Origin of the sequence: Plantibacter sp. T3 (genome assembly GCF_902506515.1) — a bacterium.
Taxonomy (GTDB): domain Bacteria; phylum Actinomycetota; class Actinomycetes; order Actinomycetales; family Microbacteriaceae; genus Plantibacter; species Plantibacter auratus.
In genome coordinates this window covers 1-54967 of record NZ_LR733286.1, presented here as the reverse complement: position 1 = coordinate 54967, position 54967 = coordinate 1, and the positions used below count along the sequence as shown (strand labels likewise).

Annotated in this window: 59 protein-coding genes and 1 tRNA gene (1 of these 60 cut by a window edge); 38 read left to right on the top strand and 22 right to left on the bottom strand. The window is 69.7% G+C overall.

Annotation, left to right across the window (positions count from 1 at the left end):
• The 7 genes from GV015_RS00300 to GV015_RS00270 all read right to left on the bottom strand — a co-directional run.
• Window positions 1-38: the start of a deoxyribodipyrimidine photo-lyase gene (locus GV015_RS00300; protein ID WP_159875767.1), read on the bottom strand. 1330 nt of this gene lie to the left of the window's left edge; the window shows 38 of its 1368 coding nt (coding positions 1-38); the start codon lies at window positions 36-38; the stop codon falls past the left edge of the window.
• A 440-nt stretch (window positions 39-478) separates the two neighbouring features.
• Window positions 479-1039, bottom strand: a complete 561-nt coding sequence (locus tag GV015_RS00295; protein WP_159875765.1) for a methylated-DNA--[protein]-cysteine S-methyltransferase — start codon at window positions 1037-1039, stop codon at window positions 479-481.
• Window positions 1036-2538 carry a DNA-3-methyladenine glycosylase 2 gene (locus GV015_RS00290; protein ID WP_236555261.1) on the bottom strand — a complete coding sequence of 501 codons (1503 nt, stop codon included), beginning with the start codon at window positions 2536-2538 and terminating at the stop codon, window positions 1036-1038. Before GV015_RS00290 ends, GV015_RS00295 begins: the two co-directional genes overlap by 4 nt.
• A gap of 89 nt (window positions 2539-2627) precedes the next feature.
• Complete coding sequence (locus tag GV015_RS00285) at window positions 2628-3059, bottom strand: MarR family winged helix-turn-helix transcriptional regulator (protein ID WP_085513978.1); 432 nt, start codon at window positions 3057-3059, stop codon at window positions 2628-2630.
• Between the two features lie 380 nt (window positions 3060-3439).
• Entirely contained in the window at window positions 3440-3808 is a 369-nt protein-coding gene (locus GV015_RS00280) for a hypothetical protein (protein ID WP_159875763.1), read from the bottom strand.
• The gene (locus tag GV015_RS00275; RefSeq protein WP_159875761.1) at window positions 3801-4418 is read right to left on the bottom strand and encodes an Asp23/Gls24 family envelope stress response protein; all 618 of its coding nucleotides are present in this window, start codon (window positions 4416-4418) and stop codon (window positions 3801-3803) included. The genes GV015_RS00280 and GV015_RS00275 overlap by 8 nt, the downstream gene beginning before the upstream one ends.
• Window positions 4415-4990 carry an RNA polymerase sigma factor gene (locus GV015_RS00270; protein ID WP_236555260.1) on the bottom strand — a complete coding sequence of 192 codons (576 nt, stop codon included), beginning with the start codon at window positions 4988-4990 and terminating at the stop codon, window positions 4415-4417. Before GV015_RS00270 ends, GV015_RS00275 begins: the two co-directional genes overlap by 4 nt.
• A gap of 175 nt (window positions 4991-5165) precedes the next feature.
• Between GV015_RS00270 and GV015_RS00265 the strand changes: the two genes are divergently transcribed.
• Together GV015_RS00265 and GV015_RS00260 are read left to right on the top strand one after the other, a co-directional pair.
• Window positions 5166-6440, top strand: coding sequence for an AI-2E family transporter (locus tag GV015_RS00265; RefSeq protein ID WP_079706627.1), 1275 nt, complete (start codon window positions 5166-5168; stop codon window positions 6438-6440).
• Entirely contained in the window at window positions 6440-7447 is a 1008-nt protein-coding gene (locus GV015_RS00260) for a DMT family transporter (protein ID WP_159875759.1), read from the top strand. The genes GV015_RS00265 and GV015_RS00260 overlap by 1 nt, the downstream gene beginning before the upstream one ends.
• Before the next feature lie 81 nt (window positions 7448-7528).
• Here the strand turns inward: GV015_RS00260 and GV015_RS00255 are convergent, their stop codons facing one another.
• On the bottom strand, window positions 7529-8236 hold the full coding sequence (locus GV015_RS00255) for a winged helix-turn-helix domain-containing protein (RefSeq protein ID WP_079706629.1): 708 nt from the start codon (window positions 8234-8236) through the stop codon (window positions 7529-7531).
• Window positions 8237-8738: 502 nt separating this feature from the next.
• The gene (gene upp / locus GV015_RS00250; protein WP_079706630.1) at window positions 8739-9371 is read right to left on the bottom strand and encodes a uracil phosphoribosyltransferase; all 633 of its coding nucleotides are present in this window, start codon (window positions 9369-9371) and stop codon (window positions 8739-8741) included.
• A 51-nt stretch (window positions 9372-9422) separates the two neighbouring features.
• On the opposite strand from upp, the gene tadA reads away from it, so the two are divergent.
• From tadA to proC, 3 genes are all read left to right on the top strand, one after another.
• On the top strand, window positions 9423-9899 hold the full coding sequence (gene tadA, locus GV015_RS00245; RefSeq protein ID WP_236555258.1) for a tRNA adenosine(34) deaminase TadA: 477 nt from the start codon (window positions 9423-9425) through the stop codon (window positions 9897-9899).
• A gap of 111 nt (window positions 9900-10010) precedes the next feature.
• Complete coding sequence (locus tag GV015_RS00240) at window positions 10011-11198, top strand: MarP family serine protease (protein ID WP_159875757.1); 1188 nt, start codon at window positions 10011-10013, stop codon at window positions 11196-11198.
• Window positions 11199-11246: 48 nt separating this feature from the next.
• Window positions 11247-12089: a pyrroline-5-carboxylate reductase gene (proC, locus tag GV015_RS00235; RefSeq protein ID WP_159875755.1), complete on the top strand. Its 843-nt coding sequence runs from the start codon at window positions 11247-11249 to the stop codon at window positions 12087-12089.
• Between the two features lie 16 nt (window positions 12090-12105).
• Here the strand turns inward: proC and GV015_RS00230 are convergent, their stop codons facing one another.
• Both GV015_RS00230 and GV015_RS00225 read right to left on the bottom strand, forming a co-directional pair.
• A complete protein-coding gene (locus GV015_RS00230) occupies window positions 12106-12609 on the bottom strand; it encodes an N-acetyltransferase (protein WP_159875753.1) in 504 nt (167 codons plus the stop codon).
• Window positions 12606-13205 (bottom strand): TetR/AcrR family transcriptional regulator, encoded by a 600-nt coding sequence (locus tag GV015_RS00225; RefSeq protein WP_159875751.1) that lies wholly within the window; start codon window positions 13203-13205, stop codon window positions 12606-12608. Before GV015_RS00225 ends, GV015_RS00230 begins: the two co-directional genes overlap by 4 nt.
• A gap of 63 nt (window positions 13206-13268) precedes the next feature.
• Here GV015_RS00225 and GV015_RS00220 point away from each other — a divergent pair, with 63 nt between their 5' ends.
• The gene (locus GV015_RS00220; protein ID WP_159875749.1) at window positions 13269-13727 is read left to right on the top strand and encodes a GNAT family N-acetyltransferase; all 459 of its coding nucleotides are present in this window, start codon (window positions 13269-13271) and stop codon (window positions 13725-13727) included.
• 7 nt (window positions 13728-13734) lie between these two features.
• Here GV015_RS00220 and GV015_RS00215 read toward each other — a convergent pair whose 3' ends face one another.
• Together GV015_RS00215 and GV015_RS00210 are read right to left on the bottom strand one after the other, a co-directional pair.
• Window positions 13735-14406: a TrkA family potassium uptake protein gene (locus tag GV015_RS00215; protein ID WP_056013885.1), complete on the bottom strand. Its 672-nt coding sequence runs from the start codon at window positions 14404-14406 to the stop codon at window positions 13735-13737.
• A complete protein-coding gene (locus tag GV015_RS00210) occupies window positions 14399-15841 on the bottom strand; it encodes a TrkH family potassium uptake protein (protein WP_079706637.1) in 1443 nt (480 codons plus the stop codon). Before GV015_RS00210 ends, GV015_RS00215 begins: the two co-directional genes overlap by 8 nt.
• Before the next feature lie 72 nt (window positions 15842-15913).
• On the opposite strand from GV015_RS00210, the gene GV015_RS00205 reads away from it, so the two are divergent.
• From GV015_RS00205 to GV015_RS00190, 4 genes are all read left to right on the top strand, one after another.
• On the top strand, window positions 15914-16318 hold the full coding sequence (locus GV015_RS00205) for a helix-turn-helix transcriptional regulator (protein WP_064294613.1): 405 nt from the start codon (window positions 15914-15916) through the stop codon (window positions 16316-16318).
• 126 nt (window positions 16319-16444) lie between these two features.
• The gene (locus tag GV015_RS00200) at window positions 16445-16639 is read left to right on the top strand and encodes a helix-turn-helix domain-containing protein (protein ID WP_079706638.1); all 195 of its coding nucleotides are present in this window, start codon (window positions 16445-16447) and stop codon (window positions 16637-16639) included.
• A gap of 139 nt (window positions 16640-16778) precedes the next feature.
• Entirely contained in the window at window positions 16779-16877 is a 99-nt protein-coding gene (locus GV015_RS00195; protein ID WP_003792170.1) for a 30S ribosomal protein bS22, read from the top strand.
• Between the two features lie 246 nt (window positions 16878-17123).
• Complete coding sequence (locus GV015_RS00190; protein WP_079706639.1) at window positions 17124-17432, top strand: hypothetical protein; 309 nt, start codon at window positions 17124-17126, stop codon at window positions 17430-17432.
• Between the two features lie 42 nt (window positions 17433-17474).
• Here GV015_RS00190 and GV015_RS00185 read toward each other — a convergent pair whose 3' ends face one another.
• Window positions 17475-17774, bottom strand: a complete 300-nt coding sequence (locus GV015_RS00185) for a helix-turn-helix domain-containing protein (protein ID WP_064294610.1) — start codon at window positions 17772-17774, stop codon at window positions 17475-17477.
• A 192-nt stretch (window positions 17775-17966) separates the two neighbouring features.
• Here GV015_RS00185 and GV015_RS00180 point away from each other — a divergent pair, with 192 nt between their 5' ends.
• Together GV015_RS00180 and GV015_RS00175 are read left to right on the top strand one after the other, a co-directional pair.
• Window positions 17967-18227: a glutaredoxin family protein gene (locus GV015_RS00180; RefSeq protein ID WP_159875747.1), complete on the top strand. Its 261-nt coding sequence runs from the start codon at window positions 17967-17969 to the stop codon at window positions 18225-18227.
• 40 nt (window positions 18228-18267) lie between these two features.
• On the top strand, window positions 18268-18576 hold the full coding sequence (locus tag GV015_RS00175) for a Dabb family protein (protein WP_079706641.1): 309 nt from the start codon (window positions 18268-18270) through the stop codon (window positions 18574-18576).
• 18 nt (window positions 18577-18594) lie between these two features.
• Here GV015_RS00175 and GV015_RS00170 read toward each other — a convergent pair whose 3' ends face one another.
• From GV015_RS00170 to aspS, 3 genes are all read right to left on the bottom strand, one after another.
• Window positions 18595-19371, bottom strand: coding sequence for a putative protein N(5)-glutamine methyltransferase (locus GV015_RS00170; RefSeq protein WP_159875745.1), 777 nt, complete (start codon window positions 19369-19371; stop codon window positions 18595-18597).
• An 89-nt stretch (window positions 19372-19460) separates the two neighbouring features.
• Window positions 19461-19913, bottom strand: a complete 453-nt coding sequence (locus GV015_RS00165) for a flavodoxin domain-containing protein (protein ID WP_159875743.1) — start codon at window positions 19911-19913, stop codon at window positions 19461-19463.
• Between the two features lie 18 nt (window positions 19914-19931).
• The gene (gene aspS, locus GV015_RS00160; protein ID WP_085514014.1) at window positions 19932-21272 is read right to left on the bottom strand and encodes an aspartate--tRNA(Asn) ligase; all 1341 of its coding nucleotides are present in this window, start codon (window positions 21270-21272) and stop codon (window positions 19932-19934) included.
• An 85-nt stretch (window positions 21273-21357) separates the two neighbouring features.
• On the opposite strand from aspS, the gene GV015_RS00155 reads away from it, so the two are divergent.
• From GV015_RS00155 to ccsB, 5 genes are read left to right on the top strand one after another with little or no spacing between them, the layout of a single operon-like run.
• Window positions 21358-21993 carry a histidine phosphatase family protein gene (locus GV015_RS00155; protein ID WP_159875741.1) on the top strand — a complete coding sequence of 212 codons (636 nt, stop codon included), beginning with the start codon at window positions 21358-21360 and terminating at the stop codon, window positions 21991-21993.
• Window positions 21993-22601 (top strand): TlpA disulfide reductase family protein, encoded by a 609-nt coding sequence (locus tag GV015_RS00150; protein WP_159875739.1) that lies wholly within the window; start codon window positions 21993-21995, stop codon window positions 22599-22601. Before GV015_RS00155 ends, GV015_RS00150 begins: the two co-directional genes overlap by 1 nt.
• Window positions 22598-23344, top strand: coding sequence for a cytochrome c biogenesis CcdA family protein (locus tag GV015_RS00145; protein WP_064294602.1), 747 nt, complete (start codon window positions 22598-22600; stop codon window positions 23342-23344). The genes GV015_RS00150 and GV015_RS00145 overlap by 4 nt, the downstream gene beginning before the upstream one ends.
• A complete protein-coding gene (locus GV015_RS00140) occupies window positions 23328-24992 on the top strand; it encodes a cytochrome c biogenesis protein ResB (RefSeq protein ID WP_159875737.1) in 1665 nt (554 codons plus the stop codon). Before GV015_RS00145 ends, GV015_RS00140 begins: the two co-directional genes overlap by 17 nt.
• Window positions 24989-26044, top strand: coding sequence for a c-type cytochrome biogenesis protein CcsB (gene ccsB, locus GV015_RS00135; protein WP_079706648.1), 1056 nt, complete (start codon window positions 24989-24991; stop codon window positions 26042-26044). Before GV015_RS00140 ends, ccsB begins: the two co-directional genes overlap by 4 nt.
• Before the next feature lie 16 nt (window positions 26045-26060).
• Here ccsB and GV015_RS00130 read toward each other — a convergent pair whose 3' ends face one another.
• Window positions 26061-27038: an o-succinylbenzoate synthase gene (locus GV015_RS00130; protein WP_159875735.1), complete on the bottom strand. Its 978-nt coding sequence runs from the start codon at window positions 27036-27038 to the stop codon at window positions 26061-26063.
• A gap of 62 nt (window positions 27039-27100) precedes the next feature.
• On the opposite strand from GV015_RS00130, the gene GV015_RS00125 reads away from it, so the two are divergent.
• The 5 genes from GV015_RS00125 (at window position 27101) to GV015_RS00105 (ending at window position 34071) form a co-directional block, all read left to right on the top strand.
• Complete coding sequence (locus GV015_RS00125; RefSeq protein ID WP_159875733.1) at window positions 27101-28588, top strand: hypothetical protein; 1488 nt, start codon at window positions 27101-27103, stop codon at window positions 28586-28588.
• A 16-nt stretch (window positions 28589-28604) separates the two neighbouring features.
• The gene (locus GV015_RS00120; RefSeq protein WP_064294597.1) at window positions 28605-29531 is read left to right on the top strand and encodes a 1,4-dihydroxy-2-naphthoyl-CoA synthase; all 927 of its coding nucleotides are present in this window, start codon (window positions 28605-28607) and stop codon (window positions 29529-29531) included.
• A 57-nt stretch (window positions 29532-29588) separates the two neighbouring features.
• Complete coding sequence (locus tag GV015_RS00115; RefSeq protein ID WP_159875731.1) at window positions 29589-30749, top strand: AMP-binding protein; 1161 nt, start codon at window positions 29589-29591, stop codon at window positions 30747-30749.
• Window positions 30750-30855: 106 nt separating this feature from the next.
• Entirely contained in the window at window positions 30856-32997 is a 2142-nt protein-coding gene (locus tag GV015_RS00110) for an acyltransferase family protein (protein ID WP_236555256.1), read from the top strand.
• Between the two features lie 39 nt (window positions 32998-33036).
• Window positions 33037-34071 carry a 1,4-dihydroxy-2-naphthoate polyprenyltransferase gene (locus GV015_RS00105; protein WP_079706653.1) on the top strand — a complete coding sequence of 345 codons (1035 nt, stop codon included), beginning with the start codon at window positions 33037-33039 and terminating at the stop codon, window positions 34069-34071.
• Here GV015_RS00105 and GV015_RS00100 read toward each other — a convergent pair.
• Entirely contained in the window at window positions 34012-34356 is a 345-nt protein-coding gene (locus tag GV015_RS00100; protein WP_079706654.1) for a DUF4229 domain-containing protein, read from the bottom strand. The two genes, GV015_RS00105 and GV015_RS00100, sit on opposite strands and share 60 nt — an antisense overlap.
• A gap of 71 nt (window positions 34357-34427) precedes the next feature.
• Between GV015_RS00100 and GV015_RS00095 the strand changes: the two genes are divergently transcribed.
• From GV015_RS00095 to GV015_RS00085, 3 genes are read left to right on the top strand one after another with little or no spacing between them, the layout of a single operon-like run.
• Entirely contained in the window at window positions 34428-34850 is a 423-nt protein-coding gene (locus GV015_RS00095) for a PLD nuclease N-terminal domain-containing protein (RefSeq protein WP_124767392.1), read from the top strand.
• The gene (menD, locus tag GV015_RS00090; protein ID WP_159875727.1) at window positions 34847-36583 is read left to right on the top strand and encodes a 2-succinyl-5-enolpyruvyl-6-hydroxy-3-cyclohexene-1-carboxylic-acid synthase; all 1737 of its coding nucleotides are present in this window, start codon (window positions 34847-34849) and stop codon (window positions 36581-36583) included. Before GV015_RS00095 ends, menD begins: the two co-directional genes overlap by 4 nt.
• Before the next feature lie 56 nt (window positions 36584-36639).
• A complete protein-coding gene (locus tag GV015_RS00085; RefSeq protein WP_159875725.1) occupies window positions 36640-37503 on the top strand; it encodes a polyphosphate kinase 2 family protein in 864 nt (287 codons plus the stop codon).
• A 16-nt stretch (window positions 37504-37519) separates the two neighbouring features.
• Here GV015_RS00085 and GV015_RS00080 read toward each other — a convergent pair whose 3' ends face one another.
• Entirely contained in the window at window positions 37520-38758 is a 1239-nt protein-coding gene (locus GV015_RS00080; RefSeq protein WP_236555255.1) for an isochorismate synthase MenF, read from the bottom strand.
• 88 nt (window positions 38759-38846) lie between these two features.
• Complete coding sequence (locus GV015_RS00075; RefSeq protein WP_159875723.1) at window positions 38847-39689, bottom strand: helix-turn-helix domain-containing protein; 843 nt, start codon at window positions 39687-39689, stop codon at window positions 38847-38849.
• 101 nt (window positions 39690-39790) lie between these two features.
• Here GV015_RS00075 and GV015_RS00070 point away from each other — a divergent pair, with 101 nt between their 5' ends.
• The 8 genes from GV015_RS00070 to GV015_RS00035 all read left to right on the top strand — a co-directional run bounded on the left by GV015_RS00070 (window position 39791) and on the right by GV015_RS00035 (window position 48548).
• Window positions 39791-40471 carry an SDR family NAD(P)-dependent oxidoreductase gene (locus tag GV015_RS00070; RefSeq protein WP_159875721.1) on the top strand — a complete coding sequence of 227 codons (681 nt, stop codon included), beginning with the start codon at window positions 39791-39793 and terminating at the stop codon, window positions 40469-40471.
• 63 nt (window positions 40472-40534) lie between these two features.
• Window positions 40535-41239 carry a demethylmenaquinone methyltransferase gene (locus tag GV015_RS00065; RefSeq protein ID WP_079706660.1) on the top strand — a complete coding sequence of 235 codons (705 nt, stop codon included), beginning with the start codon at window positions 40535-40537 and terminating at the stop codon, window positions 41237-41239.
• 150 nt (window positions 41240-41389) lie between these two features.
• Complete coding sequence (locus GV015_RS00060) at window positions 41390-42949, top strand: APC family permease (protein ID WP_159875719.1); 1560 nt, start codon at window positions 41390-41392, stop codon at window positions 42947-42949.
• A gap of 194 nt (window positions 42950-43143) precedes the next feature.
• The gene (locus tag GV015_RS00055) at window positions 43144-43581 is read left to right on the top strand and encodes a hypothetical protein (RefSeq protein WP_079706662.1); all 438 of its coding nucleotides are present in this window, start codon (window positions 43144-43146) and stop codon (window positions 43579-43581) included.
• A 102-nt stretch (window positions 43582-43683) separates the two neighbouring features.
• A complete protein-coding gene (locus GV015_RS00050; protein ID WP_079706663.1) occupies window positions 43684-44745 on the top strand; it encodes a polyprenyl synthetase family protein in 1062 nt (353 codons plus the stop codon).
• A gap of 113 nt (window positions 44746-44858) precedes the next feature.
• Window positions 44859-46244, top strand: a complete 1386-nt coding sequence (locus GV015_RS00045) for an FAD-dependent oxidoreductase (protein ID WP_079707009.1) — start codon at window positions 44859-44861, stop codon at window positions 46242-46244.
• A gap of 96 nt (window positions 46245-46340) precedes the next feature.
• A complete protein-coding gene (locus tag GV015_RS00040) occupies window positions 46341-47438 on the top strand; it encodes a hypothetical protein (RefSeq protein WP_159875717.1) in 1098 nt (365 codons plus the stop codon).
• Between the two features lie 72 nt (window positions 47439-47510).
• A complete protein-coding gene (locus tag GV015_RS00035) occupies window positions 47511-48548 on the top strand; it encodes an alpha/beta hydrolase (protein ID WP_159875715.1) in 1038 nt (345 codons plus the stop codon).
• A 296-nt stretch (window positions 48549-48844) separates the two neighbouring features.
• Here the strand turns inward: GV015_RS00035 and GV015_RS00030 are convergent, their stop codons facing one another.
• Complete coding sequence (locus GV015_RS00030) at window positions 48845-49333, bottom strand: YajQ family cyclic di-GMP-binding protein (protein WP_056014685.1); 489 nt, start codon at window positions 49331-49333, stop codon at window positions 48845-48847.
• 53 nt (window positions 49334-49386) lie between these two features.
• Between GV015_RS00030 and GV015_RS00025 the strand changes: the two genes are divergently transcribed.
• From GV015_RS00025 to GV015_RS00005, 5 genes are all read left to right on the top strand, one after another.
• Window positions 49387-50151: a lytic transglycosylase domain-containing protein gene (locus GV015_RS00025; protein ID WP_124767385.1), complete on the top strand. Its 765-nt coding sequence runs from the start codon at window positions 49387-49389 to the stop codon at window positions 50149-50151.
• A 105-nt stretch (window positions 50152-50256) separates the two neighbouring features.
• Window positions 50257-50338 (top strand) — tRNA-Tyr (locus GV015_RS00020).
• Between the two features lie 307 nt (window positions 50339-50645).
• Window positions 50646-51917 carry an HNH endonuclease signature motif containing protein gene (locus tag GV015_RS00015; RefSeq protein WP_159875713.1) on the top strand — a complete coding sequence of 424 codons (1272 nt, stop codon included), beginning with the start codon at window positions 50646-50648 and terminating at the stop codon, window positions 51915-51917.
• A 603-nt stretch (window positions 51918-52520) separates the two neighbouring features.
• A complete protein-coding gene (locus GV015_RS00010) occupies window positions 52521-53348 on the top strand; it encodes an inositol monophosphatase family protein (RefSeq protein WP_159875711.1) in 828 nt (275 codons plus the stop codon).
• 259 nt (window positions 53349-53607) lie between these two features.
• Window positions 53608-54810, top strand: a complete 1203-nt coding sequence (locus tag GV015_RS00005; protein WP_159875709.1) for a M23 family metallopeptidase — start codon at window positions 53608-53610, stop codon at window positions 54808-54810.
• Window positions 54811-54967: the final 157 nt, after the last annotated feature.

Genomic DNA, 54967 nt, shown 5'->3' with positions numbered 1-54967 from the left:
AGGTCGTCGCGGAACCATACGATCGTCGGGGCAGCCATCCCGTCAGCCTACGCGGACGATCCGTCTGCTCCGCAGGGTTGACCGGACCCGCCCGTTCCGGTCATTGAACTCTTCCGGTCACTGAGCCCTCTTCCGGTCACTGAGCTTGTCGAAGTGCCCGCGGGGAGGCGCCGCCCTTCGACAGGCTCAGGGACCGTGGATGGGTGCCCGCGTGCTCCGGTGTCTCCTCTTTCGGTCACTGTGCCATCTTCCGGTCACTGTGCCACCTCCCGGTCACTGTGCCATCCTCGGTCACTGAGCTTGTCGAAGTGCCCACGGGGAAGCCCCGCCCTTCGACAGGCTCAGGGACCGTGGATGGTTGCTCAGGGACCGTGGATGGTTGCTCAGGGACCGTGGATGGTTGCTCGGGGACCGTGGATAAGTGCTCAGGGTCCGTGGATGGGTGCTCAGGGACCGTGTTCCCTGTTCCCGGGTGCGCTCAGCTCAGCGCGGCCTCGCGGTCGAGCAACGACCGCTTGACGTCGAGTCCCCACGCGAACCCACCGAGCGTCCCGTCGGTCCGGAGGACACGGTGGCACGGGACGAACAGGGCGGGCGCGTTCGTCGCGCAGGCGCTCGCCGCAGCGCGGACCGCCGACGGCCGACCGCTCGCCGCGGCGAACTCCGTGTACGTCACCGGGTGTCCTGCGGCGATCGTCCGCAGCACCGTCCAGGCGTGCGTGCGGAACGGGCCACCGAACTGGGCGACCGGTACGAGGTCGATTGCCGCCAGGTCGTCGTCGTAGTACGCCCGGACGGCGTCCATCGCCGCGATCGTCCCCGCCACGGTCTCGCCGGGGCGGTCGGCTGGCCTGATCCGTTCGAGCATGACGCCGATGTCGTCGGACCAGCCTGAGGAGAGCACCGCTCCGTCCTCCCGCGCGAGGATTGTGAAGGGGCCGTCCGGAGTGTCGACGGTCTGGCTGGTCGCGGTGAGCTGCGCGCCGGACGCCCGGCCGTCACCGCGGCGGGCGCTCGTGCTGGAGATGATGGTGGTCATGCTGCTGGACCTTTCTCGAGGGCTGATGGTGCGGCGGTCGGTGCCGGTGCGGAGGCCGCCTTCCACAGGTGGAGGCAGAGGTAGGAGCGCCACGGTGCGAAGGCGTCCGCTTCCGCGGTGAGGGAGCGGGCGTCGGACGGCAAGCCGAGCCGGCCGGCACCCGTGCGGACGGCGACGTCGCCGGGCAGGAAGGCGTCGGGGTTGCCGAGCACCCGCATGCTGACGTAGTCGGCCGTCCAGGGGCCGATCCCCTTCATGGCGAGCAGGCGCGTCCGGAGCTCGTCGCGGTCGTCGCCGAAGCCGATCGTGAGTTCACCGGACACGAGTGCCCGCGCGACGCCGAGCAGGCTGTCGATCCGCGCTCGGGGCCCGACGAGTGCGGCCTCCCCGCCGTTCGCGATCTGCGTCGCCGTCGGGAAGAGCCGGTGCAGTCCGTGTCGTTCGGGGACCGTCGTGCTCACCTCGTCCGCGAGACGGCGGAGCTGGGTGCGCGCCGCGGCCACGGTGATCTGCTGGCCGACCATCGCCCGGACCAGCATCTCCTCCGGATCGACCGCCCCGGGGAGTCGGATGCCGGGTGTGGCCGCGACCGAGGCGGCGAGACGCGGGTCCGTCGCGAGGACGGCGTCGGCCGACGTCGGGTCGGCGTCGAGGTCGAAGAGTCGACGGACCCGCGAGACGAGCACCGGCAGGTCGGCGAGGTCCGTCACCTCTGCAGTGAGTCGGAGGTCGTCGCCGAGCTGTCGCACCTCGAACCACGCCGTGCCGCCGGGGAGGGCGAGGAGCCGGGCGTAGTGGTCGGGCCCCGCGAGCTCGACGCCGTCCACCGCCCGTGGTGCGAGCCAGGCGAAGACGCCCGCTGCGTCGAACGGGCGGCGGAACGGCAGGGACAGGGTGATCGAGCCGGAGGCGTGTTCGCCGACCGTCCGGTGTTTCGCGCGCAGCTCACCGGGGGTGAGCTCGAACACCTCCCGCATCGTGTCGTTGAACTGCCGGATGCTCGAGAACCCGGCGGCGAAGGCGATGTCACCGAAGGGGAGGTCGGTGCCGGTCAGCAGCTGTCGAGCACCCTGCGCGCGGTGGGCCCGCGCCAGGGCGAGTGGACCCGCGCCCAGCTCGGCGCTGAGGATCCGCGTCAGATGCCGGCTCGAGTACCCGAGGCGCGAGGCGAGTCCGGGGACGCCCTCCCGTTCGACGACGCCGTCGGCGATGAGGCGCATGCTGCGCGCGGCGACGTCGTTGCCGAGGTTCCAGGCGGGCGTGCCCGGGACCGCTTCAGGAAGGCACCGCTTGCATGCGCGGAAACCGGCCTCGTGCGCCGCGGCGCTCGTCGCGTAGAAGGTGACGTTCTCCGGCTTCGGGGTTCGAGCCGGGCAGGACGGCCGGCAGTAGATCCCCGTGGAGCTCACGGCCGTGATGAACTGCCCGTCGAAGCGCTGGTCGCGGGCTTGGATCGCGCGGTAGCGTTCGGCGAAGTCCATGCTCCGGGTGTCGTCCATGATCCGAGTCTGACATGCGCCACCGGGTTCGACGAGCGGAAATCGGACACGACAGTGGGGGCCGTGCGCGCCGGATCAGTCGGCGCGGCTCACGCTCCGCGGAGCTTGTCGCTGAGCGCCGCGAGGGTCGCCATCTCCTGTGGGCTGAGCGACGTGGTCACGCGTTCGGCGATCGTCGCACCGTGGGCGATGGCGACCGCGCGGTAGACGTCGTAGCCCGCGTCGGTCATGCGGACGAGGGTGCCGCGGCCGTCGTCCGGGTCGGGGCACTTGCCGACCAGTCCGCGCGCGACGAGTCGATCGACCAGGCGACTGATGCTCGGCTGCGAGAGCAGCACGCTCGAGTTGAGGTCGCGCAGACGGATGCGACGATCGGGCTCCCGCGACATCGTGTGCAGGACGTCGTACTCGTTGAGGGAGATGCCGTGGCTCGGGAAGTCGTGCGAGATGTGGCGCATCACGTCGACCTGCGCGCGGAACAGTGACTCCCACGCAGCGATCGCGAGTCGCCTCTCGTCCATACCTGCTCCCGCTGCCGTCCGACGATCCACCACCTGAATCTATCCTGGACGGCCGTCGAGCGGTGCGTCGAGGTGGGGTGGTTGCGCTCCGTATCGTCTCCGGACATGACGAGAGCCGGTCGCAGAGGCTACGACCGGCTCTCTTTCCCTTGCACCAAGAGTGTCCTGCAATCACATTCCGTCAGCTGCCACAGCAAAACAACTAACGTTCCAAAACCATATAACGGATCGGTAACGAGCGGTAGTTATCAGAACGTTATTTTTGCTGGGAGTTGTCCGAGTGCGCTACCGGAGCGGAGCGCGAGCGCATGACGACCGCCTGAAAGCCGGACGGAAGCCGATCCGCGCTCCTGTCGCGGCGCGGAACTCCTGCCGTCGTGTCAGTCCTGGGAGCCGCTCGGGACGACGTCGATCACGCGGACGGTGATGGACGGTGCACCCTCGCCGGTGGACGAGGGGAGCCGCTCCGCGATGGAGCGGTGGACCGCCTGCGCGACGGCAGGGGAGGCCGCCTCAGCTGCCACGGAGATGTTGGCGTGGACGGTCAGGACGCCTCGGACGCGCTTGACGCTCACCCGTGCCTGCTGGTCGGGCGAGCCGAGCAGTGCGCCGACACCCTCCTTCGCGGCCCGGAGCAGTGTGGGCTCGACGGCGGTCAACCCGTCGACGCCCGGTATCGCCAGGATCACGTCGTCCAGCGAGCTCGCGAGCGCTCCGAGGTCGTCGTCCGTCTCCGTCAGGTCATGCATCGTCCCCCACCTCTCCGATCTCGTCGGCCTCGAAGTGCAGGTCGTCGACGACGATGTCGAGTCCTGCCACGACGAGGTCCGTGTGTTGCCGGAGGCTGGCGGCGACCTCCTCGCGGAACAACGCAACCGTGTCGGCGACTGACTTCCCCCAACCGATGCTCACCGTGACGTGGAGCATGATCGGTTCACCGACCACGGTGACGTCGCCCTCGAGCACGCAGCGACCCACGAGCACGCCGGGCGTGCGGTCGCCGGCACCGCGGACCAACCCGCGGACCGTGCCCTCCGTGATGACGAGCGCCGCGTCGTCGTCGGACGCGGCGAACGGGATGTCGCGTCCGGCCTTCGCCTCACGGCCGATGTTCTCCATGATCCCGCGGATCCAGTCCTGGTCGAGTGCGGTGACCGCCGCTTCGTCCGCCTCCCGCAATGGCGTGGCGAGCGAGCGGACCCGTCGCAGGGACCGGAGGATCCGCTGGCATTCGGGCGAGTCGTCGATCGACGGGTCAGCCGGCAGCATGTCGCGTTCGAGGTAGTCCGTGAGGGCGTCGATGCCGTGCGCGCAACCGCCCGGTTCGCCCGGTCCGGAGCCCGGAATTTCGGTGTTCATCGCCACCCCTCCATGTCCTTGACCAGTGTCGCCCGAGCCCGTGCAAGACTCCCTCGGACGCTGGCGACGCTCTGCCCCAGCTGTTCGGCGATCTCCTCGTACGAGTATCCGCCGATCTCGCGGAGCACCCAAGCCTGGTGCTGTCCGTGCGGCAGTCTGTCGAGCGCTGCTGACAGAGCTCCCAGCTGCGACGATGCTTCGGCTCGCCGCTCGGGACCGTCGCGCTCCGGGGCCTCGATGATGGCGTCGTCGGTCGACTCGGTGTCCTTACGCTGCCGCATGAGGTCGATCGCCCGGCGGCTGACGATGCGCATCAGCCAGCTCTTCACCATCGCGCCGTCCTCGAGCGTGTCGATCCGCTTCCAGGCCGAGATGAGCGCCTCCTGGACGACGTCGTCGCCGTCCGCCGAGGATCGCGTGAGTCGCACGGCGTACGCCTTCATCATCCTGCCGTAGCGCGTGATGAGCACCTGGAACGCGCGGGTGTCGCCGTCGACGCACCGTTCGACGAGGGTCCGGTCGGTCGCCTGCTCGAGGAGGCCACCCGACGTGCGCACTGGATCGACACCCACCGCCTGCCGCCTCTCTGTGCCGGCCGAGACAACTTCCGGCGGTTTCGTCACACCCGACCGTGACATCTGCGAGCCGGGCTCCGTCTCACTACTGTAGGCACAGAGCGGCGATCCATGTGAACGCCCCAGCACCACGATCGCACCACGATCGCATCACCACCGAGGAGACCGCACGATGAAGACCCCCAAACTCCGGTTGCCCGGGTTCTCCTCCACCCCGGAGGAGCGCGAGGCCAGGCGCGCCAAGCACCAGGAGGCCAAGCAGGAGCGCGCGGCGAAGGCTGCAGCCTCCTCACCGCCGTCGGCCGCCGTGGTCGCGGCCCTCCAGCCCTCGGCTCCGAGCGTGCGCATCAACGCGTTCCGCATCGGCCTCGTCGGCGGTATCGGCGTGCTCGTCGCGCTCGTGATCGGCAGCATCGTCACGCAGCTCAGCACCACGCTCATCTACGTCGGCGTCGCACTGTTCATCGCGCTCGGCCTGGACCCGCTCGTCTCCTGGCTCGAGCAGAAGCTGCCGCGCGGCCTCGCCATCGCCGTCGTCTTCCTCGCCGTGATCGGCGCGTTCGTCGGCATCATCTTCGCCATCGTGCCGCTGCTCGTGACGCAGATCTCCAACTTCGTGAGCGATTACCCCCGGATCTCGCAGCAGTTCCTGAACAGCGACTTCGTCGCGTGGGTCCAGAACACGATCGGGAACACCCTCGACATCGACTCGGCGCTCAACGACGCGTTCTCCTTCCTCAAGGACCCCAACAACCTGTTGAACATCGGTGGCGGCATCGTCGCGGTCGGTGCGGGCGTCGCATCGGGCATCACCGGCTCGATCATCGTCCTCATCCTGACCCTGTACTTCCTCGCGTCGCTGCGCTCGATGAAGGCCGTCACGTACCGCTTCCTCCCCGCCTACCGCCGCGAGGGCTTCGCGCAGGTGCTCGAGGAGATCACGCAGGCCGTCGGACGCTACGTCGTCGGACAGGTCGGGCTCGCGCTCGTCAACGGTGTGCTGAGCTTCATCTTCCTCAGCATCATCGGAGCGCCCTTCCCGCCGCTGCTCGCCCTGCTGGCGTTCATCGGCTCGATGATCCCGCTCGTCGGCACGCTGAGCGCCTCGATCGTGAACAGCGCGCTCTGCCTCTTCGTCTCCCCGGTCACCGCGCTCATCGCGATCATCTACTACCTGATCTACATGCAGATCGAGGCGTACGTCCTGAGCCCGCGCATCATGAACAAGGCGGTCGCCGTCCCCGGCGCCCTCGTCGTCATCGCGGCCTTCGGTGGCGGTGCCCTCGGCGGCATCCTCGGCGCCCTCGTCGCGATTCCGGTCGCCGCGTCGATCATCATCATCGTGCAGAAGGTCGTCTTCCCGAGCCAGGACTCCAAGGTGGTCCCGGAGAACAAACTCGGTGACGCCGAGACGGCGGCCGTCGGCACGAGCGCGGCGGCGAAGTGATGGCGGCGACGTCGTTCCCGGTCCTCGCGGCCGGCGCCCTGCTGCTGTCGGGTACGGTCGGCATCGTCGCGCAGTCCGCTCGGGCGGCGGTCGATCTCGACATCCCGACGATCAGCGTGACGCCGTACCAGGCGATCGGCATCCCGATCGCCCTCGTCGGCGCCTTCTTCCTGGCGGTGGGGACCCAGCTCCAGTCCCGGGGCGTCGGGAAGGTCGAGGCGGCCTCGTCGGCGTTCGGGCTGAAGCAGCTCCCGCAGCTGCTCGGTCGCCCGTCCTGGCTCATCGGCACCCTGCTGCTCGGCCTGGCCATCGTCTTCCAGCTCGTCGCGCTGGCCTTCGCGCCGCTCATCGTCGTGCAGCCGCTCGGGGCGATCGCCCTCGTGATCACGGCACTGTTGAACGCCAGGGTCACCCGGGTCAAGATCACCAAGGAGCAGACCCGCGCGATGGTGCTGTGCGTCGCCGGTATCGGCCTCTTCGTGATCGTCGCCGCGCTCTACGCGGTGGAGGAGCCGATCCGTCAGCCGCAGCTCATCATCATCCTCATCATGCTGACCGTGGTGACCCTCGCCCTCGCGGGTGCCTATGCCCTGTGGCGCCGGAAGCTGCACACGGTGTTCTACGTGGTCGCGGCAGGCGTCCTGTACGGCTTCGTCGTGACCCTCGCGAAGGTCGTCATCAACCGGGTCATCACGCAGAACTTCGAGGGTCTCACCGTCGTCGGCATCATCGCATTGCTCGTCGCCGCCGGGGTGGGCGGGTTCTTCGTCCAGAAGGCCCACCAGAGCGGACAGCCAGACCTGGTGGTCGCGGGCCTCACTGTCGTCGACCCACTCGTCGCCGTCGGCATCGGCATCGTCGTGCTCGGTGAGGCGGCCAGCGCGCCCTGGTTCGCGCTCGTGCTCTTCGTCGTCGCCGGCGCGATCGCCGTCTTCGGCGTGTGGAAGCTCGCGATGCGTCCGGTCCCGGCACCGGGCGAGAAGCCGAAGAAGCCGCGCGTCATCTGACGGAGGACGTCCGACGGGCCCGGCGAGTGGAACACCCACTCACCGGGCCCGTCGTCTCGTCGGTGGGGCCGCCGAACCGGCTTAGAACAGGTCGGGCGACGGGGTGCTGGCGTAGCGGATGGAGACGTCCGCGTGGCGGTCGAAGCGGTAGCCGACACCGCGCACGGTACGGACGATGTCCTCGTAGCGGCCGAGCTTGGCGCGCAGGCGACGCACGTGGACGTCGATGGTCCGCTCGTTCGGGACCTCTTCGTCGTCGCCGGCACGCCACAGCGAGGAGATGAGCTCCGCGCGCTCGATCGTGCGTCCCTCGCGGAGGACGAGGTATTGGAGGAGCTCGAACTCCTTGTACGTGAGCGGCGCAGCCTCGTTGTCGAGGACGAGGCGCTTCCGGGAGATGTCGACGACGACACCGGCGTGGGCGCGGTCCTGCTCCTCCTCATCGACCTCGTCGCGGTGGGCCGCGAGTGCCGAGGGGTCCTGGAGGGCGAGCCGGACCACGTCGAGGTCGCGTCCGCCGGCACCGCGGGGGGCGAGGGCGACGGCCGCGTGCGTCTCGGCCTCCGGGGCGAACTGGGCCGTCAGGGCCTTGATGGCCTCGACGATCTCACCGAGGCTCGTGCCGGCGGCCGCCGCCTTCGCCTCGTCGAGACCGACGTAGAGGACGAAGCCTCGGGCTTCAGGGCCGGCCGGAACGGCGCGGACGTGCGGGGTCGCGGCCCGAGGTGCGTCCTCGACGGCGGTGAGCTGGCGGGTGGGGCGGGTGGTCTGAACGGCTGCAAGAGACATGAGTGCGAGGTCCTCGGGAGTGATGATGCTACGACGGATCGTGCGCGGTGCGCTCGGGGTGATCCCGCCTGCCGGTGGGCAGTTGCGGTCCCGCGATCCGGGAAGTGGCGCGTCGGCCGGGTACGGACGGGGTACGTCCGGGAGTCGGCTCACCTGATGGGGGAGCGGCGGACTCGGAGGTGCTGGGAGCAGTGGAGCGGATCCGTGTGGATCGCTACCGGTGCTGGAGGAGTCGGATCAGCGACACATTCGACAGCACATGACAGCGCGGCCGGGCATCATCATGCCGGCGTTCCCAGGGGCCTCGAAGGAGGTCGGGGTGGGCGCGTTGGTCGTCATAGTCCGCAATACAACAGGAATCCCCCGGATCCTGTCAAGTGCGAGCGGAAGATGACGTTCTGTTACTCGGGGATTGTCAGCTGGCGGCACAACTGAGATGAGGCGGATCGTCGTCCATCGCGGGGATGGACGACGATCCGCCTCATGTCGGCGGGAGCAGGGGTCAGACGACGCCGTAGAGGCGGTCGCCGGCGTCGCCGAGCCCGGGGACGATGTACCCGTTCTCGTCGAGCTTCTCGTCGAGGGCGCCCAGGACGATGGTGACGTCCTTGCCGGCCGTCTCGGCCTCGAGGCGCTCGAGACCCTCGGGGGCGGCGAGCAGGCAGATGGCGGTGACGTGCATCGCGCCACGCTTGAAGAGGAAGTCGATGGCCGCCGCGAGCGAGCCACCGGTCGCGAGCATCGGGTCGAGCACGAAGCACTGGCGGTCGGACAGGTCGTCGGGGAGACGCTCCGCGTACGTGGTGGGTTCGAGGGTCTCCTCGTTGCGCACCATGCCGAGGAAGCCGACCTCGGCGGTGGGGAGCAGCTTCACCATGCCCTCGAGCATGCCGAGGCCGGCCCGCAGGATCGGGACCACGAGCGGACGCGGCTCGCTGATCTTGACCCCGACCGTCTCGGTGACGGGCGTCTGGATCGTGATCTCCTCGACCGTGACGCCGCGTGTCGCCTCGTAGGCGAGCAGCGTGACGAGCTCCTCGGTGAGGGCACGGAACACCGGCGACGGTGTCGTCTTGTCGCGGAGCACCGTGAGCTTGTGGGTGATGAGGGGGTGGTCGGCTACGTGCACTCGCATACGATCAATCTAGTCGCTCGCGCGGCGACCAGGATTTCGGGGAGATGACGGATGCACGCACCGGCCGAGTTCGCCGCGTGGATGAACCTCGCCATCGCCGAGGCCGAGGCGGCCCTGGCCAGCGACGACGTCCCGGTGGGCGCGGTGCTCGTCGCCCCGGACGGCACGGTCGTCTCCGTCGGACGCAACGAGCGCGAGCTGCACACCGATCCGACCGCCCACGCCGAGGTGGTCGCCATCCGCGCCGCAGCGGCCGCGCTGGCCGACTGGCACCTCACGGAGCTGACGCTCGTCGTCACGCTCGAACCCTGCGTCATGTGCGCCGGCGCGATCCTCGCCGCCCGGATCCCGCGGGTCGTCTTCGGGGCCTGGGACGAGAAGGCCGGTGCGGTCGGTTCCGTCTACGACGTCCTGCGCGACCGGCGCCTGCAGCACCGTGTCGAGGTCTACGCGGGTGTGGAGGCCGAGCGCTGCTCGGCGCTCCTCACCGACTTCTTCCGGGGCGCGGGCGGCGTCGGCGCCCCCTGAGGCCGCACACGGCCCCGGACATCCCCGCGCCTCAATCGGATCGCTGACCGGATGCGGCTGCTCCCAGCACTTCCGGAGCCCGTTGTCGGCGGGTGATGGCAGGATCGCAGGATGCAACCCGGCGTGATCCTCGACATCATCCTCGTCGTCGTCCTGATCGGCTTCCTGATCCGCGGGTGGCGTGCGGGGCTCCTCGGGAGCCTCGGCGGGCTCGTCGGGCTGGCGGCCGGTGGGGTCGGCGCCTTCTTCGCGATCCCGCTCGTCGCCTCGTGGGTGTCGGATGCGGCCTGGCGTGGCTGGGCGGCGGTCGCGGCGGCGGTGGTCGTCCTCGCCGTCGGCTACACGATCGGTGCGTTCATCGGCGGGGCCATCGGCTCCGTCGTCCGCAAGACCCCCCTGCGCGGTCTGGAACGCCTGCTCGGTGCCGCCCTCAACCTCGTCGTCACCGCGCTCGTCCTCGTGACCGCGGCACTCGGTGTCGGCTCCCTCGGTATCCCGCTGCTCGCCCAGGCGGTCGGGTCGTCCGCGGTGATCGGCACGATCGACCGCGTCACGCCCGTGCAGGTGAAGAGCACGCTCGCGCAGCTTCGCTCCACGGTGGTCGACGGTGGGGCCCAACGCGTCATCGAGGCCTTCGGCGGAACCGCGGACGTACCCGCCGCCCCGCAGCTCGACACCTCGACGCCGGCGCTGCAGACGGCCTCCGCGTCCGTGGTCCGCATCAGCGGCACGGCCGAGTCCTGCTCGCGGAGCCTCACCGGAAGCGGCTTCGTCTTCGCCGACGACCTGGTCATGACGAACGCGCACGTCCTCGCCGGCGTGACGAACCCGGTCGTCGAGGTCCCAGGGGCCATGCCCAGGGAAGGACGGATCGTCTACTTCGACCCGGTCGACGACCTCGCCGTCATCCGCGTCGACGACCTCGGCGCCCGATCGCTGCCGCTCGCACCGAACCCGGCGCCCGGTTCGAACGCCGTCGTCGCCGGGTATCCGTTCGGTGGCCCGTACACGGCCGGTGGCGCGCAGGTCATCGTGGTGGGGCCGAGCCTCGTCGCCGACATCGGTGGAAACAACCCGACGAGCCGTCAGGTCGTGACGCTGTCCGGGACGGTGCAGCCGGGCAACTCCGGTGGCCCGCTCCTCACCGAGTCCGGTGAGGTGGCCGGGGTGATCTTCGCCCGCGACGCGAACTCCGCGCCGGTCGGGTACGCGCTCGCGATGGACGAGGTCCTGCCCGTCGTCGCGCTCGCCGGGTCGCTGCAGTCCGCGGTCCCGTCGGGCGCCTGCCTCGCCGACTGATCCGGCCGGGCAGGTGCCGCCGAGCATGCAGGTGCCTAGACTCTCAGGGTGAGTGAAACGATCAGCCTGCCCAGCATCGCCATCCTCGGAGCCGGTTCGATGGGAGGGGCCGTCCTGCGCGGTCTCGTCCAGCCGGGTGTCGAGGTCGACGGTGGCATCACGGTGACGAACCGGACCATCGCCAAGGCAGAAGCTCTCGCCGAGCTGCCAGGCGTCACCTCGATCGCCCTCGAGCAGGACGCCGACGGCAATCGTCGCGCGGCAGCCGCGGCGAAGATCGTCCTGATCGGCGTGAAGCCCTACCTGGTCGCCGACCTCCTCGCCGAGATCGCCGACGCGTTGCAGCCGGGCACGATCGTCGTGAGCCTTGCGGCCGGCATCCGCGGTGCGGCCTTCGAGGCCGCCCTGCCGGAGTCGGTGTCGGTCCTCCGCTCCATGCCGAACACCCCGTCCTACGTCGGGCTCGGCGTCACCGGGCTCGCGCAGGGTACCCGGTCGAGCGAGGACGACCTCGCCGTCGTCACCGCGCTCTTCGAGACCGTCGGCGAAGTGGTCGTCATCCCCGAATCGAAGATCGACGCCCTCAGCGCCATCTCCGGTTCCGGTCCGGCGTACGTCTACTATTTCATCGAGGAACTGACCCGCACGGCGATCGGCCTCGGGTTCTCCCCCGAGCAAGCGTCCGTGATGGTCAACGGAACCTTCCGCGGCGCGACGGAACTCCTCGCGACGACGGGGGAGAGCGCCGAGCAGCTGCGGATCAACGTCACGAGCCCCAAGGGGACGACGGAGCAGGCGCTCGCCGTGCTCGCCGAGGCGGGCTTCAGCGAGACGTTCGACCGCGCCGCGGCAGCCGCCATCGCACGCGCCGAGGAGCTGTCGGCGTCCTGACCCGACGGCGGCCGGATCAGTCGAAGGACCGCACGAAGCAGTCGAGGCCGGGTCTGTCGTCCCAGGAAGCGACCGCCACGAAGCCGGACCGCCGGTAGAGCGCGATCGCGGCGGATCGCCAATGCCACACGGAGAGACGCACGGTGTCGTCACCCCGCAGTCGCGAGACGGTCGTCGCGGCCTCGAGCAGGGTTGCGGCCACGCCCCGGCGACGAGCGTCGGGGTCGACCCAGAGTCGCTTGAGCTCCGGCGACGGGCCGTCCGTCAGGACGACGCAGCCGAGCACCCGGTCGTCCTCGACGGCCAGGAGGATCTCCTCGGAGGCGAAGGCGGTGCCCGGGTCGGCGATCTCGACCCGGTAGCGGTCGGGGAGGGCGATCGTCGGAGTGGGCTCGTCCAAACCCGGCGCTCGGCCGAGGAGTTTCTCATGCTCGGTCCAGCGGTGGTACTCCTCGAGGAGCTCGGCGAATCGCTCGCGACGATGAGCCGGAGCATCCGCCCACCGTTCCACGACGATCACGCGTGGCTCGTCTCGTCGAGCCCGAGGACGAGCAGCAGTCGGTCCAGCGCGGCGAGCTGGGCCGCGGCGTCGTAGTGGTCGTCGTCGGCCGTGCTCAGGGTGCTGACGCCCTCGATGAATCCGACGACGACGGTGGCCGTCGCGGCGACCTCGGCCTCGGTGAGCTCGGGGCGGATCTCGGCCACGAGGCGGCGGGTGCGCGCGACGAACACGCCATGACCCGCACGGTGCCGTTCGGCCAGCACCTCGTCGTCGAGCGCCGCCGCGAGGTAGCCGAGCCAGACCCGGGCCTCCTGGCGCGTCTCGTCGGTGAGGGACAGGGCCTGCCGGAGGACGGCGCGCAGAGCGTCACGCGGGGTCTCGGCTGCGGCTTCGATCGCCTCGGTCCGCGCCGCCGTCCGTTCGTGGAGCAGGTCGCGAGCGTGCAGCAGGAGCGCGCGCTTGTCGGGGAAGCGATGCAGGACGAGGCCCGTCGTGCACCCGGCCCGCTCCGCGACCGCGCGGAGGGTCAACCCGTGCGGGCCGTGCTCGCCCAGGACCTCCCAGACCGCGTGCGAGATCCGCGCCTGGGCCGCTGGGTCCTTGGTTCTTGCCATGTCGTGATCACCTCGGAACCGATGTTACCGTAATGCTTGTTACGGAATGACTGGAGGACACGCATGACGATCAGGATCGGCCGGGTGGCCTGGGACGACGAGGCGGGAACCGCGCTGCGGGCCGCCCAACGCCGCGAACTCGATGCGCGGTACGGAAGCGACGATCACGAACCCGGGACACCGCCGACCGCAGCCGACATCACGCTCTTCCTGCTCGCCAGCGACGTCGACGACACCCCGCTCGGCTGCGGCGGCCTGCGGATGCTCGGCGCGGACCGGGCTGAGATCAAACGCATGTTCGTCGTACAGCAGGCCCGGGGGACCGGCGTCGCCACCGCGCTCCTGCGGGCACTGGAGGACGAAGCGCGGTCGCTCGGTCTTGCAGAGCTCCTCCTCGAGACCGGCACGGAGCAGCCGGACGCGATGCGCTTCTACGAGCGCGAGGGGTACCAACCGATCGAGGCGTTCGGGCCGTACGTCGACGAGCCGCAGTCGCGCTGCTACGCGCGCAGCCTCACCTGAGGAGGCTTCAGCCCTCGAGTGAGGCGAAGCGTTCGATGTCGGCCGACGTGCCGGAGACGATGATGAGGTCGTGGTTCGACACGACGGTGTCGGCGGTCGCGTACGTGAAGGGCTTCCCCGGTGACTTCACCCCGACGACCGTGATCCGGTACTTCGTCCGGACGCCCGACTCCGTCAGGTTCAGCCCGCGGATGGGCTTCGGCGGGTACATCTTGACGAGCGCGAAGTCGTCGTCGAACTGGATGAAGTCGAGCATGCGGCCCGACACGAGGTGGGCGACGCGTTCGCCGGCCTCGCGCTCGGGGTAGATGACGTGGCTCGCCCCCACCCGGGCGAGGATCTTGCCGTGCGACTGCGAGACGGCCTTGGCCCAGATCTGCGGGATCTTGAGGTCGACGAGGTTGGCGGTGATGAGCACGCTCGCCTCGATGGAGGATCCGACCGCGACGACCGCGACGGAGAAGTCCTGCGCGCCGATCTGCCGGAGCGCCTCGATGTTCTTCGCGTCGGCCTGCACGGTGTGGGTGACCCGGTCGGACCACTTCTGCACGAGGTCGGAGTTGTCGTCGATCGCGAGCACCTCGCGGTCGAGTCGGTCGAGTTCGCCGGCGCAGGCCGCACCGAACCGACCGAGTCCGATGACGAGGACCGGGGCGTCGTGCTTGATGCGGTCAACCAACGATGGGCCTCTCTTCGGGTCGTTTGAACAGCTGGCCGCTCTGACTCGCGGCCACGGCTGCAGCGAGTGTCACTGTACCAACGCGGCCCAGGAACATGGTGACGGCGAGGACGTACACCCCGGCGTCGGGCAGGTCCGCGACGAGGCCGGTGCTCAGCCCGACCGTCGCGAAGGCGGAGATGACGTCGAACAGCACGTGGTCGAGCGGGGCCTTCGTCATCTGCAGGATGACGATCGTCGACAGGGCGACGATCGTCGCACCCCAGAGGACGACGCTCACCGCGACGCGGAGCACGTCCTGCGGGATCCGGCGGCGGAAGACCTCCACGCCCTCGCGGCCGCGGGCCTCGGCGAACGCCGCCAGGAACAGGACGGCGAGCGTCGTGACCTTGATCCCGCCGGCGGTCGAGGCGGAACCACCGCCGATGAACATGAGCATGTCGGCGACGAGCAGGGTCGAGCCGTTGAGGTCGCCGATGTCCACGGTGGAGAAGCCGCCCGACCGCGTCATGGCCGACAGGAAGAACCCCTGGAAGATCGTGTCCCAGAGGTTCCACTTGTTCCAGGTCTCGGGGTTGTTGAACTCGAGCAGGATGAAGGCGAGCGCCCCGGCGAAGAACAGGATGATCGTCGTGACGAGCGTGAGCTTGACGTGCAGCGACCAGCGGCTCGGCCGACGGAAGTTGCGGCTCAGTGCGTAGATGACCGGGAAGCCGATGCTGCCGAGGAAGACCCCGAGCATGAGGATGCTGAGGAACCAGTAGTCGTTCTCGAAGGCCGCGAGCCCCTCGGCGTTCGGCGTGAAGCCGGTGTTGGTGAAGGCCATGGCCGCGTAGTAGACGCTGTTCCAGGCGGCGTCCCAGGGGTTGATGCCGTCGAGCAGCATGCGAGGGAAGAGCAGGACCGCCAGGGCCGCCTCGATCACGAGGGCGCTGACGGCGACGGTGACGAGCAGGTTGCCGATCTCCCCGAGGCGGACCGCCTGACCCTCGGCGACGGGGCCGTGGTGCGACCGCAGGGGGTTCGTGTCGCTCGCCGCCATGAGCTTCTGGCGGAGCCCGAGTCGTCGGGCGATCACGAACCCGAGGATCGAGGCCAGGGTCAGGACGCCGAGCGCGCCGATCTGGACGCCGATGAACACGAGCACGTGACCGAAGAGCGACCAGTGCGTGGCCATGTCGACGGTCGAGAGCCCGGTGACGCAGATGACGGAGACGGCGGTGAAGAGGGCGTCGGCGATCGGGGTCACCTGGCGGTCGGCGCTCGCGATGGGGAGCGAGAACAGCATCGTGAAGACGAAGATCAGGAAGCTGAACACGAGGATGGCGAACCGCGAGGTCGACTTCGCGGCGAAGTCGCTGACGGCCTCCCTGACCCTCGCGAGGCCGTGACGGACGGTGATCGAGGGACGACGCCCCATGGCATTGCCGCTCATCTGACCCCTCAACACCTCAGGACTGCGCCGGAGGCAATGGTACTCCGTGCGCTCCATCACTATCGTTGGAGCATGGCCGACATTTTCGACGTGATCGCTGACACCACCAGGCGGGACATCCTCGCGCTGCTGCTCGAACGGCACGGTGGCACCGGGACGAGCGTCTCCGAGATCGTCGCGCAGCTCGGCCTCAGTCAGCCGACGGTGTCCAAGCACCTCAAGGTCCTGCGCGAAGCAGAGCTCGTGGAGGTGCGCGAGGAGGGCCAGCACCGCTACTACAGCCTGGACTCGGCGCCGCTCGAGGACGTGGAGGACTGGCTGATCCCGTTCCTCAGCGTCGACTACCAGGACGACGGTGTCGATTTCGCGGCGCTGTCACTCCCGGACCAGGCCAAGGCGGTCGCCGGATCGGTCGGCAAGGTCGCTGCGGACGTGACCCACGCGGTGCAGTCGGTCACGAAGAAGCTCCGCCCGTAGCCCGGCCCCCATACCGTTCACACAGGGGATGTACAGGGCGGGCGTCGGCCCTCTAGAGTTGCCATGCGGCGTTCCGGTCCTCGGGGCGCCGTTCAAGCGGGTTTCCAGAGGCGCAGGAGGGGTTCGATGACGCAGGACACTGCCGACGTCCGCTTCCTCACCGTGGCCGAAGTCGCCGAGATGATGCGGGTGTCCAAGATGACCGTGTATCGCTTGGTGCATTCGGGGGAGCTCCCGGCCATCCGGTTCGGGAAGTCGTTCCGAGTGCCGGAGACCGCCGTCGACGCCGTCCGGCAGCGCCCGGTCGCCGACGTCGGCTGAGGCGTTTCCCGCTCCTAGCAGCCTGCAGGCGTACGGCGTGTGAACGACGCGCGCTGCAATCGGCTAGACTGGCAACAAGACTTGTTCTCTTCGGTCGCGATCCCTGCGGCCAAGCCCCCCAATTCTGTGAGGTAAATCCGTGGGTTCTGTTATCAAGAAGCGCCGCAAGCGTATGGCGAAGAAGAAGCACCGCAAGCTGCTTCGCAAGACCCGTCACCAGCGCCGCAACAAGAAGTAGCCGGCTGCTCCGTTCGGAGCGCCTGACGACTCTTCGTCCACCGGAAGCGCCTGCCCATTGGGGTACGGCGCTTTCTGGCGTTGTCGAGGTGATCGTCTCGTTGGTCGGTCAGAGCGTGTGGTCTCCGCGGGTCGAGCGGCGTCGAGGTTCCTCCACAGGCGAGGCCGGACGGGACTGATCCACAGCGCGTCGCGGCACGCGGTCCGTCGCCCCGAGATCGTCGGCGGTCCTTCGTAGGTTCTTCGCATGACCCGCGATCTCCCGCCAACCGTCCACCGCAACCGACGCGAGCTCGCGTACCGGGTGCCGTTCGTCGTCGAACGAGACGACGCACCTCGCTATCGACTCCGGAACGTCGGTGACGAAGCCGTCCACTGGGTCGTGCTGCGCCTGATCGGACCTGGACTCCTCGCTCCACTGGAACCGTGTCGCCTGACGCCGGGGAGCGCCCTGGAATTCGAGGTGTTGGGCACCGAGCTGGCCCGCGCGACCAGCGTGCAGGTGTCCTGGTTCCGTCCCGGTGGCCACCAGTACCTCTGGCGGGTCACCTTCTGATGGACGCCGGCGGGTGGAGGGGAGTGGTCTCCGGCGGGCGGGTCAGCGTTCCTGGTCGCGGCGAGCGGCCAGCAGATCGCGTGCCGTCAGCTTGTGCGCCCGCCCCGGGTACATGTCGGCGTTGAGGCCCGTGATGAACGGGGCCGGGTCGAGGTCGAGCGCGGTACTCAGTCTGACGAGCGTCTCCACGCTCGGGTGCACCTGCCCTCGCTCGATCTTGCCGATGTTCGTCCAGTGCATCCCGGCCAGCACGCCCAGGTCCTCGAGGGTCAGCTGTCGCTCGTTGCGGGCGGCACGCAGCCGCTCGCCGAGGATCGTCGCGGCTTCCGAATGTGTAGGCATCACACAATGACAACGGACCTCGACCGGCGCATGCCAGAGTGTTTGAGCCCGGTGAATTCGACACGCATGGTTCTCAGCCCTGGGTTCAACGGCATCATCATTCAGGCATCGTGCCAGATGTCTCGGTGAAACACCACACGTGTCGGTTCCGTGGAGGTGCTCCGACCTCGGGCACCCCGTACAGTTGAGGAGGTGTCCACTCTGCACGTCACGCTCATCGGCAAGCCCGGCTGTCACCTCTGCGACGACGCCCGCGACGTGATCGACGAGGTGGTCGCAGGCCTCCCGTCCGACGGCCCGACGATCGAACGCGAGGAGCTCTCGATCCTCGACGATCCCGCGCTCCACGACCGCCACTGGGAGGAGATCCCCGTCGTCCTCATCGACGGCAAGGTCCACAACTACTGGCGCATCGACCCCGACCGCCTGCGGTCCGCGTTGCTCGCCGACTGATCCGCACGTCCATCCATCCACATCGACCCTTGGGGGCCCAGTGACCATCCGCCACATCGTCAGTTGGAAGCTGGCAGCAACGGACGACGCCGAGCGCGACGCGGCGTTCGCCACCATGCAGTCCGAACTCGAGGCACTCGCCGGGTTCATGCCGGACGACATCGAGCACCTCCAGGTCGGACGCAACATCGCCTACCCCGAGAGCAACTGGGACGTCGTGCTGGTCGGCGACTACCCGAGCCTCGAAGCCCTGGAGCGCTACCAGGTCCACCCGGAGCACGTCCGCGTGGTGCAGATCGTCCGTCAGCTCGTGGTCGAGCGCTCCGCGGTCGACTTCCAGCTCGACTGAGCCCGGCACCCGCAGGGCTCAGGCCATGACGCCGACGGCGACGGTGCCGTCGAGCTCGTCGTCGCGGACGATCGACGCCGTGAGGCCCGCCGCCCGCATGAGCGCGGCGGTCTCGGGGGCCTGACGTTCGCTCGTCTCGATCAGGAGGGAACCGGTCGGCGCGAGCCAGTCCGGGGCCTGCGCGATGATCCGACGCTGCACGTCGAGCCCGTCGGCACCGCCGTCGAGCGCGATCACGGCCTCGTGCTCCCGAGCCTCCGGTGGCATCGTCGCCATCGACGCCGTCGGGACGTAGGGGGCGTTCGCGAGCAGGAGGTCGACGCGACCCGCGAGCGACCGGGGCAGCCCGTCGAACAGGTCTCCGGGCAGGGCATGCCCACCGAGTGGCTCGAGATTGCGCCGTGCGCACTCCACCGCGGCGAGGTCGATGTCCGACGCCCAGACGTCGATGGGGCCGGGTGCCTCGGTGAGGAGGGCACTCCCGACAGCCGCGGCACCGCAGCAGAGCTCGACGACCACCGAACCGTTCCGGAGGCGCGGGAGGGCGGCGTCGACCAGGAGCTCGGTCCGTCGCCGCGGCACGAAGACCCCGTCCTCGACGACGACCCGGCGTCCTCGGAACGCGACCCAGCCGAGGACGTGTTCGAGCGGCCGGCCGGCGACCCGTGCCGCGACCATCCGTTCGAGTCGATCCGGATCATCCGACTCGGCGAGGAGCAGCGCCGCCTCGTCCTCGGCGAAGACGCACCCCGCCGCACGAAGGCGCAGGACCACGGATTCGGCGGTCGCGTTCATCTGGCTCACCCCTCGCTCACGTGCGAGGACGCCGCACGGCCGGTGCGAGTCACGCTACCGTCGCGTCCTGGCACGCACCAGGGCGGAGGTCAGAGCTGTTGTGCTGCGGCGAGCACGCCGGGCAGCCAGGCGAGCGCGACGTCCTTCTTCCGCTCGAACCCGCCGTCGTCGTGTAGACCGAACTCACCGAAGCGGGTCGCGCCGTGCTCGGTGAGGATGGCGTCGAGCAGCGAGCTGCCCTGGTTGTACGTGTCCTCGTAGCTGCTGTCGCCCAGCCCGAAGATGGCGTACCGGAGCCCGTCGAGCTCGACGTCGGACTCCTCGAGCGCCTCGTAGAAGATCTGGCCGGTCTCACCGAGGAGGCCGTCGCCGTACGTCGACGTGATGAAGATGTGGATCTCGTCGGTCGACAACTCGGCGGGGTCGACGTCGCCGAGGTCGACGACGCGCCACTGGTGCTGAGAGCCGATGGCCTTGCCGAGGTCGCCGGCGAGGCGTTCGGCGTTGCCGGATTCGGTCCCGTACAGGATGACGATCTGCATGGCGTCCTTCTTGCGGGGTTACGGGGCGAGGCGGGTCGGGCCGCGGAACAGGTAGGTGACCTCGCGGATGGAGGTCTCGTGCAGCATGAGCATGAGCACGCGGGCGAGGCCCATGCCGAAGCCGCCGTGCGCCGGGACGCCGTAGCGGAAGAAGTCGAGGTAGAACTCGAGCTCCTCGGGCTCCAGGCCCTTCTCCTTGGCCTGCTCGACGAGGACGTCGACGCGGTGCTCGCGCTGCGCGCCCGTGGAGATCTCGACGCCGTTGTAGATGAGGTCGTAGCTGTTGGTGAGCGAGCCGTCCTCGGCGTTGCGCATGTGGTAGAACGGCCGGATGCTCGACGCGTAGTCGGTCAGGAAGACGAAGTCGTGACCGAAGGTCTCCTTGACGTAGGCCGCGATCTGACGCTCGCCCTCGGGGTCCATGTCGTCGTCGGCGCGCGGGATCTCGTAGCCGCGCTCGGCGACGATGCGCTTGGCCTCGGCGAGCGGGATGCGCGGGAACGGACGCGACGGGACCTCGAGCTCGATGCCGAAGAGCTCGGAGATCTGCTCGCCGTGCTTGTCCTTGACCGCCGTGAAGCCGGCGACGAGGAGCTCCTCGTGCAGCTGCATGACGTCCTCGTGGGACTCGATCCAGCTGATCTCGGCGTCGACGCTCGTGAATTCGGTCGCGTGTCGGCTGGTGAACGACGGGTCGGCGCGGAATGCGGGTCCGACCTCGAACACCTTGCCGAAGCCGGCGGACTGCGCCATCTGCTTGAAGAACTGCGGGGACTGCGCGAGGTACGCCTTGCCCTCGAAGTAGTCGACCTCGAAGAGCTCGGCGCGCGACTCGCTCGCGCTCGCCATGAGCTTCGGGGTGTGGATCTCGATGAAGTCGTTGTCGATCCAGTACTGACGCAGTGCGTGCTCGAACGTCGTCTGAATGCGGAAGATCAGGGCCTGCTTCGGCTGGCGCAGGTCGAGGAAACGCCAGTCGAGCCGCTTGTCGAGCGAGGAGTCCGCAGCGATCGGCGTCTCGGGGTTGGCGGCGGTGACGACCTCGAGCGTGGCGACCTTGACCTCGATGCCGCCGAGCTTGACGCGCTCGTCGTGCTTGAGCTCGCCGGTGACGGTGATGAAGGAGCCGTGCGCGAGGGCGGAGATGGCCTCGGTGGTGGCGAGGCGCTCGGCGGAGCCCTCGACCTCCGGGTCGACCTCGCGGACAGCCGGGTTCACCAGCTGGACGGCGCCGCTCTCGTCGCGGAGGACGACGAACTGCACCTTCTTCTGGTCGCGGACGGTCTCGACCCATCCGGAGACGGTGACGGGACCGTCGGACAGGGCGGCCAGGTTCTTCACAACGACGCGTTCACTCACCCCGACAGCTTAGCCGTCGCTCGTGGCTCGGACCTGGACGGAGGTCACGGTGAATCCGCAGCTTGGGGAAACGTACACTTGAAGGGTGGTAGCCGACCAGATCCATCTCGTGCGTCACGGCGAGGTGCACAATCCTTCTCGTGTGCTCTACGGTCGACTCCCCGCATTCCGACTGTCGGAGCTCGGCGAGCGCATGGCGCAGGCCGCCGCGGACGACCTCGTGAGCCGTGATCGCACGGTGGGCGCGCTCTACGCGTCTCCGCTGCAGCGCACCCAGGAGTCTGCAGCGCCGGTCGCCGCAGCGTTCGGGCTCGCCGTCGTCGCCGAGCCGCGCGTGATCGAACCGTTCAACGAGTTCGAGGGCAAGCGCATGAGCCGCGCCCTGAAGAACCCGCTCAACTGGCCCAAGCTCCGCAACCCGTCCCGCCCGAGCTGGGGCGAGCCGTACGCGTCGATCGTCAACCGCATGACCGCGGCCGTCGAGGACGCTTGGCGCGCGACGCCGTCGGGCGACGTCGTCATCGTCAGCCACCAGCTGCCGATCTGGATGCTCCACAGCTCCGTCGTCGGGGCGCCCTATCGTCACGACCCGCGGAAGCGACGCTGCGCCCTGTCGAGCATCACCACCTTCGAACGGACCGAGCAAGGCTTCGTCGAGGTCGGCTACGTCGATCCGGCGGCCCGTCTGTCGTCCGGCGCGACCGATGTCGGGGCCGTCTGATGGCCCGCCGATCGAGGACGTCCGCCGTCGCCGCCGTCTTGGCCGTCGGGGCACTCCTGCTCACGGCGTGCGGGAGCGATCCGCTCGCCGAGCAGTACCGCGAGGGCAGCAGCAAGGGGTACGTCGCGGGCGACGGCAGCGTGACCGAGGTCGCGCTCGACGACCGTGGCGAGTCGATCAGCTTCTCGGGCGTCGGCGAGGACGGCGAGCAGATCTCCTCCGCGGACCACGCGGGCCAGGTCATGGTCGTGAACTTCTGGTACGCCGCCTGCGCACCCTGCCGCGCGGAGGCGAAGGATCTGCAGGCGCTCAACGAGGCGTACACCGACCAGGGCGCCACCTTCATCGGGGTCAACGTCCGCGACACCGCCGACACCGCGAAGGCGTTCAACGGCACCTTCGGCATCACCTACCCCTCCATCCTCGACGTCGACAGCGGGGAGGCGAAGCTCGCCTTCACGGGCAGCGTCCCGCCGAACGCGGTGCCGACCACCATCGTCCTCGACGCCCAAGGTCGGGTCGCCGCACGCATCCTCGGGCAGCTGCAGGACCGCACCATCCTCGACACCCTCATCCGCGACACGATCGCCGAGAGCGCCCCAGAGTGACCCCCGGCGAGCTCGTCTACGGCGGCCAGCTCCTCGTGGCGATCCCGATCGCCATCGCGGCCGGTCTGCTGTCCTTCCTCTCGCCGTGCGTCCTGCCGCTCGTCCCCGGCTATCTCGGATACGTCGGCGGCATGACGACGGTGGAGGAAGGGCGCTCCGGTGCGGGTCGCCGGCGCGTGTTGCTCGGCGTCAGTCTCTTCATCCTCGGCTTCACCGTCGTGTTCGTGGCGATCGCGGCGTTCGTCGGGACGATCGGCGCCTGGTTCGTCGAGTGGGAGGGCGTCATCACCCGCGTCCTCGGTGCGGTCGTCATCCTCATGGGACTCATCTTCATCGGCCAGTTCTCCCGGCTGCAGCGCACGGTGCGCACCAGCTGGGCACCCGCCACCGGCCTCGCCGGCGCGCCGCTGCTCGGCTTCGTCTTCGCCATCGGCTGGACGCCCTGCCTCGGCCCGACGCTCACCGCGATCAGCGCGCTCTCCCTCTCGGGCGGCTCCGCGTGGCGCGGAGCGCTCCTCGGGCTGTTCTACTGCCTCGGTCTCGGTATCCCCTTCCTGCTCGTCGCACTCGGACTCGGTTGGGTCACGGGGTCGTTGGCGTTCCTCAAACGGCACATCCGCACGATCAACATCATCGGCGGCGTGCTCCTCATCGTGATCGGTGTGTTGATGGTGTCTGGTCTCTGGTCCGCTTGGATGTACTCGTTGCAGGGGGTGATGAGCGGCCTTGTCACGCCCCTCTGATCACATCGATTCCGCCGCACCGGCTCCGGCCGACGGCATCAACCAGCCGAAGCTCGGGTTCGTCGGTTGGCTCCGCTTCTTCTGGCGTCAGCTCACGAGCATGCGCACGGCGCTCTTCCTGCTGCTGCTCCTCGCCATCGCCGCGGTGCCCGGATCGCTCGTCCCGCAACGGTCGAGCGACCCGAACGGCGTCACCCAGTACTTCACCGACAACCCGGACCTCGCGCCCATCCTCGACAAGGTGCAGGCGTTCGACGTCTACAGTTCGGCCTGGTTCTCCGCGATCTACCTGCTGCTGTTCATCTCGCTCATCGGCTGTGTGATCCCGCGGACGAAGCACCACTGGCTCGCCCTGCGCTCCCGCCCGCCGCGGACGCCCGCGCGCCTGTCTCGGCTCTCCGCGTTCGAGCGTCGCAGCGACGACAGCGGCGCGACCGCCACCGAGCTCATCGACGACGCGACGAAGCAGTTGAAGCGCCAGGGCTACCGCGTCGAGCGTTACGACGCCGAGGGGTCCGCATCGGTGTCCGCCGAGCGCGGCTTCCTCCGCGAGACCGGCAACCTCGTCTTCCACTCGGCCCTCGTCGGCATCCTCGTGACGGTCGGCTTCGGCGGCGGCTTCGGCTTCTCCGGTCAGCGCGTGCTCGTCGAGGGACAGACCTTCGTCAACACCCTGCTCGACTACGACTCCTTCAACCCCGGCCGCTTCTTCAACGAGTCGGAGCTGGCCCCCTACAAGTTGACGCTCGACGAGTTCGGCGTCACCTACGAGACCGAGAACCTCGACGCGTACGGGCAGGCGATCGACTACCGCGCGAAGGTCACGACGACCTCGCCCGGCGGGAAGCCGCAGGACGCGACGATCAAGGTCAACGATCCGCTGCGGTTCGAGGGCACCGACGTTTACCTGCTCGGCAACGGCTACGCGCCGACGATCACCGTCCGCGATCCCGAGGGCAAGGTCGTGTTCAGCGACTCCATCCCGTTCCTGCCGCAGGACGCCCAGCTCACCTCGCTCGGCATCGTCAAGGTCCCGGACGGCCTGGCGGAGCAGCTCGGCATGATCGGGTTCTTCTACCCGACGCAGGCCGCGTCCAAGCCGCCGTTCTTCTCGTCCTACCCCGACCTCGCCTACCCGGTGCTGACGCTCAACGTCTACTCCGGCGACCTCGGTATCAACGCCGGTGCTCCGAAGTCGGTCTACGCGCTCGACGTCGACGACATGAAGCAGCTCACGGGCGGCGACACCGGCGTCGAGTCGATCGAACTCTCGCCTGGCCAGATCACGGACCTCCCCAACGGCCTCGGCACGGTGTCCTTCGACAACGTCTCGGCCAACCCGTCGACCGAGAACTACGCCGGGTCCGTCAAGCGGTTCGCCTCGTTCGACGTGCACCACGACCCGACCCAGCTGTGGGTGCTCGCGTTCGCCATCCTCGCCCTGTCCGGCCTCATCACCTCACTCTTCGTCGCCAGACGCCGCGTCTGGGTGAAGGCCGTGACCGGGAGCGACGGCACCGTCTCCCTCGAATACGCCGGGCTCGCCCGCGGCGAGGACCCCGGCCTCGAAGCGGCCGTCGCGGCGATCGCCGAAGCGCACAGTCCAACGCCTGTCTCGTCCGAACCCGAAGGTAGAATCACCCCGTGACCCTCGTCGAAATCTCGAACCTCTGCCTCTGGTCGGCCGTCGCCGTCTACGCGCTGGCGTTCATCGCCTTCACGTTCGACCTCGCGCGCCGCAGCGCCGAGGTCACCGCGGCGATCGACGCGGCCGAGCGGGCTGAGCTGGAACGGTCGGCAGCCGCCGAGGAACGCGTCGGTGCACTCGCCTCCGCCGCGGCGCGGACCGCCGCACCGATCGTCACGAGCGACGGTGTCCCGCGCAAGACCCGCCGTCCCTCGGACGAGCCCGAGCAGCAGGCGTCGCGCAAGTCGCCGAGCCTCCGGGTCGGAGTCTCGCTCACCGTCATCGCCTTCCTCCTCCACCTCGTCGCGGACGTGACGCGCGGTATCGCCGCCGGTCGTGTCCCGTGGGCGAACATGTACGAGTTCGCGATGACGGGCACGCTGCTCATCGTCGCGGTGTTCCTCGTGGTCATCGCGCGCGTGGACCTCCGGTTCCTCGGCAGCTTCGTGATCGGCCTCGTGACCGTGCTCCTCGGCCTCGCGACCGCGAACTTCTACGTCGAGGTCGTCCCGCTGCCGCCGGCGCTGCAGTCGGCGTGGCTCGTCATCCACGTGTTCGTCGCGAGCCTCGGCACGGCGTTCTTCGCCATCGGCTTCGCGTTGAGCGTCGTGCAGCTCCTGCAGGGGCGTCGCGAGCGCCGGCTCGGGCTCGTGCAGCCCACCCAGAGCTCCGGGCGTCTCCGCTTCCTGCTCACCCTCCCGAACGCGGAGCGTCTCGAGAACCTCGCCTACCGCGTCAACATCATCGGCTTCATCTTCTGGACGTTCACGCTCATGGCCGGTGCCATCTGGGCTGAGCGCGCCTGGGGTCGATACTGGGGCTGGGACACCAAAGAGGTGTGGACCTTCATCATCTGGGTGATCTTCGCCGGGTACATCCATGCCAGGGCGACGCGCGGCTGGCGCGGATCACGCGCGGCCACGCTCGCCATCATCGGCTTCAGTGCCGTGATGTTCAACTTCGTCGTGGTCAACGTGTTCTTCAAGGGTCTGCACGCCTACAGCGGCCTGTAAGCCCCTGCGCCGGGCCTCAGCCGAGCAACGCGTGCGTGCGGCGGAGCCGGTCGAGCCACCAGGCGGTCCGCTCCGGTGACGCCGTGAAGTGCTCGAGGAGATCGACGTCCACCTCGACGCGCCGAACGGCGATGCCGCCGTCCACGGGATCGAGCGGTGCGGTCGTCACGTCGCCGCCGAGGAGCGCGGTGGTGGCGAGCCCGCAGTCGTAGTCGAGTTCCGGCAGGGCCGCCGCGAGGTGGGCCCCCATGGAGATGCCGACGGAGGTGTCCAGCGCGCTCGAGACGACGATCGGCAGGCCGGCCTCGCCCGCGATGCGGAGCGCGGCGTGCACGCCGCCGAGCGGCTGCGCCTTCACGACGAGCAGGTCGGCGGCGCCGGCGCGAGCTACGGCGAGGGGGTCCTCGGCTTTGCGGACGCTCTCGTCCGCCGCGATGGCGACGTCCAGGGAGGAGACCCGTTCACGGATCTCGGCGAGTTCCGCGACGGTCGCGCAGGGTTGCTCGACGTACTCGAGGTCGAAGGGTTCGAGGGCGCGGATGGCGTGTTCGGCCTCGTCGACGTTCCAGTTGGTGTTGGCGTCCACGCGGAGTCGACCCTCGGGTCCGATGGCCCGCCGGACGGCGGCGACGCGCGCGACGTCGTCGGCCAGCACCTGCCCGCGCTCGGCCACCTTCACCTTCGCGGTCCGGCAGCCCGGGAAGCGGGAGAGGATCGACGGCACGTCCGCCGCGTCCACCGCCGGGACCGTCGCGTTCACGAGGATGCGATCCCGGTGGAGGGGCGGGAGGTCCGACCAGCCGAAGTCGATGGCGGCCCGCAGCCACGCGGCTGACTCCTGGTCGTCGTACTCGACGAAGGGGGAGAACTCCGTCCACCCGGCGGGCCCGCGGAGGAGGACGGCCTCGCGGGTGTCGATGCCCCGGAACCGGACGCGGAGGGGGATGGAGACCACGCGGGCGGTGGCGAGGACGTCGTCGAGGTTCGGTTGCATGACCCCATCCTGCACCCGGACGTCGGAAGCCGTTGCGGGACGCCCATGACACAATCGATCCCGTGCCGCTGTTCTCCCGACGCAAGCCGACGCCAGGCGATCGGCGAAGCGTGCCCGCGGACGAACCCGCCGCCTTCTCGGTGCCCGAGCCGATCTTCGAGCCGAGCCCCGAGGCCGAGGTGCTCCCGGTGATCGAGGAATCGCCCGGCGGATCCTCCGACGAGCCGCGCGATCCGAACGCCCCGCCGATCCCCGGGGCGCCGCCGGCAGCCGCGTCCTCGACCGCGCAAGCGCCTGCCGCCCCGGAACGCACGCCCGAGGAGCTGGAGGCGGAGACCGCCCGGTTCCGTCGTCCGGGGTCCCGGGGACGACGGACGCCGCGGCAGCCCGCATCACGGAAGCCGTCGTCGCGTCGTCAGCGGAAGGCGGCGGAGCGCGCGGCTGCCTCGCAACCCAAGTCTGCGGCGATCCCGGCCGACGACGGCGAGCGGACTCCGGCGGCCCACCCGCCTGCCGCCGGTGCATCCCCGACGGGTCGGGACGAACTCGGCGCGCGGAGTCGGGGTGTCGTCGCCTCCTTCTCGCCGCTCGCCCTGCTCGGCGCGGTGGTGGCCGTCACCCTCTTCACCGTCCTGCTGGCCGTGAGCTACCGGCCCGGCGAGGGGGCCTGGGCCATCCTCGTGGCGTTCGTCCTCGTCGTCGTCGTGCAGATCGTGCTGCTCATCGGGAGTGTCATCGTCATCCGCCGGAAGGTGCGGCGCCGCTGGGGTGTGCTGGCGCTGGTGCTCATCCTCGTCGTCAACCCCGTCACGGCGATGGCGGTCGGCGGTCTCTCCCCGGATCGGGCCGGGAATGGTGCCTCCGCCGGTGGCAGCGGCGACGAGGAGCACGACCCGATCTGGGACACCTACCCGGGGTCCGCCTACGTCGACGCGAAGGAGACCCTCGACGGGCCGAGCTACGAGGACTTCGTCGGGACGTCCGACGAGATGCTCGCGGAGATTCGGACGGCCCTGACCGCCGAGTTCGGCTTCGACTGGGTGGAGCGACAGCCCGCCGAGACGGAGGTCGATCAGAACGGGTACGGCGGGGACTCCATGCTCTTCGAGTACACGGCACCGGTGTGGCAGACGACGACGACCGTGCGCACCTTCGAGGAGAAGTCGCGGGTCGTCGAGCTGATCCGGCAGGTGCTGCTCCGCTACGGGATCGCGAACCTCGACATGCAGAACGCACCGTCCTCCTGGCGTGAGCCGGGCGAGCTCACCGAGCGGTACGGCGGTGAGACCCTCGACACCCAGGCACTGTGGGACCTGCACACCTACAACGCCATCACGGGGGCCGGCGACTTCCGGACGAGCATCGTCGACCTCACGCTCGACTCGGCCGGCACGGTCGCGAAGGACCGCGAGTTCGACGTCGACTACTACGACATGGCGGCGGAGGGCATCGAGCTGCACCTCGACTCGTATGCGCTCCTGAAGGAGGCGGACCGCGCCGACTACCTGGAGGCGCTCAAGCCCTATGCGGACCTCGACAAGCCGAAGTAGTGCCTAGGCTGGACGCATGAGCGATCGAGTGTCCGAACTGTTCGACCCGGAGATCTGGGACGTCGTACCGGGGTTCGAGGACCTCACCGATCTGACGTACCACGTCGCGCGCGAGGGCGGCTTCGTGCGCATCGCGTTCGACCGCCCCGAGGTGCGCAACGCCTTCCGCCCGCACACCGTCGACGAGCTGTACCGCGCGCTCGACCACGCTCGCCAGAGCCCGACGGTCGGGGTGGTGCTGCTCACCGGCAACGGTCCGAGCGCGAAGGACGGCGGCTGGGCGTTCTGCTCGGGCGGCGACCAGCGCATCCGTGGTCGCGACGGCTACCGGTACGCGAGCGACGACGCCGCGGACGACGAGACGGCGAGCGGCATCGACGCCGCGCGCAACGGTCGCCTGCACATCCTCGAGGTCCAGCGCCTCATCCGCTTCATGCCGAAGGTCGTCATCAACCTCGTTCCCGGGTGGTCCGCGGGCGGTGGGCACTCCCTCGGCGTCGTGTGCGACCTGTCGATCGCGAGTCGGGAACACGCGCGGTTCAAGCAGACCGACGCCGACGTCGGTTCCTTCGACGCGGGGTACGGGAGCGCGTACTTCGCCAAGCAGGTGGGTCAGAAGTTCGCCCGCGAGGTGTTCTTCCTCGCCCAGGAGTACGACGCGGAGCGCGCGCTGCAGGCGGGCGCGATCAACGCGGTCGTCCCGCACGCCGAGCTCGAGCAGACGGGCGTCGCCTGGGCCCGCACCATCCTCGGCAAGTCACCGACCGCCATCCGCATGCTGAAGTTCGCCTTCAACGCCGTCGACGACGGTCTCGTCGGCCAGCAGGTCTTCGCGGGCGAGGCCACCCGCCTCGCCTACGGCACCGACGAGGCGGTGGAGGGGCGCGACGCCTTCCTGGAGAAGCGCAAGCCGGACTGGGCTCCGTTCCCCTGGCAGTTCTGAGCTGCCTGACCGCGAGGAGTCGGCGGAGCGCCGACGCACCCGGCGTACGCTGAATCCATGACCCGTCAGCTGCTCCCCGTCGACGCGTCCGCCTCGGCGATGCTCGCAGCCCTGGAGACGGCGCTCGACGGCTCCGGACCCGCGGTCCTCCCGATGCAACCCGGATCGTCCGCGGCACCGGCCGTGGTCGACGACCGGGTGGCCCTCGTGATCGAGACGTCCGGTTCAACGGGCGTACCGAAGCGGGTCGCCCTCTCGGCTGAGGCCCTCCTGGCCAGCGCGGCGGGTTCCGCGGTGGCTCTGGGTGGCCCTGAGGCCCATCGCCGTTCGTCCCAGTGGATCCTGGCACTCCCGACGCACTACATCGCCGGCGTCAACGTGCTACTCCGGTCGATCGTCGCCGGGACCAGGCCGCTCGAGGCACCGACAGGGTCGTTCGACGCCCGGGCGTTCTGCGGACTCGTCGAGCGGCTCGACGCCGATGCCGGATTCGCCGCCCTCGTACCGGCACAACTGCGCATGCTCGTCGACGCCGCCGAGACGAGCACCTCCGTGCGTGACGCGCTCGCCGGACTCGCCGGGCTGCTCGTCGGGGGACAGGCCACCCCCGCTCCGCTGCTCGAACGGTCCGCAGCGCTCGGCATCCGCGTCGTGCGGAGTTACGGCTCGAGCGAGACCTCCGGCGGCTGTCTGTACGACGGCGTGCCGTTCGCCGGTGTCGAACCCCGGCTGGTGAACGGGGAGCTCCTCATCGCCGGACCGGTCCTTGCCGATGGCTACCTCGGCGAACCGGACCGCACGGCGACCGCCTTCCCGGACGACGGCGGCCGCCGGTGGTACCGCACCGGCGACACCGCCGAGCTCGTCGACGGCGTCGTCCGGGTGACCGGTCGGGCCGACAACGTGATCATCAGCGGCGGGGTGAACATCTCCCTCGACCGGGTGCAAGCGGTCGTCCGGTCGGTGCCGGGGCTGGCCGAGGCCGTCGTCGTCGCCGTCCCCGACGAGCGGTTCGGCCAGGCGTCCGTGATCGTGACGGGGGTCGGGACCCCCTTGGGCCAGCGCCCGGACGACGCGCTGCTGCAGACCGCCCGAGACGCCGTCGCGGAGGCGCTCGGCCGCCCGGCGCGCCCCGCCCGACTGGTCCGTCTGGCCGAGCTGCCGCTGCTCGCGAGCGGCAAACCCGACCTCGTCGCACTCCGCTCACGATTGGGTTGAGCCCGTCCTCCGAGTGACCGCGAGGGCCGGTTTGCGGGCGGTTGTCGCATAGGGCATGCTCTCCCATGCGTGTCGACGAGCGACCGCAGCCGGGGGACGACGACAGGTGACAACGGGGACCGACACGGGCGCTGCGCCCACGAGGCCGACCACGGCGTTCCGCGCCGACATCCAGGGGATGCGGGCGCTCGCCGTGACCGCGGTGATCCTCGCCCACGCGACCGGCTGGCCGGCCGGCGGCTTCGTGGGCGTGGACGTGTTCTTCGTGATCTCCGGCTTCCTCATCACCGGGTTGCTCCTGCGCGAGCACGAGCGTTCCGGACGCATCTCCCTGCCGGCCTTCTTCGGGCGGCGGATCAAGCGGATCCTGCCCGCGTCGCTCGTCGTCCTGGCCGCGACCGTCGCGCTGGCGGCGTGGCTGTTCAACGCCCCGCGGGCGCTCGCGACCTGGTGGGACGCGGTGTCGGCCGCACTGCTCGTCTCGAACTGGCGTTTCGAGGCGTCGGGCACCGACTACTTCCACGCGACGGACGCCGCGTCACCGCTGCAGCACTTCTGGTCCCTCTCGATCGAGGAGCAGTTCTACCTCGTGTGGCCGGTGCTGCTCGTCGTCCTGCTCGCCGTCGCGGCCCGCGGAGCCAGACCCGTGCTGCGCTCGCGCATCGTCGTCGGTGGCGTCCTCGTCGTCCTCATCGCGGCTTCGTTCGCCGTCGCCGTGTGGCAGTCGGGGGCGGCCCCGCAGGCCGCCTACTTCGCGACCGGCGCGCGAGTGTGGGAGCTGGGGGCCGGCGCACTCCTGGCCGTGCTTGCGCCGCTCCTCGGCCGACTGCCGATGGCGCTCCGGGTGGTCGCCGGGTGGGCGGGGCTCGTCGGCATCGTCGCGTCCGCGCTGCTCATCACCGGGTCGATCGGGTTCCCCGGCCCCTGGGCGGTCGCCCCCGTCGCCGCCGCGATGCTGCTCATCGCCGCCGGGACCGGAGCCGGCCCGGCGTACTCGCGCTGGATCTTCCCGCTCGCGAACCCGCTGGGCCGTGGCGTCGGAGCGATCTCCTATTCGCTCTACCTCTGGCACCTCCCGATCCTCGTGTTCGTACCGATGCTCGTCCCCGACACCGCCCTCAGCACGGTCCCGGGGATGCTCGGGCTCATCCTCGGGGTCTCGGTGCTCTCCTTCCTGCTCATCGAACAGCCGTTGCACCGCACGCCACTCGTGGGTTCCTTCCACGGCGACCGCGACGCCAGGGACGCCGCCTGGGCCGCCTGGCGCGAGCGGTTCGCCTCCCAGTTCCTCTACTCGGCGGTCGGACTCGTGATCGTCGCCGGGCTCGCGGTGATCGCCATCGGCCCCGCGCTCCGCATGCCGGTGACCACCGGCGGACCGGCGGCCGTCGCGGCTCCGGCCGGAGACCCGCTCCAGGGCATCGCCGCCGAGCTGCAACTCGCGAGCCAGGCCTCGGCGTGGCCCGACAACCTCTCGCCGAGCCTCGACGACGCGATCCGCGCGACCTCGAGCACCAACCCCGCCCGGTCCTGTTTCGACCTGGGTTCGACGCCCGACGACGGTTCGTGCACCTGGGGCGATGCGTCCGCGCCGAAGCACGTCTACCTCGTCGGCGACTCGACCGCGCTCGCCTACGCGCCGGCGTTCCGCGCGATCGCGGATCAGAGCGGTGGGGCGGTGCGGATCACCACCATCGGCCTCTACGGGTGCCGCTTCACGCAGGACCTCATCCAGAACAGCGGCGCCGGGGTCATGGACGACTGCCCGACGCGCAAGCACGACATCGCCGAACGCATCGCCGCGGACCAGCCCGACCTCGTGATCGTCTCGAACGCGTTCGCCGCGGGCCGCACCACCGACGGCCGATCGCTCGACACGACGTCGATGGTCGCGTCGGCGCTCGCCGAGACGGCGGGGTATCAGGTCCCGGGCCGCGTCGTGTTCCTCGCGCCGCCGCCGCTCGGTGCGGATCTCGGTTCCTGCTACTCGCGGGTGTCCATTCCGCAGGACTGCGCCGTCGGCGTCGACGCCGCCTGGAACGACTTCGCCGCGGCGACCGAGTCGGCGGCGGGAGCAGCCGGGGAACGCTTCGTCTCGTCGCTCCCGTTCAGCTGCGCGGATGGCGTCTGCCCGGCGTTCGCCGGGACAACGCCGACGAAGTACGACAGCGTGCATCTCACCCCGGCGTTCGCCGAGCACATCGCTCCGGCGATCCTCCAGACGCTCCAGGCCGCCGGGGCCCTGTGACGCCGTCCGCCCCGAGGCTCCGCGGGTAGACTCGCCGTCGTGGCACATGGAGCACGGCCGGCAGCGCCGAAACAGCAGAAGACGTCCGCACCGCGCAGCACGGCGGGTCGTGGCGCGAACGGTGGACGATCCGGCAACCCCGCACGCGGTGGCGGTCGCAAGGTCCCGCTCGCGAAGCCGGCGACCTTCGGCGACTGGGTCGGTGCGGCCCGGATCCGTACGCTGCCGATGGCCGTCGCCCCCGTGCTCATCGGCACCGGTGCCGCGACGATCATCGCGGGCCCCGGGGTCTACCACCCGGTCCGCGCGCTGCTCTGCCTCGTCGTCGCGCTCGCGCTGCAGATCGGCGTCAACTACGCCAACGACTACTCCGACGGCATCCGCGGAACGGACGACCTACGGGTCGGCCCGAGCCGACTGACCGGTTCCGGCGCGGCGAAGCCCAAGACGGTCCTGACCGTCGCGCTCGTGTTCTTCGGTATCGCGGCGGTGGCCGGCATCGTCCTCACGATCCTCACTCAGTTCTGGTGGCTGCTCCTCGTCGGGGCGGTCGCGATCGTCGCCGCCTGGTTCTACACGGGCGGGAAGCGCCCCTACGGGTACTTCGCGCTCGGCGAGGTCTTCGTCTTCGTGTTCTTCGGCCTCGTCGCCACGCTCGGCACGACCTTCGTCCAGGTCGGGACCGTGAACCAGGAGGCATGGTTCGGCGCGATCGGCGCGGGCCTCATCGCCTGCGCGGCGCTCGTCGTCAACAACCTCCGCGACCTCGAACAGGACAAGGCGGTCGGCAAGCGCACCCTGTCGACGTTCATCGGCCGGATCGCGTCGAAGGTGCTCTACTGCGTCCTGCTGCTCGTGCCGTTTGGCATCGCCGCGTTCCTCGCGCTCTTCTACCCGATCGCCTGGTTCACCATGTTCGCGCTGCTCGCCGCCATCCCGGCGTGCGTGATCGTGCTGTTCTCCACGACGGCCAGGGAGCAGATCCTGGTGCTCAAGCTGACGGGGCTCGTGCAGCTAGCGTTCGGGGTGATCCTCGGTCTGGCGTTCTTCTACACGCCCGGCATCGCCGGCTGACGACGCTTCCGGTGCCGCCGCGCTCGCATCGAGCGCTGCGTCCTCGGAGTCCTCGTCGTCGTGCGGCGTCGGCTTGTCGCCGTGCCGACGGGCGTAGAGCTCCTGCGCGACGGTCTCCCGCGGGGTGCGCAGGAAGATGTAGGACACGCAGAGTCCGATGATCGCGGCGATGATCGCGGCGACCCAGGGCTGCAGACCCGTGAGGAAGACGAGGAGCAGGAGCGGCACCACGAAAGCCAACAGGCGGAGGATGGTGTACCGGACGGCGGCGGGAACGCGTTTCACCAGACAAGTCTAGGCGTCCCGCCTGAAGGCAACCCCAGGTAATCACGTCACCTGGCGTTTACGATGGAGACATGGTTCGTCTCTGGATCGGCCTCGCCGTCGCGGCAGTCGTGTTCATCGTGTATTCGGTGGTTGACTGCGCCACGATGCCGCGCGACCGCGTCCGAGGGATCAGCAAGACCTCGTGGATCATCGCCATCCTCCTCCTGCCGGTCATCGGCGGAGTCCTCTGGTGGATCATCGGTCGGGTCCGCGCTCCGAAGGCCGTGCCCCGCGGCTCAGCGCCGGACGACGACCCCGACTTCCTCAAGAAGCTCGACGCCGACCGTGCGCAGACGAAGCGCATCCGCGACCTCGAGGACGAGCTCAACCGCTTCGACGACGAGTCGGGCGACAGCCCGGATGCGACGACGCACGACGACCCCGCCCCGGGATCCGACACGCCCGACGACGGTTCCGGCCGCAGACCGCCTGGCGCCCCGAGCGCCTCGTGAACTCGTCCGCCGCTCCCGAGCCCGTCGGCTCGGCTCCCTCGTCGAGCCCGGCCAGCGCGTCCGCGTGGGCACTCCTCGACGCGCTCGTCGCCGTGGGTGTCTCCGACGTCGTCGTCTGCCCAGGTTCCCGGTCGCAGGCGCTCGCGCTCGCCGCTGCCGAGCTGGCGGCCTCCGGACGGATCACCCTGCATGTGCGCATCGACGAGCGGGTCGCCGGCTTCCTCGCCTTGGGCCTCGGCGTCGAGACCGACCGCCCGGCCGTCGTGATCACAACCTCGGGGACGGCGACCGCGAACCTGCATCCAGCGGTCCTCGAGGCGCATCACTCGCGCGTCCCGCTCATCGTCCTCACCGCCGACCGGCCGGCCGAGGCGCACGGCATCCGCGCGAACCAGACGACGAAGCAGGACGACCTCTACGGGTTCGCCGCGCGCCTCGCCGTGGTCGTCGAGGCCCCGACCGGTGCCGACGGTGAGCAGGACGCCGCCCGCGATCTCGCCCAGCGGGCGTACCGCGCCGCGACGGACGTCCTCGATCCGGGCCCGGTGCACCTGAACCTCGCCTTCCGGGAGCCGCTCTCGGGCAGCTTCGACCCGGTCGTCGCCGGGGCGACCCCCGACGTCCCGGTCGAGACGGACGCCACCGCGGAAGCACCGCTCTACCCGGGGCGACCGCATCTCGTCCTCGAGCGCGGACCCAGGACCCTCGTCGTCGCCGGGCACCATGCCGGCCCGGCCGCCGAGCAGCTCGCGGCGGACGGCGGATGGCCGCTGATCGCGGAGGTGTCGAGCGGATCCCGGTTCGGGCGGAACGTCATCGCCGCCTACCGGGAGCTGCTCCGCGAGGACGACTACCGCGAGGCCGTCGAGCGCGTCGTCGTCTTCGGCCACCCGACCCTCAGTCGCGAGGTCCCGCTCCTGCTCCAGCAGCCGCAGGTCGAGACGATCGTCGTCGCCCCGGCCGGAGCCGAGGTCTACAACCCCGGACGACGGGCCGACCGGATCGTGTCCTCCGTCTCCGTCGAGGTGGGGCCCGCGGATCGCGCTTGGCTCGGAGCCTGGGTCGTCGGATCCCGCGAACGGGTGGTGGACCCCTCGCCTGCAGCCCCCGATCTCGAGGGGCTGCACTCGACGACTCCCGCCGAGCGACTGGCCTCCGTCCGGGCCGAGCTCGACGCCGTCCGCCTCCCGGTCACCCGCGAGGTCCTCGTCGACGCGGTCTGGCGTGCCACCTGGCCGCACGACCGCCTCGTCGTCGGCGCGTCGAGGCTCATCCGCGTGGCCGACGGTCTCGTCCCCGGCCGCAAGATCAGCGTGCACGCCAACCGCGGACTCGCGGGTATCGACGGCACCATCGCCACCGCCACGGGGATCGCGCTGGCGAGCCAGGCCGACGGTGGTCCCGGTGTGACGCGGGTGCTCCTCGGCGACCTCGCATTCCTCCACGACGTCGGCGCGTTGCTCCTGGACGACGGCGTCGCGCCGCGTCTCCAGGTGATCGTCGGCAACGACGGGGGTGGCACCATCTTCGACGCGCTCGAGGTCGCCCAGAGCGCAGCCGGAGCGCTCTTCGACCGCGTCCAGTACACGCCACAGCACGTCCGGCTGGAGTCGCTCGCGACCGCCTACGGGTGGGAGTACCGCTCGGCCCGCACCCGCACGGAACTCGACCAGGCGTTCACCGCGCCGGTGACCGCTCCCGTCCTCATCGAGGTCCCGCTGCCGCGAGCCTGATCCGCCGGTCCTGCCAGGGGTCGACTTCCGAAGCGACCTGCAGCCAGAATGGGCGGATGACGGCATCGAAGCACGCATCGACCTGGACGGCACCACCCCGAGACACGCTGCGCGTGGGGGAGGGGTTCAGCCTCGCCGACGTCGATCCCTCATCGACGCCGGGCTTCGATGGCGACAAGCAGCAGGGCCGGGTCGAGCTCGACGCGGGGGTGCCCGCGCTGTCCGAGCTGCAGGAGCGACTCTTCGCGGCGAGCACGCAGGGAGCCCCAGAAGCGGTGCTCCTCGTCCTGCAGGCGATGGACACGGCGGGCAAGGGTGGCATCGTCAAGCACGTCGTCGGCTCGGTCGACCCGCAGGGCGTGCACCACCACGCCTTCAAGAAGCCCACGGAGGAGGAGCGCTCCCACGACTTCCTCTGGCGGGTTGAGCCGCACCTGCCGAAGCCCGGTCAGATCGGCGTCTTCGACCGTTCGCACTACGAGGACGTCCTCATCGGTCGGGTGCGTCAGCTCGCCGCGCCGGACGAGATCGAGCGTCGGTACGGGGCGATCAACGACTTCGAGGCGGGCATCGTCGCGAGCGGGACCCGCATCGTCAAGGTGATGCTGCAGATCAGTGCCGACGAGCAGAAGGAGCGGCTCGCCGACCGGCTCGCGCGTCCGGACAAGCACTGGAAGTACAACCCGGGCGATGTGGACGAACGCGAGCTGTGGCCGGCCTATCAGGACGCCTACCAGGTGGCGTTCGAGCGGACGAGCACCGAGGCCGCCCCCTGGTTCGTCGTGCCGGCGGACCGCAAGTGGTACGCGCGCATCGCGGTCCAGCGGCTGCTGCTCGACGCCCTCGAGGACATCGATCCGCAGTGGCCGGCGGCCGACTACGACATCGCCGTCGAGCAGGCACGACTCGCGGCGAGCTGAGCCGAGGTTCTTCGGCTCAGCCGAAGGCTTCCACGATCGGACGGAACTTCATCTTCGTCTCGACGAGCTCCGTCGCAGCGTCCGAGTCGGCGACGATGCCACAGCCGGCGTAGGCAGTGATGTCACCGTCCGGCGCGATCTGCGCACACCGGAGGGCCACCGCCCACTCGCCGTCACCCGAGGCGTCCACCCACCCGACCGGACCGGCGTAGCGACCGCGGTCGAACGGTTCCAGCTCGCGGATGAGGGCGACGGCGTCGCGCGTTGGGGTTCCGGCGACGGCGGCGGTCGGGTGCAGGCCGTCCATGAGGTCGAGCGAGGACGAGCCGTCCGAGAGTCGTCCGTCGATGTCGGTCGCGAGGTGCCAGAGGTTCGGCAGCTTGAGGGTGAACGGGGCCTCGCTGCGGCGCAACTGGGGGCTGTGTGCCTGCAGGGCGGTCAGCACCGACTGCACGGCGAACTGGTGCTCACCCTGGTCCTTCGCGCTCGTCATGAGTGCGACGGCCTGGTCGTGGTCGCTCTCGGCGTCGGGACCACGCGAGATCGTGCCGGCGAGGACGCGTGCCGAGACGGCACCCCGATCCACTCGGACGAGCGTCTCCGGGCTCGAGCCGATGAAGCCGTCGACCGCGTAGGTCCAGCAGTCGGGGTAGCCGAGGGCGAGGTCGTGGAGCACCCGGCGGCGGTCCGCTTCCGCGGGGAGGTGCCCGGCCAGGTCGCGCGCGAGCACGACCTTGCTCAGGCCGCCGGCCTGGATGCGGGCGATGGCGCGCTCGGCCGAGTCGAGGTAGCCGTCGCGGCTCTGCACACCGGGGGTCAGCTGGATGCGGTACTCGGGCCCGTAGGCCGTGGTCACGGGATCGACGTCCTCGGCGCCGTCGCCGAGGGAGACCCGCGTGATGAAGCTCGCGTCGGGGTACCGACCGATGATCGTGCGCGGCACGATGAGGACGCTCGTCGCGGAGGACTCGTCGTCGAAGGCGAACGTGCCGAACGCGACCAGGCCGGACCCGGGCCGCCGGACCTCGTCCGTCACCACCGCTGCGGCGGAGACGTCCCGCCAGGCCGCCGCGGCACGCGTGAACCGGTCGGGACCCGAGAACTCCAGGCGGAGCGCCTCACCAAGTCCGACCAGCCCGTATCCCTTCCGCACCCAGAGGAGCGGCGAGGTCTGGTCGGCGAACGGGAGGAGCTGGCGCGGGTCGTCGATGGCGACGGTCTGGGCGACCAGTGACGAGGTCAGGGGAATGGTCACCGTTCAACCCTACGCCCGCGCAGGAGGGGTCCCTCCCCGCCGCAGCCCGACCGGTGGAGGGGCAGTCACGGCCTCGTCGGCGGGGCGTTCACCGGCCGGGCGTCCCGATCGTCTGCAACCCGGTGACCCCGAGCAGTGCGAGTTTCGCCGCGTCCTCGGTGCCCGGTGCCGCCGTGTACACGACGATGCGCAGGTCGCCGCCCGGCGTGGACAGGACGTCGCAGTCGACGGTGATCGGTCCGACCGGTGTCCGTGTGACCGTCTTCCGGCTCGCCCGGTGCTCCGCGACCCTGGCCTCCGCCCAGCGCCGCTCGAACTCGGGTGACACCGATCGCAGCCGGGCCACGAGTCGTGCGAGCTCGTCGTCCCGCGGGTAGCGCCCGACCGCGGCCCGGAGGTCTGCGGCGAGGTCGCTCGCGAACTCCTCCTCATGCTGCTCGTCGAAGTCCGTGCCGTCGTGCCCCGCGGTGAAGTGCCGCCACACCAGGTTGCGATCGTCGCCGACGAGGGCGGAGGGATCGCCGTTCACCGCGGCCCACAGCGGGTTCCAGAGCAGGATGTCGTGGGCGGCGGAGAAGACCGCCAGCGGCACGTCGCCGAGCCGGTCGACGATGCGCTGCACGCCCGGACCGATGTGCCGCGGGACGACCCCGGGCGGTGGTGGAGCGGCTCCGGCGGCGCGGTAGAGGTGGTCGCGCTCCTGATCCGTCAGTCGCAGTGCGACCGCGAGGGCCCGCAGCAGCTGCGGTGAGGGATTCCGGGCGCGACCCTGCTCGAGCCTGACGATGTAGTCCACGCTGATGCCGGCGAGGGCCGAGAGCTCCTCGCGGCGCAGGCCGGCCGTCCGTCTTCCTGGGCCGGCGGGGAGACCGACCTCGGCAGGGGAGACCCGTTCGCGCCAGGCCCGGAGCACGCCGGCGAATTCGTCCATCCGGCCATTGTGCCCCCGGTGGCGGTCCGCATCCTGGTACTGCCGGTCCCCCTGTCGACCGGGGCCTGGCGGACCGACCATGCCGGGCGGAGCATGGACCCATGACCACCACACTCATCACCGGGGCCAACAAGAGCCTCGGACTCGAAACCGCACGCCGACTGATCGACGCCGGCCACACCGTCTACGCCGGCATGCGCGACCTGGGTCGCGGCGATGCCGTCGCCGCGCTCGGCGCCCACCCCGTCCAGCTCGACGTCACCGACCAGGCGAGCGTCGACGCGGCCCTCGCGGCGCTTCCGGAGCTCGACGTGCTCGTCAACAACGCCGGTGTGCTCGGCACGTCCTTCGGCGTGGACGACCTCACCCCGGAGTCGATGCAGGACGTCCTCGACACGAACGTCCTCGGTGTCGTCCGCGTCACCCAGGCCGCGTTGCCCCTCCTGCGCCGTTCGTCCCGACCCGTCATCGTGAACGTCGCCTCGGGAGTGGGATGGCCCCGCTTCCTCACCTCCGAGGAGGCCGACGAGTTCGCGGTACCGACCATCCCGTACGCCGCGTCGAAGGCGGCCGTCATCACACTCACCGTGCAGTACGCGAAGAACCTACCCGGGTTCCGGGTGAACGTGAGCGACCCGGGCTACACCGCGACCGACTTCAACGGACACGGTGGCCATCAGACGGTGACCGAGGGGACGGACGCGACCGTCGCGCTCGCCCTGCTCGGTCCGGACGGTCCCACCGGCGAGTTCCACAACCGGCACGGACGCATCGACTACTGAGCGCGAGCCTGGGAGCCGTGCTCGGACGGCCGGCTCCCAGCGGCGCGGACGTAGGATGGACGGGTGAACCGCGCCGACCTCTCCAAGCAGCCCGAGCAGGTCTCGGCCATGTTCGACGACGTCTCGACGAAGTACGACCGCATGAACGCGGTCCTCTCCGTCGGGAACGACGCCCTGTGGCGCATCGCGACCACTCGTGCGGTCGGTCCGGCCGCCGGTGAGCGCATCCTCGACCTCGCGGCCGGCACGGGCACGTCCTCCGCGGCGCTGGCACGCAACGGTGCACAGGTCGTGGCCGCCGACTTCTCGCCCGGCATGATCGCCGTGGGTCGCGACAAGTACGCCGACCGCTCCGACATCCAGTTCGTCGAGGCCGACGCGACCGACCTCCCCTTCGCCGACGAGGAGTTCGACGCGACGACGATCTCCTTCGGCCTCCGCAACGTCGTCCGCCCGAAGGACGCCCTCGCCGAGATGCTCCGGGTCACGAAGCCCGGCGGCAGGATCGTCATCTGCGAGTTCTCCACGCCGACGTTCGCCCCGATGCGCGCCGCCTACAACCTCTACCTCGAGCGCGTGATGCCGCTCGTCGCCGGCGTCGCATCGTCGAACGCCGAGGCGTACACCTACCTCAACGACTCGATCCGCGCCTGGCCGAGCCAGCCGGAGCTGGCCGCCTGGCTGCGTGAAGCGGGCTACGAGCACGTCGCCTACCGCAACCTCACCGGCGGGATCGTCGCCCTGCACCGCGGACTCAAGCCGGCCTGAGTCTCGACACCGTCGGGGTTCGTCTCGGCATTCTCGAGGGGTGGAACCTGTTGATCCCGTCACTTCCCGCGAGTCGGCGCGACTGATTCCGTAGCCCGGTCCCGAACGGGAGCATTGACACACGGGTGCGCCCGGCCCTACCGTTCCGTCATGACAGCACAGGACACGGCCCGCGGGTCGCAGCCGGCATCACCCACCGGCGGCAAGGGTCTCGCCACCGGCACCCTCGGCCTCTTCGGCTCCGTGATCATCGGCTTGGCGTCGACCGCGCCGGTGTACTCGCTCGTCGCGACGCTCGGGTTCGTCGTGCTCGCCGTCGGTGCCCAGGCGCCGATCGCCTTCATCGTCGCCTTCATCCCGATGCTGTTCATCGCGTTCGCCTACCGCGAGCTGAACCGCGACGTACCGGACTGCGGCACCACCTTCACCTGGGCGACGAAGGCCTTCGGCCCGGTCACGGGCTGGATCGGCGGGTGGGGCGTCGCGCTCGCCGGCATCGTGGTGCTCGCGAACCTCGCACAGATCGCGGGGCAGTACCTGTGGTTGCTCATCGGTGACGGCTCCCTCGCCTCGAACGTCCCGCTCGTCACCGCGACCGGTGTCGTGTTCATCGCCCTCATGACGTGGGTGTCCTACCGCGGCATCGAGCTGGGGGAGCGGATCCAGAACATCCTCCTCGCCGTCCAGTACCTCGCCCTCGTGCTGTTCGCCGTGTTCGCCTTCATCGGAGCGTCGAACGGCACCGCGCCCGACGCGACGCCGATCTCGCTCGACTGGTTCAACCCGTTCGCGTTCACCGATTACCACGGCTTCATCGAGGCGGTGCTGCTCGCACTCTTCATCTACTGGGGTTGGGACACCTGCCTCGCCCTGAACGAGGAGACGAAGGACCCGCAGAAGATCCCGGGCCGCGCGGCGGTCATCTCCACGGTCATCCTGCTGGTCACCTACGTCACCGTCACGGTCGCCGCCATGGTCTACGCCGGACTCGGGACCACGGGCACCGGCCTCGCCAACGAGGACAACGCGAACGACATCTTCCTGGCGCTGAAGGACCTCGTGCTCGGACCGTGGGCGTGGATCCTGGTCGTCGCCGTGCTCATCTCGGCGGTGTCGTCGACGCAGACGACGATCCTCCCGACGGCGCGCGGCACGCTCGCGATGGCTGCCTACAAGGCGCTGCCGAAACGGTTCGCGACCGTCCACCCGACCTTCAAGACGCCGTCCTTCTCGACGCTCGTCATGGGCATCGTGGCGATCGTCTACTACGTCGGCATGACGCTCGTGAGCGAGAACATCCTCGCGGACTCGATCCTCTCCCTCGGACTCGCGATCGCCTTCTACTACGGCATCACCGGGTACGCGTGCGTCTGGTACTTCCGGAAGGTGCTCCTCCGCTCCGCGCAGGACTTCTTCTTCAAGGGCCTCTTCCCGCTCCTCGGGGCGCTCATGCTCACCTTCGCCTTCGTGCAGAGCTGCATCGACATGTTCGACGTCGACTACGGCTACACGGTCCTGTTCGGCGTCGGCGGGACGTTCGTCATCGGCGTCGGTTCGCTGGCCTTCGGTTTCGTGCTCATGCTGCTCTGGTACAGCCGGAAGTCCTCGCGGCCCTTCTTCCGCGGGGAGAGCCTCAACCGCGACACCGAGGTCCTCGTGCCAGACGAGCCGATCGAGTACGGCCGCTCCGTCGACGGCGGTCTCGCCTGACCTCCGGTCCCTGAGCCACCCCTTCCGGTCCCTGAGCCACCCCTTCCGGTCCCTGAGCCACCCCTTCCGGTCCCTGAGTCTCCCTCCGGTCCCTGAATCTCCCCTCCGGTCCCTGAGCCACCCCTTCCGGTCCCTGAGCCTGTCGAAGGGCACATCTCCCGGGGTCGTCCAGGCGGGCCGGGCATACTGGTGGGATGTTGGACACCCTGCCAGGCGGCCCGTGGATCTGGGGCGTCGCGATCGTCGGTCTCGTGCTCGTCGTCATCCTCCTGAACGCCAGGCGGGCGAAGTCCGCGTTCGCGAAGCCGTACGAGCGATACGACACCACCGAGATCCCGCCGGACACCCCGGGTACCCGCGAGTTCATCGTGCGAGACGACGCGACCGGTGCGCGGCTCCAGTTCGTGGCGTCCGGGCCGTCGGCCAGGATCGCCCTCGTCGTCGTGCCGCCGAAACACCTCGGGACCGGCGTCGAAGCGGGCCTCTTCCGCGCCGCGTTGCCGACCGCCCAGGGCGTCGACGCCTGGACCTGGCCGCCGCTCAACACCGACGGATACTCGATGCTGCTCGACCTCGCGCACGAGTTCCCGCATCTGGCGTTCTACGACGCCGAGGGCGTGCGACTCCGCTGAACCGAGTCATGTGGTCCGACCACAGCTGCCAATCGCCTGATCGCGCCCGTGGATTCCGGTCCTCCGGCACAGGTGACGGGCTGCCCCGGCTAGGCTAGAGCTGTGAATCCCAGCGCGACCCGCCGTGTCAGCAACCTGGCCAGCCAGGCCGGGCTTGCCGAACGCATGTTCGCGACCGGTGCAGACCGCAAGCTCGCCAAGACCATCGACGACGGCGTGGCCCGCCTCGAGATCGGTCTGGAGGAGCAGCTCGGGTTCACCGACGACCTCGTCGACGTCACCGCGCGCTATCTGCTCGAGGCCGGCGGCAAGCGGGTCCGCCCGCTGCTCACCATGCTCATCGCCCAGCTCGGCGACGGCATCACCGACAACGTCCTGCGGGCGGCCGAGGCGATCGAGATCACCCACCTCGGCTCGCTGTACCACGACGACGTCATGGACGACGCCGACAAGCGTCGCGGCGTCCCCAGCGCCCACCAGGTGTTCGGCAACAACACCGCCATCCTCACCGGCGACCTCCTGTTCGCGCGCGCCAGCCAGATCATGGCCGACCTCGGCGAGCGGGCGATCCGGATCCAGGCCGCCACGTTCGAGCGCCTCGTGCTGGGGCAGCTGCACGAGACCACCGGCCCTCGCGAGGGTCAGGACGAGGTCGAGCACTACATCCAGGTCCTCGCCGACAAGACCGGCTCGCTCATCGCCGCCGCGGCCCGGAGCGGCGTCATCTTCTCCAACGCCCCCGAGGTGTACGAGAGCGCGGTCGTCGAGTTCGGCGAGAAGGTCGGCATCGCCTTCCAGCTCATCGACGACGTCATCGACCTGTCGCCGCAACCCGAGGAGACCGGCAAGGTCCCCGGCACCGACCTGCGGGCCGGCGTCGTCACCCTCCCCATGCTCTACCTGCGCCGCGAGGCGGTCGCCGACCCCGAAGCCGCGGCCCTCGTCGCCCGTCTCGACGCCGAGGTCACGGAGACGGACCACGACCCCGTCCGGTTCGCCGCGCTCGTCGCCACCCTGCGCGACCACGCCGTGACCGCACGGACCTTCGCCGAGGCGCGGCAGTGGGCCGACGAGGCGATCGCGGCACTGGCACCGCTGCCCGACGGCTCGGTCAAGAAGGCGCTCGTGCACTTCGCGAAGGCGATCGTCGACCGAAGGAGTTGATGGCGGCGCCGCTCCACCGGGGCGGCACGGCATCCCAGACGCGCATGCATGACGGCCGGAGCGCTCCACCGGCCGCACCCGGAACCCCGCACGGGGACACGAAAGGAACCACCGTGACCAAGCTCAGGCTGGCCATCGTCGGCGCAGGACCCGCAGGCATCTACGCGGCGGACATCCTCCTGAAGGCGGAACGGAAGTTCGACGTCTCCATCGACCTCTTCGAGCAGCTGCCGGCCCCGTACGGCCTGGTCCGCTACGGCGTCGCGCCCGACCACCCGCGTATCAAGGGGATCATCAACGCGCTCCGCGACGTCCTCGACCGAGGCGACATCCGGATCTTCGGCAACGTCCGTTTCGGCGTCGACATCACGCTCGACGACCTCAAGCACCACTACAACGCCGTGATCTTCTCCACGGGTGCCGTCGAGGACGCCCCGCTCGACATCCCGGGGATCGACCTCGACGGGTCGTACGGCGCCGCCGAGTTCGTGAGCTGGTTCGACGGACACCCCGACGTCCCACGCACCTGGCCGCTCGAGGCGGAGTCGATCGCCGTGATCGGCAACGGCAACGTGGCGCTCGACGTCGCTCGGATGCTCGCGAAGCACCCGGAGGACCTGCTTCCGACCGAGATCCCTGCCAACGTCCACGAGGGGCTGCAGCAGTCGCCCGTGACCGATGTGCACGTCTTCGGGCGTCGTGGGCCCGCACAGGTGAAGTTCACGCCGCTGGAGCTCCGCGAACTCGGGGAACTCAACGACGTCGACATGATCCTGGCCGACGAGGACTTCGACTACGACGAGGCGTCGAAGGCGGCGGTGGCGAGCAACAAGCAGGTCATGGTCATCGACCGCGTCCTGCAGCAGTGGCGCAAACGCGAGACCGGTCAGGCCTCCCGCCGCCTGCACCTGCACTTCTACGCGAAGCCGCTCGAAGTCGTCGACGACGGTTCCGGCAAGGTCGCCGCCTTCCGGTACGAGCGGACGAGACCCGACGGACAGGGCGGCGTCGAGGGCACGGGTGAGATCCGCGAGGTCCCGATCCAGGCGCTCTATCGCGCGGTGGGGTACTTCGGAAGCCCGCTGCCCGGAGTGCCCTTCGACTCGCGGCACGGCGTCATCCCCAACCACGAGGGCAAGGTCCTCCACCCCGAGAGCAACGAGCGCGTCCCGGGCGTCTACGCGACCGGGTGGATCAAGCGTGGTCCGGTCGGCCTCATCGGCCACACGAAGTCGGACGCGATGGAGACCATCAGTCACGTCATCAACGATCAGGCGGACTGGTGGGCGCCCGCGGAACCCGAGGAGGAGGCCGTCGTCGCGCTGCTCGAGTCGCGTGGCGTCGCCTACACGGACCTCGAGGGCTGGCACCTCCTCGACCAGCACGAGATCGCGCTCGGTGAACCACAGGGTCGTGCCCGCATCAAGGTGGTGCCGCGCGAGGAGATGGTGGCGATCTCGCGGGCGCAGTCGTCTGATGACGGGACACCGTCCGCCTGAGCCGCGCCCGCGACGGTCGCAATCCGGCCGATCGCCGCGAGTCAAGCCGCTTCACGGAACCCGGTTTCGGCGCGAGTCGGTCACTATGCTGGACGGATGACCGACCCCAACGCGCCCCAGAACGTCCCGTCGGAGCAGCCGACGTCCGTACCGCCGTCCGAGCCGCCCGCATTCGTCGCCGACGGCCAGCAGCAGCAACAGCAGCAGCCGCGCTACGGCGAGATGCACCCGGACCCCGTGCAGCAGCAGTGGGACCAGACGAGCCAGCAGACCCCGGCTCCGCAGCAGGGTGGCCAGTGGGGTCAGTCGCAGACGGGTGAGCAGGCGGGCCAGTGGGGTCAGCCGCAGCAGGGCCAGTACGGCCAGCCGCAGCACCCGGGCCAGCCGCAGCACACCGGCCAGTACGGCCAGGACACCGGCCAGTACGGCCAGCCGCAGCAGACCGGTCAGTACGGAGCCCCCCAGGGTCAGTACGGTCAGCCGCAGCAGGGCCAGTACGGTCAGCCGCAGCAGTACGCGCAGGCTCCGAAGGCGCCGAACCCCCGTGCACGCGAGACGCGTCTCGCCCTCGTGTCGGTCGGGATCGCAGCGGGTATCGCCGCGGCCGTCGCCCTGGTGAGCCTCATCGGGTCGTTCTTCAGCATCTCGGAGTTCTACCCCATCGGCGACGTCCTGCTGAGCTTCGGCGCGAACCTCGTCAACATCGCCCTCTGGGGTGCGGGAGCAGCTCTCATCCTCATCATGGTCCGTCCGCTCACCCGGGTCCGCACCGCCCGAGACCTGATCCAGTCGGTGGGCATCGCCGCGGCCGTCGGCACCGGCGTCATGCTGCTCATCGTGCTCATCGTCACCATCGTGCGCGGCGTCGTCGAGCAGTACGGAACGCCGGCGTTCTTCGTCAACCAGGGCTTCCTCTCGCCGATCCTCTACGGGGTCACCCTCGCCGGCTTCCTCACGATCGGCGCCGTGCTCGTGACGCGGTTCGTCGCACCCGAGGGCCTCGCCGACGCTCCGCGCGAGCAGCACAGTGGTGAGCAGCACGGTCAGCAGTTCCAGCAGGGTCAGCACGAGCAGCAGGGCCAGCACCAGCAGGGTCAGCACGACCAGGGCTCCCACCAGCAGCACGGTCAGCCGCAGCAGCCCTACGGACAGCAGCCGCAGGCTCCGCAGCAGCACAACCCGTACCAGCAGTAGTCGGAGGTCGGGTGGTCGGCGCGCGAGCCCGACCATCCGACCACCGATCACCGAGCGCGGTAACGTGACGGTATGGCCGGATCTCGAGGGTGGACCGCCGACATCCTCGGCGAGGGCTTCCAGCAGCGCACGCTGACCCTCGAACCGGATGACGAGGGCGACGTCGTCGCGACCCTCGTCCGCTACCGGATGCCGCCCCTCGAACAGCTGGGCGAGTTCCTCCTGCCGGACGTCGCGGACGGTATCGACGTCCTCTACGTCCACGGCTGGTCCGACTACTTCTTCCAACGTCACCTCGCGCGATTCTGGGCCAGGCTCGGTGCGCGGTTCTACGCGCTCGACCTGCGCAAGTACGGCCGGAGTCTCCGTCCGCACCAGACGCCGGGATACGTCGACGACCTCCGCACCTACGACGAGGACATCGAGGCCGCGCTCGCGGTGATGGGGCACGGCTCCGAGGAGCATCCCGCGGGGCGGCGGACCCGGCGCCGACTCGTCCTCCTCGGCCACTCGACCGGCGGGCTCACCCTGAGTCTCTGGACGGCCAGGAACCAGGATCGCGTCGCCGGTCTCGTCCTGAACAGTCCGTGGCTCGAATTCCAGGCGAGACAGCTCGGGCGGCTCGCGATCGCCCCGCTCGTCCAAGCCGGATCGCGGATCGACCCACGTGCGCAGCTCCCTGTCGTCGACCTCGGGTTCTACACCCGCTCCGTGTCGAGCACGATGGACGGCGCCTGGGACTACGACTTCGCCTGGCGTCCGCTCCACGGCTTCCCGTTGCATCCGGGATGGTTGAACGCGATCCTGCGAGGGCATCGGCTCGTCGACGCGGGCCTGCAGCTGCGTGTGCCGGCACTCACGCTGCTGTCGGCGCGGAGTGTCCTGCTGCCGCGGTGGAACGACGCGATGATGCGCAGTGACACGGCGCTCGACGTCGACGCGGTCGCGGAACGCGCACTCGATCTCGGCGAGACCGTCACGATCGTGCGCCTCGACGGCGCCCTGCACGACGTCTTCCTGTCCGAGGAGCCCGTCCGACAGCGCGCGTTCGAGCAGATCGTCGCGTGGGGACGCGGCTACCTCACGAAGCCGCCGACCGTCGACCGCTAGCGTTCAGCGGGCGGCAGGTGCCGCCGCGAGCCCATCGGACGCCGCGGATCCGGTCGGCCGGCGGCGAGCCAGTCGGCGTAGCTGTGATTCGCGCCGATCGCGCACCAACACGGGACACCGACCTCCTGGCCGGCGCGCGAGGTCCGGAAGAGTTCGAGATGCGACCCGTCCGCGGGTCTCTGGTGATCCACTGCTCCACTCCAACCATCGAGCCCGCTCGTGCGGGTGCTCCGGTGAAGAGAGTGGTGCGGGGGCCGATCATGACGCGATCGAGGTGATCGACCGCGTCCGACCCGCTAGCGGTAGTTGACGAACTGGAGGTCGATGTCGAGGTCGGCACCCTTGAGCAGCGCCATGGTGGCCTGGAGATCGTCACGACTCTTCGACGAGACGCGGAGCTCGTCGCCCTGGATCTGCGACTTGACCGACTTCGGGCCCTCGTCGCGGATGAGCTTGTTGGCCTTCTTCGCGATCTCCTGGCTGATGCCCTCCTTGAGGGTCGCCTCGATCCGGTACTCCTTGCCGCTCGCGAACGGATCGCCGACCTCGAGGCTCTTGAGCGAGATGCCGCGCTTGATGAGCTTGGACTCGAAGACGTCGAGGATCGCCTTCACGCGCTCCTCCGTGTTGGCCTTCATGAGGATCTTCTCGCCGCTCCAGGCGATCGAGGCACCGACGTTCTTGAAGTCGTACCGCTGCTCGACCTCCTTGTGCGCCTGGTTGAGGGCGTTGTCCGCCTCCATCTTGTCGACCTTGCTCACGACGTCAAACGATGAATCTGCCATGTGGACCATGGTAGCGCCGGTGTCGCTCAGGCAGGTGTGGTTGGGTGGGTGCGATGCGCAGCCCGGTGAAGCAGGACCAGCGGACCATCGTCGGACGACGAGGGGCGCTCGCCGGAGCGACCCTGGCGATCGGTGTGCTCGTGTTGAGCGGTTGCGCTCCCGAGCCGGACCCCGTCCCATATGCGGTCCCCGTCGAGCTCCCGCCGAAGAGCGACGCCCCTGACGGCGGTGTCGCGAACGTCGACCTCGCCGACTCCCAGTGGATCACCGAGGTCGCCGAAGCGAGTGGCATCCCCGAGCGCGCCCTACGTTCCTATGCCGGTGCCGCCATCCGCAAGGCCGAGCTGACGCCGGAGTGCGGTATCGGCTGGACGACGATCGCGGCCGTCGGGTTCGCCGAGAGCGACCACGGTCGCCACGACGGATCGAAGCTCGGCGAGGACGGTGTCGTGACGCCGCCGATCTTCGGTGTGCCACTGAAGGGTGGCGAGACCGAGGAGATCACCGACACCGACCAGGGGGTCATCGACGGTGATCCGGTCCACGACCGTGCCGTCGGGCCGTTCCAGTTCATCCCGCAGTCGTGGGAGAACTGGGGGACCGACGCGAGCGGTGACGGCGTGCTCGACCCGCAGAACCTCGACGACGCGGCGATGGCGGCCGCGAACTACCTCTGCCGGGCGAGCGACTACGACATGCGGACGGAGGACGGCTGGCTGAGCGGGATCCGGGCGTACAACTCGTCACCCGAGTACCTTCGCCGGGTCGCCGCCGCGGCGAACGAGTACGCCGAGGCCGTGCCGTCCGACGAGCGCTGAGCGGCCCGGTGACGGATGCCGATGCTGATTTCGCGTCCGGCGGTCTGACGGCTATATTGGTCAAGCGCTTTCGGTTGGCTGTTCGAAAGTCGGTCGGGCGCGCTTGGCGAGTTACCCTAGCGGCCAAAGGGATCTGACTGTAAATCAGACGGCTCAGCCTTCGGGGGTTCGAATCCCTCACTCGCCACGGACAAATCGCCTCATCCTCAGGATGGGGCGATTTTTCGTCGTGCCGGCGAGAGTCGGGCGGGCGTCCCTCCCCGTCTCTGAGCTTGTTGAAGGGCGCGCGGAAGGCCTGGCGGATCCGGCATGCCTTTCCCGGTCCCTGATCAACCTTCTTCGGTCCCTGAGCTTGTCGAAGGGCCTGCGGAGAACCTCACGAATCCGGCTTGCCTTCTTCGGTCCCTGAGCTTGTCGAAGGGCACACGAGGAGACTTCCACAGCCGACACAACTCAGCATCTGGAATGTCAGTGGTCCATGGTGGACTTGGGTCATGACCGAGACCACCCTCACCGCGATCCGCGTAGGCGATGAATACGCCGCGCAGCTCGCGGAGTTCTCGGACGAGTACGCGGAGATCCAACGGCTGCGGGCGGCTCTCGATGCGCGAGAGGCCCGACTCCTTGCTCGATCTGCCGCCTACGCCGACGCGTTCGCCGACGCCACGGTCCCGGCGATCTTCCCGCCCGCGGAGCGGCAGGCGCTTTCCCGCCGCTCGACCTGTGCCGCCCTCGCGATGGCGACCCGCACGCCCGAGCAGACTGTGCAGCGGGCGACGAACGACGCGGAACGTCTCGTCAACGATGCGCCCGCTGTGCTGGCCTCGCTCGAGGCCGGCCGCATCTCGGCCCGGCGCGCGCAGACCATCATCGACCAACTCAGTGACGTGCCGACCGCGGGGCGGGCGGCGTTCCTGGAGGCTGTGTTGCCGGCCGCGGAGCAGCTGACCAACGCGAACCTCCGCAGGCGCGCCCGAGTGCTCCGCGAGCGCCTCCACCCCGAGTCCATCACGGCGCGCGCAACCCGCTCAGAAGCGGACCGCCGGGTCGAGTTCGAGCCCGCAGCGGACGGCATGGCCTGGGTGCACTTGTTCACCACGGCGCCGATCGCGCAGGGCATCATGGAGCGCGTCGAGGCCGCAGCAGCGGAGTCACGCGCAGCTGGCGACACTCGCACCTGCGCACAACTGCAAGCCGACGCCCTGGCGGCACTCGCCCTCACCGGCGCGACCCCGGAAGACGTGATGTCGAGCCCGGTGCTCCCGCATCCGATCGAGGTGCAGGAGCACATCAAGCCGACCGTCCAGATCACGGTCCCGGCGTTGAGCATGGCCGGTGTGAGCGATGCCCCGGCGACGCTCGACGGGTACGGCCCGATCGATCCTGAGATCGCGTCGCGCATCGCGGTGAACGCCCCGAGCTTCACCCGGATCCTCGTCCAGCCGGAGACGGGTGCGATGCTCTCCGTCGGACGCAACCAGTACCGGGTCCCGGCCGATCTGCAACGGGCAGTGCGCCTTCGGGACGGCACCTGTCGCGCACCCGGTTGCGGCAGGCGAGCCAGAGCATGTGATCTCGATCACTCGGTCGCGTGGGAAGACGGCGGGGCAACGGATGTCGGCAATCTCGCCTGTCTCTGCCGACATCACCACCGCATGAAACACCTCCCGGGATGGAACCTCGACCACGGGCCCGGCGGGGTCCTCGACTGGACCACACCCGACGGCAAACACCACCGGACCGAACCGGACCCCGCACCCTTCTGACCAGTTTCGGTCCCTGAGCCTGTCGAAGGGGGTGGGTCCTCGTGGGCACTTCGACAGGCTCAGTGACCGGGAGGGGTGTGCCCGGAACGAGGAGGCTTCCTCGTGGGCACTTCGACAGGCTCAGTGAGCGGGAGGGGTGTGCCCGTGAGGCGCCGGTCCCTGAGCCTGTCGAAGGGCACTCGGGTCGTGGCGCCTCGGTCTGCGGAGGAGGTGCGCCGGTCCCTGAGCTGCGCCGCACTGAGCCTGTCGACGTATCGGAGGGTTCCTCGTGGGCACTTCGACAAGCTCAGTGACCGGGAGGGGTATGCCCGGAACGAGGAGGCTTCCTCGTGGGCACTTCGACAGGCTCAGTGACCGGGAGAGGCCTGCCCGGGAGGCACCGGTCCCTGAGCTTGTCGAAGGGCACTCGGGTTGCGCTGCCTCGGTGAGCGGGGAGAGGTGTGCCCGGAACGCTTCGGTCCCTGAGCCTGTCGAAGGGTGCTCGGGTTGCGCCGCCTCGGCCCGCGGCGGACGTGTGCCCGGGTTCGATCCGGTCCCTGAGCTGCAGCGCACTGAGGCGGTCGACGTGTCGAAGGGCAGGAGGGGCCGCCATAGGGTGGTGGGGTGACCGGACACGAAGAACTCCTCCAGATCGCCACCGACATCGCCGCAGAGGCCGGCGAACTGATCCTGCGCCGACGCCGGGAGGGCGTCGAGATCGCGGCGAGCAAGTCGTCGGTCGAGGACGTCGTGACCCAAGCCGACCGCGAGTCCGAGCAGTTCATCCGCGACCGCCTCCTCGCGGCACGACCGGACGACGGATTCCTCGGCGAGGAGACCGGCAAGGAAGGCGGCGCGACGGGGACCTCCGGGCTGACCTGGGTCGTCGACCCCATCGACGGCACCGTCAACTACCTCTACGACATCCCCGCGTACGCCGTCAGCATCGGGGTCGTCGAAGGTGAACCGGACCCGGCCACCTGGACCGCCCTCGCCGGGGCTGTGGTGAACCCGGTCCTGGGTGAGCACTACGCCGCCTCCCGCGGCGGTGGAGCACGACTGAACGGCCGCGCCCTCGAGGTCAACCGAGGCGTGGCACCGAACGTGGCGCTGCTCGGCACGGGCTTCTCCTACACCGCCTCGCGTCGCATGGAGCAGGCAGCCGTGCTCGGCGCCCTCCTCGGGACCTTCCGCGACGTCCGGCGGATCGGCTCCGCCGCACTCGACCTCTGCAGCGTCGCCTCCGGCCGCCTCGACGCCTACTACGAGAGCGGCCTGAAGCCGTGGGACCAGGTCGCAGGCGCGCTCATCGCTGCCGAGGCGGGCGCGACGGTCGCCGGTTTCGACGGTGCTCCGGCCACCACGCAGCTCATCATGGCCGCCGATGCACCGCTGCTCGCGGTCCTCGAACGGCTCCTCGTCGAGCAGGGCTTCGCGACGCCGATCGGGTGACACTCCATGCGCGCCGCCGCCGCTCGCGGTAACGCTCCGGTGGCGACTCGTTCATAAGAGAACTCTCATATAGCCTCTGACCAGGGCTTTATCAGGCAAAACCGAGCACTGCCATGGCTTTTTCAGCCTCCCGTTGCTAGCATTTATGCATTCGTTACCTTCGCGTTCCCCCGCGCGGACGGACCTCGAGATCTTCCTGCTAGCCCATTGAAAGGCCCCCGCCCCCTTGTCACGCCATGCAAGCCCTGAGGACACCCCTGTGCTTCCCGACCCTCAGGACCCGCAGAACACGTCTGTCGAGAACAGCGCTGCACCCGTGCAGACGCCGCCGCTCAGCCGCCGTGAACTCCGCGAACGTGAGCGTCAGGCGGCGGCCGCCCTGGAGCACCAGGAGTCCGTGCTGCAGGAGCCGACGCATGAGGCCAGCGCCGACCAGGAGGAGACGGCCGCGGCCATCGACCCGGTCGACCAGATGATCGCCGAGGCGATCGACGCCGTGCACACCCCCGACGTCGCCGACATCGCGCCGGTCGAGGCAGAGCCGCTCATCGCCGAACCGGCCGTGGCTTCCGACACCACTCCGGCCACCGAGTCCATCACGGTGACGGTCGACGCCTCCACCGTCGACGCTCCCCGTGCACGCCGCGCAGCTGCACCGAAGCCGGCCTCGAAGCCCCGCGCATCGTCCCGTCCGTCCGCCGCACCGGCGTCGCCCCGCCCGACGACCATCGCGCGCAAGCGTCGCATCACCACCAAGATCTTCGCGGGTGCCGCGATGGGCTTCGTCGCCCTCATGGCCGTGGCCACCTCGGTGCCCGCCAACGCGCTGCTCACCGCTGAAGACGTCGCGACGTCGGTGGCCGAGGCCTCGCAGGCCGAGCTCGGCGACGGCAACGGGCTGAGCAACCAGGCGTCGCAGTCGCTCGACAGCGAGGGATCGGCTGAGCTGACCTTCACCCGCGACGACTACACCACGAGCACCGTCGAGGAAGCCGCCGCCGCAATGGGCATCCGCCCCGCGAACACCTTCACGAACAACCCGAACGGGACCATCCAGTGGCCGTTCGCAGTCGGTGTCACCATCGGTGACCGCTTCGGTGCCCGCGACTGCGCCGGCTGCTCGAGCGACCACCACGGCCAGGACTTCAACCCCGGCAACGGCGCACCCATCCAGGTCATCGCCGACGGCGTCGTCCGCCACGTCGAAGACGGCGAAGGCTCGCTCGGCGTCAACGTCATCGTCGACCACACCATCAACGGCCGCCTCGTCTCGAGCGTCTACGCGCACATGCAGCACGGCTCGGTCCGCGTCGTCGAGGGGCAGGCGATCAAGGTCGGCACCATCCTCGGCCTCACCGGCAGCACGGGCATGTCCACGGGCCCGCACCTCCACTTCGAGATCCGACTCGACGGCGTCACCTGGGTCGACCCGCTCGAGTGGCTCTACGCGAACGTCGACTGACGCCACGGAACCCAATGGATTGACTGCCTCGCCCGACTCCGGGCGGGGCAGTCGTGTTTTCACCCCGAGGGCGGGTGCCCTTCGACAGGCTCAGGGACCGGTGGTGGGGCACCAGGGACCGGTGGTGGGGCACCAGGGACCGTGAGGGGTTCTCCGG

What these genes read in the sequence shown, in the direction of transcription:
- GV015_RS00295 (WP_159875765.1), bottom strand. Translation starts at nt 1,039, where the DNA reads ATGACCACCATCATCTCCAGCACGAGCGCCCGCCGCGGTGACGGCCGG.
- GV015_RS00290 (WP_236555261.1), bottom strand. Translation starts at nt 2,538, where the DNA reads ATGGACGACACCCGGAGCATGGACTTCGCCGAACGCTACCGCGCGATC.
- GV015_RS00285 (WP_085513978.1), bottom strand. Translation starts at nt 3,059, where the DNA reads ATGGACGAGAGGCGACTCGCGATCGCTGCGTGGGAGTCACTGTTCCGC.
- GV015_RS00280 (WP_159875763.1), bottom strand. Translation starts at nt 3,808, where the DNA reads ATGCATGACCTGACGGAGACGGACGACGACCTCGGAGCGCTCGCGAGC.
- GV015_RS00275 (WP_159875761.1), bottom strand. Translation starts at nt 4,418, where the DNA reads ATGAACACCGAAATTCCGGGCTCCGGACCGGGCGAACCGGGCGGTTGC.
- GV015_RS00265 (WP_079706627.1), top strand. Translation starts at nt 5,166, where the DNA reads ATGAAGACCCCCAAACTCCGGTTGCCCGGGTTCTCCTCCACCCCGGAG.
- GV015_RS00260 (WP_159875759.1), top strand. Translation starts at nt 6,440, where the DNA reads ATGGCGGCGACGTCGTTCCCGGTCCTCGCGGCCGGCGCCCTGCTGCTG.
- GV015_RS00255 (WP_079706629.1), bottom strand. Translation starts at nt 8,236, where the DNA reads ATGTCTCTTGCAGCCGTTCAGACCACCCGCCCCACCCGCCAGCTCACC.
- upp (WP_079706630.1), bottom strand. Translation starts at nt 9,371, where the DNA reads ATGCGAGTGCACGTAGCCGACCACCCCCTCATCACCCACAAGCTCACG.
- tadA (WP_236555258.1), top strand. Translation starts at nt 9,423, where the DNA reads ATGCACGCACCGGCCGAGTTCGCCGCGTGGATGAACCTCGCCATCGCC.
- GV015_RS00240 (WP_159875757.1), top strand. Translation starts at nt 10,011, where the DNA reads ATGCAACCCGGCGTGATCCTCGACATCATCCTCGTCGTCGTCCTGATC.
- GV015_RS00225 (WP_159875751.1), bottom strand. Translation starts at nt 13,205, where the DNA reads ATGGCAAGAACCAAGGACCCAGCGGCCCAGGCGCGGATCTCGCACGCG.
- GV015_RS00220 (WP_159875749.1), top strand. Translation starts at nt 13,269, where the DNA reads ATGACGATCAGGATCGGCCGGGTGGCCTGGGACGACGAGGCGGGAACC.
- GV015_RS00210 (WP_079706637.1), bottom strand. Translation starts at nt 15,841, where the DNA reads ATGAGCGGCAATGCCATGGGGCGTCGTCCCTCGATCACCGTCCGTCAC.
- GV015_RS00205 (WP_064294613.1), top strand. Translation starts at nt 15,914, where the DNA reads ATGGCCGACATTTTCGACGTGATCGCTGACACCACCAGGCGGGACATC.
- GV015_RS00200 (WP_079706638.1), top strand. Translation starts at nt 16,445, where the DNA reads ATGACGCAGGACACTGCCGACGTCCGCTTCCTCACCGTGGCCGAAGTC.
- GV015_RS00190 (WP_079706639.1), top strand. Translation starts at nt 17,124, where the DNA reads ATGACCCGCGATCTCCCGCCAACCGTCCACCGCAACCGACGCGAGCTC.
- GV015_RS00185 (WP_064294610.1), bottom strand. Translation starts at nt 17,774, where the DNA reads ATGCCTACACATTCGGAAGCCGCGACGATCCTCGGCGAGCGGCTGCGT.
- GV015_RS00170 (WP_159875745.1), bottom strand. Translation starts at nt 19,371, where the DNA reads ATGAACGCGACCGCCGAATCCGTGGTCCTGCGCCTTCGTGCGGCGGGG.
- GV015_RS00165 (WP_159875743.1), bottom strand. Translation starts at nt 19,913, where the DNA reads ATGCAGATCGTCATCCTGTACGGGACCGAATCCGGCAACGCCGAACGC.
- GV015_RS00150 (WP_159875739.1), top strand. Translation starts at nt 21,993, where the DNA reads ATGGCCCGCCGATCGAGGACGTCCGCCGTCGCCGCCGTCTTGGCCGTC.
- GV015_RS00130 (WP_159875735.1), bottom strand. Translation starts at nt 27,038, where the DNA reads ATGCAACCGAACCTCGACGACGTCCTCGCCACCGCCCGCGTGGTCTCC.
- GV015_RS00120 (WP_064294597.1), top strand. Translation starts at nt 28,605, where the DNA reads ATGAGCGATCGAGTGTCCGAACTGTTCGACCCGGAGATCTGGGACGTC.
- GV015_RS00115 (WP_159875731.1), top strand. Translation starts at nt 29,589, where the DNA reads ATGACCCGTCAGCTGCTCCCCGTCGACGCGTCCGCCTCGGCGATGCTC.
- GV015_RS00095 (WP_124767392.1), top strand. Translation starts at nt 34,428, where the DNA reads ATGGTTCGTCTCTGGATCGGCCTCGCCGTCGCGGCAGTCGTGTTCATC.
- GV015_RS00085 (WP_159875725.1), top strand. Translation starts at nt 36,640, where the DNA reads ATGACGGCATCGAAGCACGCATCGACCTGGACGGCACCACCCCGAGAC.
- GV015_RS00075 (WP_159875723.1), bottom strand. Translation starts at nt 39,689, where the DNA reads ATGGACGAATTCGCCGGCGTGCTCCGGGCCTGGCGCGAACGGGTCTCC.
- GV015_RS00070 (WP_159875721.1), top strand. Translation starts at nt 39,791, where the DNA reads ATGACCACCACACTCATCACCGGGGCCAACAAGAGCCTCGGACTCGAA.
- GV015_RS00060 (WP_159875719.1), top strand. Translation starts at nt 41,390, where the DNA reads ATGACAGCACAGGACACGGCCCGCGGGTCGCAGCCGGCATCACCCACC.
- GV015_RS00055 (WP_079706662.1), top strand. Translation starts at nt 43,144, where the DNA reads ATGTTGGACACCCTGCCAGGCGGCCCGTGGATCTGGGGCGTCGCGATC.
- GV015_RS00040 (WP_159875717.1), top strand. Translation starts at nt 46,341, where the DNA reads ATGACCGACCCCAACGCGCCCCAGAACGTCCCGTCGGAGCAGCCGACG.
- GV015_RS00035 (WP_159875715.1), top strand. Translation starts at nt 47,511, where the DNA reads ATGGCCGGATCTCGAGGGTGGACCGCCGACATCCTCGGCGAGGGCTTC.
- GV015_RS00030 (WP_056014685.1), bottom strand. Translation starts at nt 49,333, where the DNA reads ATGGCAGATTCATCGTTTGACGTCGTGAGCAAGGTCGACAAGATGGAG.
- GV015_RS00025 (WP_124767385.1), top strand. Translation starts at nt 49,387, where the DNA reads ATGCGCAGCCCGGTGAAGCAGGACCAGCGGACCATCGTCGGACGACGA.
- GV015_RS00015 (WP_159875713.1), top strand. Translation starts at nt 50,646, where the DNA reads ATGACCGAGACCACCCTCACCGCGATCCGCGTAGGCGATGAATACGCC.